The organism is Sphingobacterium paramultivorum, assembly GCF_014109745.1.
GTDB classification, from domain to species: domain Bacteria; phylum Bacteroidota; class Bacteroidia; order Sphingobacteriales; family Sphingobacteriaceae; genus Sphingobacterium; species Sphingobacterium paramultivorum.
On record NZ_CP058555.1, the window covers coordinates 807,400 to 865,070 of the forward strand.

Consider the following 57,671-nt stretch of genomic DNA (forward strand, 5'->3'; position numbering starts at 1 on the left):
TTTCATAGGTAGATGTAGGGTCGGGTGTTTCTCACTACGACCCTTTTTTTATAGCTTTGTTTTTATTATTTTAAAAGAGATGTCTAAGAGAAAAATTGTTATTGCCATTACTGGAGCTAGCGGCTCAATCTATGCTAAAGTTTTACTTAAAAAACTATTGGTATTAAAAACACAGATCGCAGAAGTTGGAATTGTAATGTCTAATAATGCGAAGGATGTATGGCGTGCAGAGTTAGGCGATGAGAGTTATCAGGATATACCGTTCAAATTTTATGATAAGGGTGATTTCTTTGCTCCTTTTGCATCAGGATCGGCTCGCTATGATACGATGATTGTCTGTCCGTGTTCAATGGGGACATTATCAAGGATCGCCCACGGAATTTCTTCTGATCTGACAACTCGCGCGGCAGATGTAATGCTAAAAGAACGACGAAGATTGATTTTGGTTACCCGTGAGACACCGCTAAGTATTATACATATTCAAAATATGAAATTGGTGACAGAGGCCGGAGGTATCATTTGTCCTGCATCACCTTCATTCTATAGTTTGCCAAAGACTTTGGAGGATGTTGCAGAAACGGTGGTTGATCGGATTTTGAGTCTTGCAGGGTTTGAATTTAAACATTATCAGTGGGGAGAAAATGCCTAGTTATTCCTCGTTGAAATCTATTTTTAATGTTCTTTAATAAATTTGTATTTTGTAACTTTGTTTCTCGAAATGAAGCAATCACAGGCATCACGCGAAAAAGTTATTTGCAGCTATATGATTTATAGTGATAAAGCCACCGTTTGTCTGTTAACACTGCGCACGCTATATGCTTCGATAAATAAGTTGTATCCTTTTAATTTCAATCACATTCATATATGAAAAGCTTATTGATTACTTCTGTTAAAGTAATTTTACCTGGTAATGAATTTCATCAGCAGCAAGTTGATGTATTTATCGAAAAGGGAAAGATTGCACAGATTGGAAAATCTGTCAAAGTAGCTGATAAAAACATAGAGACCATCGATGGCGCCGGAAAAATTTTAGCGCCAGGTTTTTTTGACTTACATGCCAATTTTGGAGAACCTGGATTAGAAACCAAGGAAGACATTGTAAGTGGAACCGCAGCAGCAGCAGCCGGAGGATTTACTGGAGTTGCTGTAATGCCAAATACCGAACCGGCGATTCAAAGCCGTTCTGAAGTTGCACTTATTGTCAATACAGCGAAAGGAAATGTTGTTGATGTACATCCAATTGGAGCTATCAGTAAAAAGCGAGAAGGAAAGGAACTAGCCGAGCTATTTGATATGAAGCAAACGGGTGCTGTCGCTTTCAGTGATGGAAATAGGAGTGTACAGCAGGCGGGATTAATGAGCAGAGCGTTGTTATATGCGAAGGGATTCGATGGATTGATTTTTTCACATGCTGAAGATGAATCTATGGCAGGTGGAAACAAAATGAATGAAGGTGCGATGAGTACTTATTTGGGGATGAAGGGTATTCCCAATCTTGCCGAATCGTTAATGGTTTCTCGTGATCTGTATTTGGCGGAATATACCGGAGCTCCAATTCATTTTGCATCCATTAGCACACCAGAAGCCGTTGACCTGATAAAAAAAGCAAAAGCAAAAGGTCTTCCAGTGACATGTGATGTTGCTGCACATCAATTAGTCTTTACTGACGAAGATATTGTCGGTTTTGATAGCAATTATAAGGTGAGCCCGCCGTTACGCACAAAGGCAGATCTTAAGGTATTACTTAAAGGAATTAAGGACGGTACTATTGACGCCGTCGTTTCGCAACATACACCACATGAAATAGAATTTAAGAATGTAGAATTTCATATTGCAAAAAATGGAATTATTGGACTACAGACCGTATTGCCACTCATGGTTCGTGCTGGATTAAACGAAGAACAAATTGTCAATAGTCTTTCAGTTAGACCCCGACAGATTCTAGGACTTGAAGTTCCTCTTATTGAAGAAGGGGCAGTAGCCAATCTTGTCGTATTTGACTCAGCGAAAACATGGAACTTCGATGAGAAAACCAATAAATCCAAATCAAAAAATTCTCCATTGTTCGGACAGACATTAAAAGGCGCTGTCGAATTGGTCATCAATAATAGTCAAATCATAAAAAACGATTAAAACCATGGAAGCAAATCTTAAAGCAGCCGTTGAGGCAGGTATATTAAATTATGGCAAGGTTGATGGAATCTCGACAGCCGCAGAGTTTCTCGAAAAGATTATTGGTGTATTCAATACGGAGGCCAGCTATCTAGAGAAATTAGAACTGTTGGATCAGTCTTTTGATGACTATCCGTTGTTTGACGAACTTCGTGAAGTATATGTCGATCTTTTATTGATGAACTTTTTCTCCAATGACGTATTAAAACTGGAAGATGATTATTTGGATTCTGAGGAATGGGAAGCGATCGAAGATGAAACAATAGATCGTGGAACAGAATTGTTGAATATTTTTCTTTATTTAGGGGAATGTAAGGATGATGAGATTGAACCTGAACTGGATGATTTCCTAAAAGAATTTTTACTGGTCGATGAAGATGAATTCCAAGATGAGCATGAAATTTATGAAGATATCATTGCTAATCAAATTGTCGTAGATAGCCCGTATGCCGAAATTGCAAAAGTAGGAAAAGGAATAAATCCGAGAAGCGAAGTTTATGAACTTTTCTATCCTATTATGAGTTTCTTTAGCGAGTTGAAACCATCTGAAAAGCAATTTGAGGAGTATGCTGAAGCTTCTTCCAATAAGGCTTTTGATATCGCCCTTTACCAAATAATTAGTACTTACTATAACAAATAATTTTATGGCAGAATCATTCAACCAAAGTAATGTAGGATTTGATGCGGTAATCGACAAAAAGAAAAGTATTATCTATGGTGTTATTTTAGGAATAATTTCTTTTATTCTAGGATTAGTTGTTTTGTTTGTTGTCAAAGACTTAAATTCCTTTTGGGGGGTAATGTCGATGTCATTTATTGTTAATACGGGGATTTTTGTTGTTATCTCTGCGCTGTTCGCCTTCTCTCTTAGGAAAGCAAATGGTGGATACTGGAATTTTTCTATAGCATTGAAATCGATCTTTATGATGCTTGCTATTTCTACGATTATTTCCACTATTGGTACGCAACTGTATGTTAATTTCATTAATCCAACTTTACAAGAAAAGGTGGTGACGCATACAATTAACGTTACCATTGAGTATATGGAGAAAAACAATGTGCCAGATGAAGTTATAGATTCAAAAATCGCAGAACTTGAAAAGCAAGTTGATGCTATAGGAAAGATAACCTTAGGGCAGGTGTTCAAAGGATTGGCAATCACATTGATGTTTCAATTTGTTTTTGCATTACTATTATCAGCCTTGACAAAACGAGAAAAATTGGTGATTAAGCAAGAGACCAATTAGTGTTTAATAAAATAAAATTGACCCTATAAGGTATTACTGAAAAAGTAATACCTTTGTTGGTATAATAATACTACATTTTTAGCATGATTAACATTCACATGGATATTTCTGTTGTTGTTCCTTTATTTAATGAAGAAGAATCCTTACCCGAATTGACAGCTTGGATCGACCGTGTTATGGCGGCCAATCATTTTTCCTATGAAATTATTTTAGTTGATGATGGGAGTAAAGATAATTCTTGGAAAGTTATTGAAGAGTTGAAGTTAAAGAACACGAATATTTCTGCGATAAAGTTCCGACGCAATTACGGAAAATCTGCGGCTTTAAATGTAGGCTTTGCTGCTGCACAGGGCGATGTTGTTATTACAATGGATGCTGATTTACAGGATAGTCCAGATGAGATTCCTGAACTGTATGATCGGATCGTCAACAAGGGAGCGGATTTAGTATCGGGTTGGAAGCAAAAGCGCTATGATCCATTGACCAAAACAATCCCAACAAAATTGTTTAATGGGGTAACAAGATCTATGTCTGGAATTCATAACCTGCATGATTTTAACTGTGGTCTTAAAGCTTATAAAAAAGATGTTGTTAAAAACATTGAGGTTTATGGCGAGATGCATCGTTATATACCCGTTATTGCGAAATGGGCTGGATTTACCAATATACAGGAACAGGTTGTACAGCATTACCCACGTAAATACGGTACAACCAAATTTGGTCCGGGCCGTTTTGTAAAAGGTTTCTTGGATTTATTATCTATATTTTTTGTCGGCAAATTTGCGAAAAGACCGATGCACTTTTTTGGTGTTATGGGGGTGATTAGTTTTCTTGCAGGTTTATTTATCTCCATTTATCTGATTTGCCACAAACTGATGAGTATAGCTAGCGGTACACCATTTAGAGATATAACAGATCAGCCATTATTTTTCTTTGCGCTGACAGCGATTATTTTGGGAACACAATTATTTCTGACAGGTTTTTTGGCAGAGTTAGTCTCTAGAAGCAGCTCAGATCGGAATGATTATCAAATTGAGAAAGTCATCTAAATAATTATGCGAATTGTGATTTTAGGATCCGCCTATCCATTGAGGGGAGGGGGGATAGCGTCTTTTAATGAACGATTGGCATCCCATTTTCAGGAGTTAGGTCATGAAGTGGATATCTATTCCTTTAGTCTGCAGTATCCCAATTTTCTTTTCCCAGGAAAGTCGCAATATTCAGATGAGCCTGCACCAACCGGTCTTCATATTAAAACGACAGTGAATTCTATTAATCCACTTAATTGGATAAAGGTTGGTAGGGAGCTTAGGAAGGCGAACTACGATTTGCTTATCGTGCGATTTTGGATGCCGTTTTTTGGGCCTTGTTTAGGAACAATCCAGCGACAGGTTCGAAAAAATAAACACACTAAAATTGTATGTATCGCTGATAATATAATCCCTCATGAACAACGCATAGGTGATAAGACGTTGATCCGCTACTTTTTGAAATCTGTTGATGCTTGTCTCACTATGAGTAAAAGTGTGCTGGCAGATCTGAAAATGTTAAGCCCGAAAATGCCAGCGGTATATACGCCGCATCCACTCTACGATAACTATGGTGCGCATCAAAGTAAAAAGGAAGCACGTCGATTACTTAAGATTGCCGAAGAGGATAAAGTCGTATTGTTTTTTGGTTTTATTCGTCAATACAAGGGCTTAGATATCTTGCTAGAAGCATTAGCTAATTCCAAGGTTCGCGATCTCGGTGTTAAATTATTGCTTGCCGGAGAGTTTTATGGTGACCCTGCTCCCTATCTGGAGCTTATAAAAAAGTATAAACTAGAAGAGTTTATTTTTATGCATACCGATTTTATTCCAAATCAGGAGGTCGGGCGTTATTTTTCAGCTGCGGATTGCGTTGTGTTGCCTTATCGTAGCGCTACACAGAGTGGGATTACCCAAGTTGCTTATCATTTTGATCTTCCCATGATTGTGAGTAATGTTGGGGGATTGCCGGAATTGGTTCAAGATGGCTACGTTGGTTATGTTGTGGAACCTGATGCCCGTCAAATAGCCGACGGTATTTTTTCATTTTACCATTACAACAAAGAAGAGCAATTTAGAACGAATATTATCGATGAAAAAAGGAAATACAGCTGGGATACTTTTGGCAATGAACTTCTTAAGTTGGCGCGTTGATGAGTAGCAGTGATTTTATTTGTATATAAAATCAAATTTATCTAAGTTTGGAAGACTGAGGTAGAAATTTAAAAGGAAGGAGAGATTTTGTTGCCGTTTACACAAAGCAGTTTAACTAAGTTAGAAGAGTTTTTTAAGGAGCAAGGGTATAAAGTTAGATACGAGAAAGGTTCATTCCGCACAGGCGCTTGTATGTTGCAGACGACAAAAGTTGTAGTAGTCAATAAGTTTTCGAATCTTGAAATAAAAATCCAGTCATTGTGGAACATATTATTGGATATTGAAATTGATTCGGAAGCCATTTCTGAAAAACTTCTTCCGATTTATGAAGAAATATTGAAATCAAAAATTGTAGCTTGAGAATAACATTTTTAGGAACCGGAACATCACAAGGGGTGCCTGTAATAGCATGCCAATGTCAGGTCTGTCAATCTGAAGACAGACGTGATAAGAGATTACGTTCTTCTATTCTTATTGAATACAATCAACATACATTGGTTGTGGATACTGGCCCAGACTTTAGGTATCAGATGTTGCGCGAAAAAGTTATGCATTTGGATGCGGTGTTAATGACACACTCACATAAAGACCATATTGCTGGTTTAGATGACGTAAGGGCATTTAATTATCAGCAGCATAGCTCAATTTCTATTTACGGTACAGCAGCTCTCCATGAAGCGCTAAGGCGAGAATTTTATTATGCGTTTACTGAAGTTAAATACCCCGGAGCTCCGAGGTTGGATTTGGAGGAGATAAAGGCCGGTGTACCCTTGTCTTTATTTGGGAAAGAAATTATGCCTATTGAGGTTCTCCATTATAAAATGCCAGTCTTGGGTTTTAGGATCGGAGATTTCGCCTACATTACTGATGCGAAATTTATCAGCGCAGAATCACGGAAATTATTGGAAGGAGTAAAGGTTCTCGTGGTAAATGCTTTGCAAAAGGAATCTCATATTTCACATTTAACATTGGATGAGGCGATTGAATTTGCCTATGACATTCATGCCGATAAAACCTATTTTACACATATAGGGCATCGAATGGGACTGCATGAAGCTGTTTCCAGAGAATTGCCCGAAAATATGTTTCTAGCTTACGATAGATTACAGTTTGAAATTAGCTAATCCATTTAAAATAAAACTATAGTTCTTTTTTCATTGTTATACCTATAAAAAATAGATTTAGGTATTAAATTATAAAGAAATGGGAAATTTACTGTATATCATCGCCGTTATCTTAGTTATCATTTGGGCGATAAGTTTTTTTGGAGGTTATGCGGCTGGCAATAACATTATCCACATCCTTTTGGTCATTGCTATTATTGTGGTTTTATTGCGCGTTATTCGTGGCAATGCTTAATCCATTAAGTCAAATTCAGGTAGAACTGGGCAATTTGTAAGTCTTGAGGATAGGTGATTTTTATATTTCTGGAGTCACCTTCAATGATAGTGATACGCTTGCCCATTTTCTCTACCACCGACGCATCATCTGTAAAAAAGGGATCTTCGGCTTGCTGATAGGACTTTAGAAGCAATTCTCCATGAAAAACCTGTGGAGTTTGTACTAACCAGGTATAATTTCTATCAACAGCGGAGTTGGATGTGGTGTCTCCCATCCGAACAGATTCAATGCTCTTTTGTGCTAAGACAATTGCCTGATGATCATACGCCCCCTGGAAGGCTTTTTTAATAAGAGCTTGGGTGATGATAGGTCGAGCTCCGTCGTGTACCGCAATATAGTCTTTTGGACCGATATCAAAATTTTGCTGAATGTAATCTATTCCGTTCCTTACACTTTCGAAGCGGGTTTGTCCGCCAAAAGCGATATGTATAGGGCGATCAAACTGATGCTTCAAACACAGTTCGGTCCAAAAACTTTCCATTGGTTCGCTGATGACCAAAATAACTTCCGAAATAGTTTCTGATTGGCAAAAACGATTAATTGTATGCATAACAATCGGCAGTCCATTTAAGTCAAGAAACTGCTTTGGAAGATCGCTATTCATTCTATTTCCGGTTCCGGCAGCAACGATAATTACAAAGTTCATGTTGTTATTGAAAGGTTATTATTTAAAAAAACGTGGATAGTTTAAGGCTATCCACGTTTTTTTTATTTTATCTTTTAAGCCACATCGTTAAACGATTAACATAGCGTCGCCATAGCTGTAGAACCTATACTTTTCTTTTACAGCAACTTCATAGGCATTCATCACATTTTCGTAGCCTGCAAACGCAGCAATCATCACTAAAAGTGTGGATTCTGGTGTATGGAAGTTTGTAATCATCGAGTTTGCGATACTGAAATCGTAAGGAGGATAGATGAACTTACTCGTCCAGTCAGACGCCGCTTTTAAATGGTGATCTGCAGAAACAGAAGATTCTATTGCACGCATAGAAGTCGTTCCGACAGCACATACGCGACGTTTGTTGTCGATTGCTCTATTGACAACGCGTGCAGCTTCATCAGTGATGATGAACTGTTCCGAATCCATTTTATGTTTGGTTAAATCTTCGACTTCAACAGTACGGAAAGTTCCAAGACCAACGTGAAGAGTAACCTCTGCAAAATCAACACCTTTAAGTTCCAGACGTTTCATTAACTCTCTTGAGAAGTGAAGTCCAGCTGTAGGAGCAGCAACAGCACCTTCATTTTTTGCGTAGATCGTTTGGTAACGGAATTTATCTTCCGGTGTAGCTTTACGCTTGATATATTTAGGAAGCGGAGTTTCACCTAAGATTTCAATATTACGGCGGAACTCTTCATCGGTACCATCAAATAAAAATCTAATTGTACGGCCACGAGAAGTTGTATTGTCAACTACTTCGGCAACCAATAAGTCATCATCACCGAAATATAATTTGTTGCCTACACGGATTTTACGCGCAGGATCTACCAACACATCCCAAAGACGAAGTTCATTGTTCAATTCACGCAACAAGAAAACTTCAATCGTAGCTCCAGTTTTCTCTTTATTACCGTAAAGGCGGGCTGGAAAAACTTTAGTATTGTTTAAGATCATGACATCTTTGTCATCGAAATAATCCAATACATCTTTGAAAATTTTGTGTTCAATTTTACCAGTATCTCTATGTAGGACCATCAAGCGTGATTCGTCACGATTTTCAGAAGGTTCAGAAGCAAGTAATGATTCTGGTAAGTTGAATTTAAATTGAGATAACTTCATCTTTAATGATATATATTTTAATGTCTGCCTTTCAGTGCATTACAGTGCACCAAATACTAGGTTGCAAAAAGCATACAAAGTTATAACTTTTTCGGGTATAGAAAGGGCTTATTTCTAATTTATGTATATATTTTTAACGATTTTGACATTAAATCAAAACTATATTGTATTTTAGAATACAATTATGCTATTTTTTAGATTGATATTGGAGAGTTGTCAGTTTGCTTTTTCGGCATTAAAAGACAATCGTACTCGCACCTTACTATCGCTGTTGGGTGTGACCATCGGTATTTTTACGATTATTGGTGTATTTTCTGCGGTAGATACCCTACGGAATAATATAGAGGAATCAGTAAAGAAGATCGGTAGCAAAACACTTTATATTGAGAAATGGCCCTGGGATGGAGGTCCAAATTTCCCTTGGTGGAAATACTTGAATAGACCCGAACCTACATACAATAATTACCTGGATTTGAAAAGTCGGATGACGACAGCCGAGTATATGGCGTATATGATCAATATTGGTAATACGACTATAAAATATAAAAATAATTCGGCCCAAGGCTCATCGGTCAATGCAGCGACCTATGAGAACCTGTACATTCAAAATTTGAATATTGTGGATGGTCGTTACTTTGCTGAAAGCGAGTCGAGGGGTGGAGCTCTTGTAACTGTATTGGGAGCAAATATTGCGGAAGGGCTTTTTCCTAATGAGGAGCCTGTTGGCAAATATATTAATATGTTAGGCCGAAAAATTCAGGTTATCGGTGTATTAAAGAAAGAAGGAAATGGTGTATTGATCAACACCTCCCCCGATGATACCGCCTTTATTCCGTTTGAGCTGGCGAGAAATTTGGTCAACTATGATAATTTCTCACCGAGCATAGCGATGGTTATTAAATCGAACTATAAGCTTGGTGAGGCGGAGAGCGAAGCGAAGACACTCATGCGTTCGATTCGTCGTATATCGCCGCAACGGGAGGAAAACTTTTCCATTAATCAGACAACAATGATTACCGGTGCGTTGGATCAGCTTTTTGGGATAATTAATCTTGCGGGTTTTTCAATCGGTATTTTTTCGATTTTAGTCGGTGGCTTCGGTATTGCCAATATCATGTTTGTCAGTGTCAAAGAGCGTACGCATATTATCGGAATTCAGAAAGCGCTGGGAGCTAAAAATTTCTTTATTCTTTCACAATTTTTAGTCGAGTCTATCGTACTATGTTTGTTGGGGGGAGGGATAGGCCTCGTTGTTGTCTATTTTTTGGCGTTTCTAGTGCAAGCTGCGACTGGCGTTGCTATTGTCGTAAGTTTGAAAATGGTTATGCTTACAGTTTCGCTTTCGACGTTTATTGGTCTCATATCAGGTATTGTTCCGGCTCTAATGGCTTCTCGATTGGATCCGGTAGAAGCGATCAGGAGTAAATAGAAAGCGATATGTTTAAAAAAGCTCAATTTTCGATATTACATGGATTTTGGCTTTTAATTTTTGCCTATAGCTGTCTGCTGATGGCAGAAATCACATTTCGCTACCGTGGGTTCTCACTCGATGCTAATTTCCTGATGATTAAACAAACGGAAATTGAAGAACTTTGGTGGTATCGCTACGTGTTTTATGTCCATGTCTGCACAGCTATCTTTGCTTTGCCTGCCGGCTTTACGCAGTTTAATACTTATCTATTGAATAAATATCCGCGAGTCCATCGAAGTATCGGGTATTTGTATGTATTCGCCATTTTGGTTTTTGCCGCTCCTTCAGGGTTGCTTATTGGATCCGCGGCAAATGGCGGATTAACCTCTATTATTGCATTTGAATTATTGGGGCTTGGATGGTTTTATTTCACCTGGCGGGCAGTTCGTTTGGCGAGTCAGCGAAAATTTGATAAACACCGCGATTTTATGATCCGTAGTTTTGCCTTAACCTGTTCAGCGCTTACCCTACGTTTTTGGAAGCTTGCTTTAGTGTACCTGTTTCAGCCCAATCCGATGGATCTCTATCAAATTATTGCCTGGTTGGGATGGATCCCTAATTTGTTGTTGGCAGAATTTATTATTTATCAAAAAAATCATAAATTATGAGGAAGAACCTTTGTTTAATGTTAATGCTTGGAGTAATCCTTGGTTGTAAGGACGGGAAAAGCAAAAAGAATGAAGCCACCGAAACAAAAGATACTGTTGTGGCCGAAGCTGAAGCGCATCAGGAACTTTATGGCAACTGGGTGGGCGAATTTGTTGTGGATGAAAGTACTCTTGAAGAAGGAGAAGGGCTGCCCACGACAGATTATTCTCCGAAGATAAATTTGACCATAAAAAAAATTACGGATAGGGGTAATATCTTCGGACAGAATGTTGTCAAAGGAAATCTGCGTTCTTTTGTGGGGAAATTGGAGGAAAATGGTGCCGATATCCGGTTATTATTGGATGAGCCCGGCGACAAAAAGTCTGACGGACGATTTGAAATTAAGCTTAATCACGATACGTTAATCGGCAATTGGACCGCATATGACCAAGGAGTAAAGATTAAAAAGCGAAGCTTTAAATTGTTGAAAAAGCAGTTCGCCTATAATCCAAATCTGATGCTAAAAAATCAGGATGGAGAAGACGGAACTTTGGTCGACTGGATTAACGAAAAAAGAAAGGAGGAAACTGATGTGGATGGAGATTCAACTTATACTTACATTATTCAATACTATCGATCGGCATCCCCTGCGGTCTTTACTGTAAATGCATCTAAACAAAAGTTGACGGAGAAAGACCTTAAAAACCTCAAGAAATTAGATCTGGAGATTATTCGGAATACGATTTTTGCCCGACATGGCTATGCGTTTACCAAACCTAGCATTCGTCAGTTTTTTGAGCCTGTAGATTGGTATGTGCCTATTTCAAAAGATGTGACTGCAGACTTAAGTCCATTGGAAAAAGATAATATTGCTTTGCTGACTAGATTTGAAAAATATGCAACAGATAATTATGACACCTTCGGAAGGTAATGCAGTCAATATTAGTCATGAATATTCGAAAGATCAGTATCACAAAAAAGGCTTTACATCGTAAAGCCTTTTTTGTGATATCAAGAGCTTCTGTTTTATCATTTTTTCCGAATAGAAATCGCATTTTTATGCGCTTGCAGGCCTTCGAGTTCAGCGAGTATTTCAACTACCGACCCGATTTGTTGAAGTCCAGTTTCGCTTATATGTTGAAAAGTAACTTTTTTCACAAAAGAATCTACCGATACGCCGGAGTAGGAGCGTGCATATCCTGATGTAGGAAGCGTGTGATTTGTACCTGAGGCATAATCTCCTGCGCTTTCAGGGGTTAAGTGCCCTAAGAAAACCGAACCAGCGTTACTGATATAACGTGTTAGGGACTCCCATTGGTCCGTCTCCAAAATAAGGTGTTCTGGCGCATAGTCATTTGAGAACTGTATGGCCTCCTGAAGATTCTCGACAGTTATTGCATAGGAATTTTCAATTGCTTTTGCAGCAAGTTCCTTGCGAGGCAAAACCGCTAATTGGGCTACCAATGCTGTGTTGACGGCATCAACTATAGCGGTGGAAGTTGCAACCAGGACAGCTTGACTATCGGCTCCGTGTTCGGCTTGTGCCAAAAGATCTGCGGCTACAAAAGCTGCATTGGCCGACTCGTCAGCGATGACCAGTACTTCGGATGGTCCCGCAGGCATGTCAATGCTAACATTTGCAAGGCCCTGTATGATGGATTTTGCTTTTGTAACAAACTGATTTCCTGGGCCAAAGATCTTGTCGACTTTTGGTATAGTCTCTGTTCCAAACCCCATAGCAGCAACAGCTTGAGCGCCTCCAACGAGGTATATTCTGTTTATCTTAAGTAATTTCAAACAAAAAGCAACAAAGCCATTGATTTTTCCATTGGATTGTGGAGGAGAACAAACGACAATCTCTTTACATCCAGCTATTCTTGCAGGAATACCAAGCATTAAAAGTGTGCTAGGTAACACTGCTGATCCCCCTGGGATATAAAGGCCAACTTTTTCAATAGGGCGAACCTCGCGCCAGCATTTTACGCCGGGCATTGTTTCAACAGTGCGCTCCCTTTTTAATTGTGTACTATGGAATTTATGTATATTTTGAAATGCGATTTCCAAAGCTCTTTGTTGATCGCGGTCAATGGTAGATGCCAGTGCGTCGATATCTTCCTCGTCTAAATATAATCTGTCAAGTTCAACTTTATCAAATTTGGCCGCATATTCGCGTAATACGATATCACCTTGTTGGCGTACTTGTTGAATAATTTCCTGGACAACCTCTTGTATTGCATTGTTTGGATCCGTATTCCTAGCAACCAGTTGCTGGATTTCGGTTTTTCCTAACGTTTTGTAATCATATTTTTTTAACATGGTTGTATAAGTGCATCAAGTTTAAAGAATGATTTTTTCAATGGGCATCACAACGATACCTTGGGCACCTTCAGCTTTTAACTTATTGATCTTATCCCAAAAGTCATCTTCAGTGATAACGGTGTGTACGGCTACCCAACCTTCTTCTGCCAGTGGAACAACCGTAGGGCTCTTAACACCGTGCAATAAAGAAGTGATGGCTGGCAAATTTTTCTTTTCGACATTCAATACCACATATTTAGTTTCTTTTGCTAAAAGAACAGATTCGATACGCTGTACTAACTCAGCCAACACTTCATTGCCTTCTAATTCCTTTCTTCCCACCAATATGGCTTCTGAATTTTTGACATCAGCAAAAGGTTTCAAACCGTTGCTTTTTAATGTTCCACCGGTAGATACGATATCGCAGATCGCATCACTAAGACCCAAGCCAGGTGAAATCTCAACTGAGCCGGATATCAAACGGATGTCTGCATTAATCTTATACTCGTCTAGAAAATTCTTTAGGATATTTGGATAAGAGGTTGCGATTGCTTTGCCGTTAAGGTCTTTAATGTCTTGGATGGTGCTATCTTTGGGAATAGCCAGTTTCAATGTACATTTTCCAAAACCAAGCCGTTTGATGTATTCTACTTTGGATTCGGTCTCATCGATGATGTTTTCACCGACGATGCCCAGGTCGGCTATGCCTTGTTCCACATATCCCGGAATATCATCGTCTCTCAGAAATAATATTTCCAGTGGGAAATTCCCAACAGTTGTGATTAAAGAGCTTTTGTAGTTCTCGAAGTCTAAACCACAATTTTTCAGTAATTGAACAGATTTTTCGTTTAACCTACCCGATTTTTGGATAGCAATTTTAAGATTTTTCAACGCTTTATAAATGTTAGCAGTAAATTATTAATAATAAGAAATCAAACAAGAGGGAAGGTATTCTACGTAAGAACACATTAAATTAACATATCGCCACAATGGCGATGATGCAAATGAAAATGATGTACGTAAGTATAAACCATGTTTGTATTAATAACTGCAAGCAAATGTATAGTAAATTAATGGGAAATGCAAGACTATCATTTTAAAATTCTTATCCTAATGGACTTGTTGTTGAAATGAATTCAATTTTCTTGAAAAAAATGTGAAAACAATACTGTTGATTGGGGGAATATACCATAATTTAGACAAAAGGTAATGCTGATTTCCTATCCTATAGTAAGCTGTTTGAATCACGCCAATAGCAAGTTGTGAAATCTTGTCCAATCGAAACGCTTTTTATAGGCTGACAACTCACATAAATTTTCTTATTTTTAGGAATTGGGGGTGACATACTAAATTAGCCGCGAATAAGAGTTACAGTAGTAGGAAGTATAAGTTGTTGTTTAATAAATAGGAGGAATGTGTTTAGTGGTACATGTTTCAAAGAGATTGTAAATTAGATAGATTATTTGTTTGATGAAAAGATTAGCTTTTATTTTTATTTGTTGGATTAACTGTCTATATGGTCCTGTTCTTGGACAGGAAAAGCCAGCGTCTACGTTAGATATCCGTATATTGGAGTCCATAGCCGAGACTCGGACAGCGCCACAAACACAAACATTTAAAGTGCTTTCTGATATCAATAACTATGTTCAGATAGCCGTTCCGGTTGGTTTACTGGTTGCAGGTGCGGTCAACGATGATAAGGCAATGCGTCAGAATGCCTTGTATGTTGCTAGTAGTACGGCTGTAACAGCGCTCGTGAATGTTGGGTTAAAACATATTTTTAAGCGAAGCAGGCCATTTAAAAAATATCCTAATTTCATATCGGTTCGTACGGCCGGTGGGTATTCCTTTCCGTCTGGTCATACGTCATCTGCTTTTGCTACTGCTTCTGCTTTGTCTCGGGCTTACTCAAAGTGGTACGTCGTCGCGCCATCGCTTTTATGGGCGAGTAGTGTGGGGTATTCAAGAATGTATCTGGGCGTACATTTTCCCTCCGATGTGTTAGCAGGTGCTGTATTGGGAACAGGAGCTGCCTTTGCTTTAGATGGATTAAAGAAATAATATAGAAATAGAAAAAATGATGCAACAGGTTATTAAAATATTGGTTGTTGGATGTGGAAATATGGGCGCATCTCATGCGAAGGCATATCACGATTTAGATGGCTTTCAAATTGTGGGTCTAGTAGCTCGTGGGGAAAGCAAAAGTAAACTGAATGAACAATTGGGAGGCAACTATAAATTGTTTGAATCTTATGAGGATGCACTTCAGGAAACGAAACCGGATGCCGTTTGTATAGCGACCTATCCGGATACACACAAAGCGTATGCTATAAAAGCCTTTCAGGCTGGTGCTCATGTTTTTATTGAAAAGCCTTTAGCTGAAGATGTGATTTCCGCGCAGGAGGTCGTCGATGCAGCAGTGAAATATGATAAAAAATTGGTTGTTGGATATATTTTGAGGTATCATCCCTCATGGGTCAAATTTATTGAAATAGCTAAAACGATGGGAAAGCCACTTGTTATGCGTATGAATCTGAATCAACAGAGCCATGGGTATATGTGGGATGTGCATAAAAATCTAATGGCTAGTTTAAGTCCCATTGTTGACTGTGGAGTTCATTATATTGATGTCATGTGTCAAATGGTGGGTGCGAAACCATTGTATGTATCTGCAATCGGAGCGCGGTTAACCGATGAGATTCCTGCTTGGAACTACAACTACGGACAATTGCAGCTGCATTTTGAAGATGGGTCCGTAGGATGGTATGAAGCTGGATGGGGACCAATGGTTAGTCAGAACGCTTTTTTTGTAAAGGATGTTTTTGGACCTAAAGGTGCAGTTTCCATTGTCGCAAATAAAGCAAGCGATGAAGGTAAATCGGATTCGGTAGCATCCCATACACAAACAGAAAGCCTTCGCGTACATTACGCCGATTTAGATTCGGCAAATGAATTTACGAAGGTTGATGAGTGGGTCAACTTATCTGATGAGCCCGATCATCAGGAATTATGTAACCGGGAGCAGTTATTCTTTCAGCAGGCGATTGTAGATAATTTGGACCTTTCTGATTCGATGGAAGATGCTGTTAATAGTCTACGAATTGCTTTGGCATGTGACGAAGCGGTGAAAACTAGGCGGATGATTAAATTATAGTTTATTTTGCTTAGTGGTCTTTTTTTTGCTTTTTATGGAAATATGAAGTGAAAAAAGTAAATAAATAAAAAAATAGCGTAAAAGATAGGCTTTTTGGTCTGTCTTTTGTTATTTAGCTACATATTTATCATTCTTATGAATAATTTACTCAACGTTGCACTATTATTTGGATTATCAATTTCGACAACCTATGCACAAGATAAGCAATGGCAGATGGAGTTGGTGTTTAAAGGTGAAGTTTCCCCTGAAAAATTTGAAAATGAAGTTCCGGAATTTGCAAAAGAGTTTTATGAGCCATTTTTGAAAGGAAAAATGACTTATCGGAATGTGGAGATTTTGGCTGATGCCGATTATTCTTCTACTGTAGTGAATCAAAAAGCACATGCTATTTTAAATCGAAAATTAGCAAAAACATATTCGTATTCGATCGGCGATGATATTGTTACTGCCGAAGCATACAGTCCATCCTATAAGATTGTCAGTACGAAGTTAGGGGAGTCGGAAGGACCTTATGTGCAGCTGCAAGATATGGGCGAGATCGAATCGATCGCGGGAATTACCTGTAAGAAAGCAAAGTTATTTATAAAAAACCATGCGGATTCCGCGGTAGCAACGGTATGGTATTCGGAAGCAGTGCCCACTTATTATCTGACGGCATTTTCATTTATCAATGATTTGCCTGGAGGTGTACTCAAATTGTCTTTGGGTGAAAACAATGACCTTGGTTTTGAAACAACAAAAGTGATCAATGTATCGTCTGTGGCAGATTTTGCACTTCCTAAAAATGCAAAGGTGATTGATATCTCTGGGGGAGGGAATACGAGTGAAGGGGAAGATGTGAGTTTGTTTGAAGATACTTTCCCATTGGATAAATCACTTAAATGGACCATGGTCAAGGATAAAGATACCAATGACGAATATTATGGTATAAAAAACATGGCGGGAGAAGATGTATTGCCTTGTTCTCTTTTCTCTTTAGCGTATTTTAATGAGCAGACTGCTATTGTTTCAGATAAAGATAATTATTTCTGGTTGTTGGATAAGAAGGGGGGAAAGGTAAATAAGGAAGGGTTTGACTGGCTTACACCAGCAAATCAAAAACTGGCTATTTTTCAGAAGGATGGTAATTTTGGATTGGTTACACAGGAAGGGAAAGTTCTGCTTGACAAAAAGGAAAATATCAGTAAATTTTTAGACAATTATTTGATGTTCTCTGAAAATGGAAAAGTTGGATTGTTGGATGAAAATGGGAAGATTTTATTAAAGGCGAACTTATTATTTTTAGATGCTGATAATGCTGGAAATGTTCTGGTCCGGGAGAAGGAAGGTGAAGAGACGAAAACGTTAGACCTGGAAGCTTTTTTAAAAACCTATGTGAAGTGATTTAAATTACATGCATTAATATAGATTTATTGTTTATAAAAAAGGCCTTCGATACTATCGAAGGCCTTTTTTGTGTCTATTTAATCGTGCATTTGCATGATTAAGGAATGTTCAAGAACTTATGTGTTTGTAGTGAAATATCCCATTTAGGGTTTTCTTTTACGTAGTCAATAATAGAAGGTGTCATCTCTTTAGATTTCGACCATTCAGGTTGAAGGTATAATCTACAGTTTTGTCCTACAAGTTGTGCGTATTCTTCTCCCCATGCGAAATCGCTTTTATTGAAAACGATAACTTTAAGTTCACCAGCAGCTTCTAACACATCTTTGCGTGGAGCTTTGAATTTTTTTGGAGATAAACAAATCCAGTCCCATTCGCCACTCAAAGGATATGCACCTGAGGTTTCAATAAACGTTTTAATGCCCGCCTCATGAAGTCCTTTTGTTAGGTAATCCAAATTATAAATAAGTGGTTCGCCACCCGTAATGACAACTGTTTTTGCCGGATATTTCTTTGCATTTTCGATAATCGAATCTGCGGTTGTAAGGGGGTGGATAGATGCATCCCAACTTTCCTTTACATCGCACCAGTGGCAGCCCACATCGCAACCACCCAATCGTATGAAATAAGCAGCAGTCCCGGTGTGGTAGCCTTCTCCCTGAATAGTGTAAAATTCTTCCATTAAGGGCAATAGTGTTCCGTCTTCAGGTACTTGATTTGACATAGTTAAAATTTCAGTCTGCAAAGGTAGCAAATATTAATGAGATGCTCAATTTGTCCTGTGGCTTTTAAGTAGCTGTCCTGTCATTTTTTTTATATATAGTTGCTGGTAATAATCTGTTTTATCCCATTGTTTTTAGGTTGATGTTTAAGCAAAGCACATTGTTTACCGCTACTATGGTGCCAGGTTTATACGATGTTTGCTATTAACAGCGAAACAATACTCTTTTTACAGGGGGTTAACAAGGGTATAATAGGGATTTACCCCTGTTAACCCCCTGTTATACCCCTGTTAACCCCCTGTAATTACCCTGTTAATATATAAGCTGATTTTCATTAATTGTTGGGATGTACATGGGGCAATAGAGAGGAGCTATTGATCAATAAGATCAGATTATTAATTCGCTTTAAACAGCAATGATGAGGATGTAAAGTGTGTAAAGCTGATGAATTTAGCGCATTTAAACTATGGACAAGAGGGGTGTAGGTTCGGCTTTCTATTTTTGTCGTCATAAATTATAAAAGCTGAAAACAACTTTGTTAAATTGTGACGATAGAATGCGTTGAATAGCGCAAAAAACCTGTTATTTTATCAGAATTTTTACTAAATTTGTGTCACAATTTATTTATTGAAAACATAAGTGTAATAACATAATTGTACATGTTGTTTTATGTTTTCTATTTTTTAACAATTTAAAGATCATAGTTGTAAATGATTAAAATTACACTACCGGATGGTTCCGTAAGAGAGTATCAACAAGGGATCACTGCTGCAGAGATTGCGTTATCAATCTCAGAGGGGCTTGCAAGAAACGTCCTTGCTGCCGAAGTAAATGGTGAAGTGTGGGATTCTGCCCGTGCTATTGAAGATGACGCTACTGTCAAGTTATTGACCTGGAATGATACCAAAGGTAAATCTACTTTTTGGCATTCTTCGGCACACTTGTTAGCGGAAGCTTTAGAAACATTGTACCCCGGAATTAAGTTTGGTATTGGTCCCGCGATTGAAACAGGATTTTACTATGATGTGGATTTTGGCGATCGTGAATTCTCGTCTGATGACTTTAAAGCGATCGAAGACAAGATGCTGGAGCTGGCTAAACGAAAAGAAACATTTGAGCGTAAAGCTGTTTCGAAATCTGATGCGTTGGCTTATTTCACAGCGAAAGGCGATGAGTATAAACTTGATTTAATCAAGGACTTGGAAGATGGAAAGATCACTTTCTATACACAGGGGGAATTTACAGATTTATGTCGTGGCCCTCATATTCCAAATACTGGATTTATCAAAGCGATTAAATTGACTAATGTTGCCGGTGCTTACTGGAGAGGCGATGAGTCTCGTAAACAGTTAACGCGTATTTATGGTGTTACGTTCCCTAAGGCATCGGAGCTTACAGAATATTTGAAATTTATAGAAGAGGCGAAAAAACGCGATCACCGTAAACTTGGGAAAGAGTTGGAACTTTTTGCTTTTTCTGAAAAGGTTGGTGCAGGTTTGCCTCTTTGGTTGCCTAAAGGAGCTGCATTACGTCAAAAGCTGATAGACTTTTTACAGAAAGCACAGTTAAACTCAGGGTATGAGCCTGTTGTTACTCCGCATATCGGACATAAGCAATTATATGTGACTTCTGGACACTATGAGAAATATGGAGCAGATTCATTTCAACCAATAAAAACTCCTATCGAAGGAGAAGAGTTTTTGTTAAAACCAATGAATTGTCCGCACCACTGTGAAATTTATAAGGTAAAACCGCGTTCGTATAAGGATTTGCCAGTTCGTTTTTCCGAATTTGGTACTGTTTATCGTTACGAACAGTCTGGTGAGCTTCACGGTTTGACAAGGGTTCGTGGGTTTACTCAAGATGATGCACATTTGTTTTGTCGTCCAGATCAGGTTAAAGATGAATTCAAAAAGGTAATAGACTTGGTTCTTTATGTATTTGGTGCGTTAGGCTTTAACGATTATACAGCACAGGTATCATTACGTGATCCTGAAAACCGTACAAAATATATTGGTACTGACGAAAATTGGGCTTTGGCTGAGTCGGCGATTATTGAGGCCGCTGAAGAGAAAGGCTTACCGACAGTCGTGGAATATGGCGAGGCAGCTTTCTATGGCCCTAAGTTAGACTTTATGGTGAAGGATGCTTTAGGACGGAAGTGGCAATTGGGTACAATACAGGTGGATTATAATTTACCTGAACGTTTTGAATTGGAATATACTGGAAGTGATAATATGAAACATCGCCCAGTAATGATTCACCGCGCACCTTTTGGATCTTTGGAGCGTTTTGTAGCTGTACTGATCGAACATTGTGCGGGTCAATTCCCGTTATGGCTTGCGCCTGAGCAATTTATCGTCTTGCCAGTGTCAGAAAAATACGAAGAATATGCGCAAAATGTTTTGAATTCGCTAAATAATTCCGATATTCGCGGACTGATAGACTTACGTGACGAGAAAGTGGGCAGAAAAATCAGAGACGCCGAAGTGAAAAAGCTTCCTTATATGTTGATTGTAGGGGAAAAAGAGGTGGAAAATGGCACAGTTTCTGTACGTAAACATGGCTCAGTGGAATTAGGAACTATGACTGCTGACGCATTTAGAGATATATTAATTAAGGAAATAACCGTTTAATTTTTAAACATTTGGCATTAAAAAGACCCGGTGGTCCAAGACCACCAATGAGAAAGAAAGAACCAGATCACCGCATTAATGAGTTAATCAAGGTACCTGAGGTGCGCTTGGTAGGAGATAATGTGGAACAAGGAGTTTTCCCTACGCGCAAAGCGTTAGAGTTGGCTGATGAGTTGGAACTTGATTTAGTGGAGATTTCGCCAAATGCTGTACCGCCGGTTTGTAAGATTATCGACTACAGTAAGTTTGTTTACGAACAGAAGAAGAAACAAAAGGAAATCAAAGCTAATGCAAAACAGACTGTTATTAAAGAAATTCGTTTCGGACCTAACTCTGGTGAGCATGATTTTGAGTTCAAATTGAAACATGCTATTAAGTTTCTAGAAAGTGGAGAAAAAGTTCGTGCTTATGTACACTTCAAAGGCCGCGCTATCGTACACAAAGATCAAGGTGAGATCTTGTTGTTGCGCTTCGCTCAGGCTTTGGAAGACTACGGTAAAGTAGAGCTTTTACCCAAATTAGAAGGTAAACGCATGTTTTTGACAGTAGCTCCAAAGGCTCCTAAAAAATAATAAGAATTCTAACAGATTGATATAAAATTTATAAGTATTATGCCAAAAGTTAAAACCAATTCCAGCGCAAAGAAACGTTTCAAATTGACTGGAACAGGTAAAATTGCAAGAAAAAACGCTTTCAAAAGCCACATCTTGACAAAAAAGAGCACAAAACGTAAACGTAACTTAACACAAACAAGTTATGTATCTGATGGCGATATGGGCAACGTAAAACGTATGCTTGCTATCGGTAAATAAGTTTTATTCGATTTTATTAATAATAATTTTTTAACCGGGTATAAGGTTGTAAGTTCATTGAAATACATGACACCTTCTACCAAACTAATTTTAAAAATATGCCACGTTCGGTTAACGCAGTAGCTTCTAGAAGAAGACGCAAAAAAATCCTAGGCCTTGCAAAAGGTTACTTTGGATCACGTAGCAAAGTTTATACTATTGCTAAAAATACAGTAGAAAAAGGTTTACAATACGCTTACCGCGATCGTAAAACCAAAAAACGCGAATTTAGAGCTTTATGGATTCAACGTATCAACGCTGGAGCTCGTCAACACGGAATTTCTTATTCCCAATTGATCGGTAAATTAAACGCTAAAAACATTGGTTTGAACCGTAAGGTTTTAGCTGACTTAGCTTTAAATAACCCAGAAGCTTTCAAAGCAGTTGTAGACGCAGTAAAATAGAGTTTTTAATCCGCTGTCAATTTGTTAGAGATATTAAAGGAGCCTTTTAGGCTCCTTTTTTTTGTTATGACCGTTACTGTATCTTTTTTTGGACGTTATGTGGCAAGTAAACCCAATTCAATGCTATATTTCATTTTATTCTTATTCCCCAACTATACTTTTGAGGCAATTGACGTAGTATATTATAGTTCATATCCCTTTTAGATTTGAAATTAGGTTTGATTTTTGTTGATCTGTAGAAAACATAGCATTATGAAACTAAGAACAATTACATTTGGATTTTCACTTCTTTTGATCGGAAGCTTGGTGATAGCGGCCAAAGAGCCAGTTTCCAAGGCTCTAACTAACGATGTGGTTAATCAACAGGGAAAAGTTATCTCGATTGAAGGGGTGAACAATAACCGTACGATAGAGGCCAAAGGGGGAGAGGTCGTACAAATAGAAGGAGCTGACAATAAAGTTGTGATCCGTGGCAATGTGAGTAAATTGATTATAGAGGGAAAGGGGAATACTGTAACAGGTAGTGACATCGCAACGGTGACGATAGAGGGGGCAGACAATATGGTTAATATTGGTTCAGTAGAGACTGTTCAAATTGAGGGAGTCAAAAACCACGTCCATTATAAGTCTACGAAGAACAAATCCGGTCAGGTAAAAGTGTCTACTGAAGGCGCGGATAATATGGTGATGAAAATGAAATAATAAAAAGGGGGACTACACATTCCCCCTTTTTATTATTTCATTTATTTTTCAGCATTTTGGTTGCTACTCTGATCCAGACACATGCTGTCGTTTTGTACTTTATCTTCGTTGACACGTGTTTCTATAAGTGGTTCTGACATCGGATAGGGCTTTAAAAAGTCTTCGTCAAAGGGATGAGGTTTTTCAGCTTTGTGGACCGTATTGGCAGGCTGATATGTTCGAAGACAGGTACCTTTTACGCGTTCAGACTTATAAGCATAGCTACCCCAAATACAGAAAAAGATAATGGTTCTTATCGTATCTTCATATTTGGTAAATATGTCATCAGTTTTATTAAAGTATTGTTTGAACATAAAATAGCCCGCAATTGCGTCTAGTGTACAAAATATGGCCATAAATAGCGTAATTAAAAAGAATGTCTGAGCGAAAATATCCCTTCTCTTAATTAGAAGGATACAGCTATAAATCAATCCAATGATGATCAACGTGTTCGCAACTGTCTCGGCTAGGATTAAAACTTTGTAAACAAATGAAGAAACTCCATCGACATGATCCATTGCTTGCCACGTATTTAAATTAAAGAGAGATAAATTAAAGAAAAATAGGCTAGATAGGGCCAATATATTTGCAATTAGTACAACTAATAATAGGATCATCCATCCGCCAATTTGTTCGTGATAGACTTGGTCGTAGGGCTTGATAATAATAGGTTTGCTCTTATTATACTTTTTTATAATATACCAGAGTACGGATGCTACCGATATTAAAAATATGATTGATGAGAACCAATTAACCTCATGGGATGAGGTCGGTGTACCTAGGCTAGGAATACCATCTGTTGCATATCCATTAGTGTCTAGATAAAACCCATTATAAAAGATGTTATCGCGATCAGCGAAATCTGTATAATATTGTTTTAGGTCTGCTTGTTCAACAAATGATTCGTGCATTCCCAAGGTATAATGGATCTTAATACTATCTGCTTTAATTTCTAGTGTTTTACCAAATGTATAGGCTTTGCGGTCAAAAAAGCTATTCTCCTTGTAGACACCGAATGTTTTTTGTGCTTTATTAACGAGGTAGATCTCATATTCTATATCAGTAGGGAAAGGGAGGTCTAGTGGAGCATTGCGATCTTCCATAATTTCTGGAAGTTTCTCGTTTATATTTGATCCTATTAATGAAATATATTTTTTGGTAGATCCGTTTTCAGACTTACCAATATTTTTTATTTTGTATTTTTCGACAATTTCCACAATGTTGTTTTTGCTGTCATCCTTGTAATCCATGGAGCCAACCTTATTGATTTTTGAATAAGTTTTTGTGTAATAATCGAGATATTGCTTCTGTATATCATTTTTTGCATTGCTCTGAAAATAGTTGCGTATGTTGTCCGCTTCGTTTCCGCGATAGGTGGTTGTGACATCCAGGGTAGCGTCGAATTTGCCTTCAAGTGCTAAGACCTCTTTGACTTTGATATCTCCAACAACTTTTTGCGGTACATCTGCAAGTTGACCCCTATTCAAGGTCGATAAAACTTTTCCATAGGTAGGAAAATATCTATTCTTGATATCTCCGCCCTGATTAGTTATGGTTGGGTCAATATATTGGTGACGACCTTCGATACTAAGCTCTATGACCATATGGTTGAATGCATAAGGTGAAGGTAGATCATTTTGAAGGCCTCGGCTTTTATAGGTATTAGCTAATACTAAGCCAACATCAATATTCTTGTTTTTGAGCATAGTTGCCAATAGCATTGATTTGTCTTTACAATCGCCATAACGTTGTGAGAATACTTTTTCGGGAAGATTGGCTCGATGCGAATATTCCCCCATCTCAATACCCATATAACGTATTTCATTTTGCACGAAGTCACAGGCCTTCCGAATAAATTCATACTGCTGTCCATTTGACTCTTTCCAAAGCTGATTGACGAAAGTTTGAAGCGTGCTTGACGGAGAAATCTGTGGTATGGGATTGATTCGATTCTTCCATTGATCAATATCCTTCCAAGTGTTGAATTCTGAGCACTGGATGTACTGTAATGGGCTATACCAATCAGGCGTGTAGTTTTCGTATTGGACGGGCTTATGTTCGGTCAACTCCCAAAAGAAATTTGTTGAATTTCCAACGGATTGCTGTTGAACTTCCGGAGCTCCATTAAAGCTCTTGAAATGGAGTTTACGATGATTAGGTACAATATAATTGAGATGAATTAAACCTGTAGGCTCATAACCTTGTAGATAGTAGCTGTCAAAAAACATCTGTTCAAATACTGGATTTGCACCTACTATCGAATAGGCAAATACAATTTTGTCGTCTTTCCGTAGATCTTCCAATACGTAGTGGGCCATTTGACTTCCATTGTAAATAGATCTCGAAAGCTCTGTTTCAGAGGCTAAAAGATTAAATTTGGCTTTGGGTAGTATGTCAATATCTTTCCCATTACGAATGATTTTCAATTCATGCAATTGAAGTTTTTGGAAATGAGGATCGAAGGTTACTTGTACTTGCCCCAAATTTTCAACTCCACTTTGATCGAACAATACTTTTATATCCTTGTAGTATTTTGTTTGTGTTGCTAAATTTATTTGATGTTCAATTAATTCAAAGTAATATCCATCACTAATATCGTCCAAATTGGGTTTTACTGCTTTTTTTGTCAGCGGGCGGAGCCAGCTCGGTGTGGCTACTTTTTGAACGGATGTTTGGCTAAATGACCATGAGAATGTGGCTAATAATAGTATAAAAGCTAATAGAAGATGGCTAAATCTTTTCATCAATTAATAATTTAAACCTAAGATAAGTAAAATTTTAGGCATCGTCGTAACTGAGTCTAGTTGTCCTGTAAAATTAGCTCTGATAGTAATCAAAGGATTTTGAAAATAAGAAGGCTATCCAATAATGGATAGCCTTCTTATTTCTTAGGGGAGGATATTATAATTTACTTTCTCTTTTTTTCTTTTTCTTGACAACTTTAGGCATTTGAGCCTGTTTTGCTTCATATTGTCGCTCAATATATTGTATAATTTCTGAGGCAATATCTTTTTTTGTCGCTTTCTCGATGCCTTCCAAACCTGGAGATGAGTTTACTTCCAGTACCAAAGGGCCTCTGTCAGAAGGAATCATATCTACACCACAAACCGTAAGTCCTAGCTGTGCAGCCGCCGCAATTGCTGTTTCTCTTTCGGCTTTACTTAACCGGATAATCTGAGCGGTGCCACCCCGATGGATATTTGATCTAAACTCACCCTCTTTCGCTGTGCGTTTCATCGCTCCAACAACTTTGCCGTCAACCACGAATGCGCGAATATCAGAGCCTTTAGACTCTTTGATGAACTCTTGGATCAGGATGTTATTGCCCAGTCCGTAGAACGCTTCTATAACAGAAGAGGCCGCTTTTTTGGTTTCGGCAAGTACAACACCGATACCTTGCGTTCCCTCGAGTAGTTTAATGACTAAAGGAGCTCCACCTACCATACTGATGAGATCGTCTACGTCAGAGGCCGTACGTGCAAATCCCGTAATCGGGAGTCCGATACCTGCACCGGATAAGATTTGTAGACACCTTAATTTGTCCCGAGATCGCGTAATGGCTTGACTGGGATTCGCGGAAATGACATCCATCACCTCAAATTGTCTAACGATAGCAGATCCATAGAATGTTACCGATGCTCCTATCCGGGGAATAATAGCATCAATATCACTCAGATCCTGTCCTTTGTAATGGATACTGGGTTTACCTTGCTGAATACCGACATAACACTTGCTGTGATCAATGACAACACATTCGTGTCCTCTTTGTTGTGCGGCTTCTACGAGACGACGAGTCGAGTATAAACTCTTTACTGTCGATAATACGGCAATTTTCACGGTTTGTATATTGAATATATTTTGTGCTAAGATAACAAAATTGCTTGGCTATTTGTTTTATTTTACCAGGGGCTTCGTCGAGAGATTTTCTTTGGAAACATCGACCAAAAATCTTTTGTATAAAAAATTTTTACCCAAAAGCATGGGGTAGGTCATCTGAGATCGGTTTCTAAAAGAGATCTTAATGCTAAATACCTGGTTATATAATGTTGCTGTAGTGCGGATATAGTAACGCTTTTCTTCTTGACCAAAAGAACTTTTTACCAGTTTTGTTCGATAGAGTTTTAACTTTAATGTTTTTGTTTCTTTTGTCTCAAAATTTGTGATAAGTTCGCAGATAATCCAGTCCTGACCATCTTCCTTAACTACCTTGTACGAGTTGCAGTGTAGTACCGATGAAGCAGCGCCGGTATCGACTTTTGCTTCTATACCATATATTCCCAATTCAGGTAAATCAAGGGTCTCTTTCCAGCCTACAAGAAGTTTTTCTTTCATTTATACCAAATTGAAAAAATAGCCCTGTCCAACGTTTAAGCAGCGGACAGGGATAAAATCTTTTATTCGTAGATAAATTCTCCGTAAGGAGAGGTTATAGTTACTTTTTTAGACGTAGATTCTTCTACGCGACCTATGATTTGAGCCGGAATGCCGAATGATTCTGAAATAGCAATGATATCCGATGCAATCGATTCAGGTACATATAATTCCATACGATGTCCCATATTGAATACTTTGTACATTTCTTTCCAGTCTGTATTGGATTCTTTCTGTATTAATTCAAAAAGAGGTGGGATCGGGAAAAGATTATCTTTGATGACATGCACATTATCCACGAAGTGTAAGACCTTTGTTTGCGCTCCACCAGAGCAATGCACCATCCCGTCAATTTGAGAACGATACTTATCTAGTATTTGTTTGATAACAGGCGCATAAGTACGCGTCGCTGAAAGAACAAGCTTACCCGCAGTTATTTTTTCTCCGGTTTCAACTTCGATTTCATTTGTAAGATCTTGGCTTCCCGCGAAAACTAGTTCGTAAGGAACAGCTGGATCATACGCTTCAGGATATTTTTCAGCTACTTTTTTGTTAAATACATCGTGACGTGCAGAAGTTAGTCCATTGGAACCCATTCCGCCATTGTACGACTGTTCATACGTTGCTTTTCCATTCGATGCTAAGCCAACAATGACGTTACCGCCTTTGATACGATGATTTGAAATAACATCTTCACGTTTCATCCGACAGGTTACTGTACTATCAACAATGATGGTACGAACAAGGTCGCCAACGTCGGCAGTTTCGCCACCAGTAGAATAGATGCCAATTCCCAACTCCCGAAGTTCCGCCAGAATCTCTTCTGTGCCATTGATGATTTCAGCAATCACCTCCCCAGGAATGAGATTTTTATTTCTGCCAATCGTGGACGATAAAAGAATGTTATCGATGGCGCCTACACAAAGCAAGTCATCAATATTCATGATAATTGCGTCTTGTGCGATACCTTTCCAAACTGAAATATCACCAGTTTCTTTCCAATAGACATACGCCAATGAAGATTTGGTGCCAGCACCATCCGCATGCATAATATTACACCAGTCTGGGTCTCCACCCAAAATATCTGGAATTATTTTGCAAAATGCTTTGGGAAACAGACCCTTATCTATATTTTTTATCGCATTGTGCACATCCTCTTTCCCTGCGGATACGCCTCGTTGATTGTATTTTAAATCTGACATCTTAGGGCAAAAATAAGCAATAGGACTGAATTAACGAATCTAATTCGTGTAATTTAATCACTTATTATTATGCGCCAATGTTGAATTAGATTTTCGAGATTACTTTTCGCATTGGCTGGACTAGTGCTGGGTAAGCATCTGTACATAATGTCTTCTCTTTTGTTGAAATGCTTTAAATATAAACTGTACGCTTTTTGTCCGTTGAAAATAATTTGTGTGATTGTGGGGTGGGTTTCCAGAAGCTCAACAATCTGATTCGGGCGCTCATTTTGTATGGCTAGGTCCATGCTGCCGGGGCGAGAGGCTTCTGCGCACACATCCCAAAGGCCAATGTTGTTTTTGAGTAATAGATCTATCTTCTCCGTGTAATTTGTTTGTTCCGGCCCATTGAACAAATGGGTTATTACTTTCCAAAAGCGATTTTGTGGATGTGCATAATATTTATTTTCTGCCAGAGATTTATCTCCAGGCAACGAGCCAAGGATGAGTATTTCTGTCGTAGAATTGACTAAGGGTAGAAAGGATTTTTTGCGCATAGTCAAAAATAGTAATTTTAAATTTTCATTTGAAATATGAAAATTATTATAGTATATTTATGATATTAAAATGATATCAAATATATATTAACAAATTATGGAAAAACTAATTAAACCAATGTCTGGCTATTTAGCCTTATTAATAGCTGTTGTCTCCTTTGTGGCAGCTATATTCTCCTTCGCGAATGTCGAAGCAAGTTCCCTGTATGTTGTACTGGGTGTGATATTGATGATTGCTACTTTTTTTATTTTAAAGGGATTGATGATTATTAATCCAAATCATTCGCGTGTGCTGAATTTCTTCGGAAAATATGTAGGTACGGTTAAGGAAAACGGTTTGTTTTTTGTCAATCCCTTGTATTCGACGATTAAAGTAAGTCTTCGTTCGGATAACTTACAGGGACAGACACTGAAAGTAAATGACAAGATGGGAAATCCAATCGAGATTGGAGCGGTTATCGTATGGCAAGTAGGTGATACGTACAAAGCTGCTTATGATGTGAGTAACTATACATCTTATGTACGCACGCAAAGTGAAGCGGCGGTAAGACATTTGGCCGGGAGCTTTCCTTATGATAACTTGGAGGATGAAGGAGCGGAGATCACTTTGCGTGAGGGTGGAGATACCGTAAATCATATTCTTGAACAAGAATTGGCGGATCGTTTAGCGCCTGCCGGAGTTATTATTAAGGAGGCAAGAATAAGTCATTTGGCCTATGCATCCGAAATCGCCGGGGCGATGCTTCAAAGGCAGCAAGCCGCTGCAATTGTTGCCGCGCGTTCAAAGATTGTAGATGGAGCTGTAGGTATGGTTGAAATGGCACTAAAAAAGCTGTCTGAAAAAGATATTGTAGAGCTGGATAACGAAAAAAAAGCAGCAATGGTCAGCAATTTAATGGTGGTACTCTGTGGAGAGAAAGCAGCGACACCAATTGTAAATACAGGTACGTTGTACCAATAAACGAAATGAAATGGCGGATAAGAAAAACTTTATGCTACGCTTAGACGACCAAATGTACAAAGCATTGGAAAAATGGGCTGCAGACGAGTTTAGGAGTGTTAATGGGCAGATAGAATATCTTTTACATAAGGCACTGCAAGAAAACAAAAGATTGGGTGCAGAAAAAAAGACTGCTGATAAGAAATAGCCTATAGTAAGGAATGCCTATAGTAAGGAATGAAAACTGTACCTTTGGCCTTGCAATTGACAAAGCCAAAGGTACTTTTTATTTAATGTTTTAACGATAGAAGATGAAGATTAATCCAGCGTACAAGTTATTGGTCGTAAGTACAAGCACGATCCATGGTAGTGAGTTTTTAGCTTATATTAAGCACGATTTTGTCGAATTTATTCAGTCAGATGAATTATTATTTATCCCTTTTGCGAGACCTTCAGGAATTTCTTTTGATGCTTATACCGGTAAGGTACAAGATGCCCTGAAAGATGAGGGCGTGACGGTTAGGGGGCTGCATGAGTTTCATAATAAGAAGAAAGCTATTCAGGATGCCAGGGCTATTTTTATTGGTGGGGGAAATACATTTCTACTGTTAAAAACGCTATATGAGCTGGATTTGGTACAGCAATTGCGTGTGCAAGTAGCAAAGGGTATTCCATATGTTGGTACATCTGCAGGTTCCAATTTGACAGGACTGACGATTGGAACGACAAATGATATGCCTATTGTTTATCCGCCTAGCTTTGATGCACTTGGTTTCTTACCTTTTAATATCAATCCACATTATTTGGATCCAGATCCAAATTCTACACATAAAGGAGAGACAAGGGAAACGCGAATCCAGGAATTTCATCAACTTAATCCTCAGCCAGTAATAGGCTTACGTGAAGGGAGCTGGTTGCATGTAAATGAAGGAAACATAGAACTGAAAGGTAATTTAACAGCCCGGCTATTTAAAGCTGGTTTCGAGCCCGAGGAGCTAGCGCCTGGATTAATTAATTTTTAAGATATTGTAAAGTTCATGGGTATATCAAGTCAAATGTACTCTTCAATGTAGTAGTGACGATTTTATGAAAGACTAGCAGCAATTCCCATTGGAAAAAATAGTTTTTCAGATTGTTGAAAATAATACAAAATAAGCTACTTTTGCGCTAAATCCATTAAAATTTTCTTCCAATGGAACAAAATTCAGCATTACACCCGGCCGATATCGCGGAAGAAATATCGCGTTTAAGTAAAGGGGAGCAACATCAAGAGTTTATGGACTATCCTTTGGAGGATAGATTGGAGATCTTTTCTTTTTTTGAAATGGATGTCCAATATACGTTGATCAAATCAATGACGGAACATGAGCTGTCCGAATTGCTGAATAATTTGAAGCCGGATACGCGTAATGAATTGTTGTCGGAATTGCCGGATGATCTGATCAAATATCTGATCAATCTTTTGAATGAGCGCGAGAAGCAAATGGCTTTGGAGTTGATTGGTTATAAAGAGAACAGTATAGCCCGACTTATGACACCAATGTATGTGCAAGTTCGCCCTTATTATACTGTTGATGATGTCTTTCGGCATATTAAAGTTTTTGGAAGGAAAGCTGAAACGCTCAATTTTATTTATGTAGTTGATGAGAAAAACGTATTGATCGATGACTTGAAAATTGGTCAGTTACTTCTATCGGATTCTTCGACAAAAATTTCTGATTTGATCGACTATAATTTTGCAGCGATTAAAGCTTCAACACCTATGGAAGAAGCGTTCGAGATTTTTCAAAAATATGACCGAAGCGCCTTGCCAATCATTACAGAAGCGGGTGTATTGGTCGGCATTGTGACATTTGATGACGTGTTGGATCGAATTGAAGATCGCGATACCGAAGATATACAGCGATTTGGGGGGATGGAAGAATTAGATCTGGCCTATACGAAAACTCCTTTATTGCAATTGATCCAAAAAAGAGCCGGCTGGCTGATTATCTTGTTTTTTAGCGAAATGCTTACAGCCTCAGCAATGGGATTTTTTGAAGGGGAATTGGAAAAGGCAGTTGTTCTTGCTTTATTTGTTCCTTTAATTATATCTAGTGGGGGTAATTCTGGGTCTCAAGCAGCATCCTTAATTATTCGTGCCATGGCTCTCGGTGAGTTAAAGCTGAAAGATTGGTGGTACGTGATGAAGCGTGAAGTTTCTTCTGGTTTAATCTTAGGTGGAATATTGGGGTCGATCGGATTCCTACGGATATTGGCTTGGCATTTTCTTGGTCTGTATGACTATGGTCCTTATTGGATTTCAATTGGTTTTACGGTTGCTGTTTCCTTATTGTTTATTGTATTATGGGGAACGTTATCAGGGTCGTTTATTCCATTTATTCTACGTCGGTTTGGATTAGATCCAGCGACGGCATCAGCGCCATTTGTAGCTACCTTGGTGGATGTTTCAGGATTGATTATTTATTTTACTGTTGCGGCATTCTTTCTGCATGGAAAACTACTGTAGTTCAGATTATAAGATTTTAAAAAAAGCCTAAAGCATACTTATGATTTAGGCTTTTTTTTATCAAAAAATTTTTTCTAGTGTCTTTATTAAAGTCATCTATCCATTCATTGTGGTCAGCACTCTTCTTCTTAGCATGTTTTTTTGCCCTATCTTGTTTTTATTTGAAGTAGTTCATAATGGAATACAAGGAGATAGACAGAGAAGCTGAAAGCGCTTTGTCTTGTCTATAAATTGAGCCTACGATAGAATTTTTCCTTCAAACCTCCTTTTTGTGCAATATAAATTCCTTTTTTTCCGGAAAATAAAAAAGCGACTATACACGCTATTGCTATAAATAAAATAGGTTGAATCCCAAATAATTCATAGCCCATTACAATACAGGCGAGTGGAGTGTTTGTAGCGCCTGAAAATACGGCTACAAAGCCCATGGCAGCCAGCAGGCTGATGGGGAGTGGAATAACGGTGCTTAATGCACTTCCTAAGGTTGTCCCGATAAAAAACAGCGGGGTGACTTCTCCGCCTTTAAATCCGGCAGAAAGGGTGAAAGTCGTTAAAAGTAATTTGATGATAAAGTCATAATAATTCGACTGATCGACGAATGCGTTCTGAATCATTGGTATGCCAAGTCCAATATAGCTGCTGCTGTGAAATAATGTAATGATGAGTACCAAAATAATACCGCCAATCACTGGTCTAAGCAGAGGATATTTAATTCGTTTGAATTGAAGGCTAAAGAAACCGCTGGTAAATGTAAAAAGCCATGCTGTAATACCGAATAGAATACCTGCGGCGAGGCTAAATCCAATATTGGTCAAGGACAGCATTGGAATAACATCATGAATTGGATAATGGGTGTGTGGAATATTCCATAATTGACAGCTGAAGTTCGCAAAATAGGCGGTAAATAAACAGGGCAGGATACCGAAATATCTTTTTTTGCCAATCAGTAGTACTTCCAGGCCGAATATTGTTCCGGCGAGCGGGGTGCCAAACACAGCGGCAAAGCCTGCAGTGATGCCGATTGAAATTAAGATACGGCGTTCAGTTTTATCGAAGTCAAACCAGCGATTGAGCTGATCGGAAACTGCTCCACCTATCTGTACGGCAGTTCCTTCACGGCCTGCCGAACCTCCAAATAGATGTGTAAGTAAAGTTCCGAATAGGACAAGAGGCGCCATGATAAGCGGAATGCGGCGTTGGGGATGAAGGTATTCTTCAATCAGCAGGTTATTTCCTTTACTTGATGGATTGCCCCAATACTTATAGGACAATGCAATGGCAAATCCCGCTAGGGGGAGTCCATAAATTATCCAAGGATGAGCTTCTCGGTACTGCGTTACCCAATTGAGGGAAAAGAGAAAAAACGCACAAATAGATCCTACGATGAAACCTATCGCACTACAGGAGATAAGCCATTTAAGAAAAAAATGAAGATTGCTTTGATTTGAATGTGTTATAGCCATAAGTCTACACTTTATATAAAATTGTTGTTTTATACTAAAATAGTAGACGTCATCAGCTTATTAAGGCGGTTCAGGGCAGACATCATTGCCATATTTATCTCAAATCTACAAAAAGCGAATGATAATAGCAACCCAGCCTGCGATCATAAGTAATCCGCCGAGCGGGGTGATTGGCCCAAGAAACTTTAGATTCTTTTTCCAGTATTCCGCAAACGATAGAAAATATATACTTACCGAGAATAAAATAGTTCCTAGTGTGATCAGATAAAATGCGACTCGTTCAGACTGAAACTCAAAGGAGAAATTAAATCCTAGAATCAATAGGGTGAGAGCAGTATACATTTGATATCGAACGCCAACCTCAAAGGATTCCAGCTTTTCAGCTGATAGGATTTTTTTGAATGCATGGGCTCCAAATGCACCTAGGATAATAGCGAGGCCGCCAAATAGGGCGGCAGTGATGATGACAACGTTTTGCATGCCTAAATTTACTAAATTGGGTATTTAATCATATCGATATGAAGGATTCCGTAATCGGGGTAGGGCTCAGAGATTTGTTTAAACCCTAATTTTTCATAAAAGGATTTTAAATGAAATTGCGCACCTATCTGTATCTCGCCTTCACCAAATTCTTTATAGAGAGATTCGATGGAATGAATCATTAATTGTTGGCTCAGACCGGTTCCGCGCGCTTCCTCGGCGACGATAACCCGACCAATGGAAGCTTGTGGGTAGGAAAGGCCCGGAGGAACTAATCTCGTGTATGCTATAATACGATCATCTTGTTCTGTCCAAAGATGCAGACAAGCAAAATCTTTATCGTCCAATTCAGGATATAAACATTCCTGCTCCAAAACAAACACTTCCATTCGAAGCTTTAAAATACGATATAATTCTTTCGTGTTGAGTTCGTCAAAACTCTTTAGATTCCACTGAAAAGCCATAATTGAAATAAAAATAGAGTCAAATTATACAATCGATATGGCTGTAAAGACATATCCAATTTAATTTGACTCTATTGATTTGAGAGTTTTATGCGAGTAGACTTTTAACAACTTCAGAGATGGTTTTTCCATCTGCTTGTCCAGCAAGCTTTTGATTTGTGGCACCCATTACTTTACCCATATCTTTAATGGAAGAAGCTCCTGTTTCGGCGATAATTGCTTTGACAATCGTTTCAACTTCTTCTTTGCTTAGTTGTTTTGGCAGATAAGCTTCAATAACTTTTTCTTCCTCAACTTCAATTTCATAAAGATCTTCACGGTTTTGAGTCTTATAAATTTCAGCAGATTCGCGACGTTGTTTTACAAGTTTTTGTAAAACTTTAATCTCTGCCTCTTGGTTAAGGTCTTCGGCATGACCTTTTTCAGTTTTTGCTAGGAGAATAGCTGCTTTAATCGCACGTAAGCCACGTAATTTTGCCGTGTCTTTTGCGATCATTGCGGCCTTAATGTCTTGATTTATTTGTATTTCTAATGACATAATATTTAAATTATTTTCGATTGACAATTGTGCCTGTCGCTTGTGCTGTAGGCATTATTAATAGATCGTTTATATTGACATGTGCAGGTCTGGTAATGACAAAAAGGATCGTTTCGGCAATATCTTTTCCTGTCAGGGCCTGCACACCATTATAGACATTTTTAGCTCTTTCCCGATCTCCATGGAAACGAACTTCAGAAAATTCCGTCTCCACCATTCCGGGGTCGATAGATGTTACTTTAATGCCCTGAGTTAGCAAATCAATGCGCATAGCTTTAGTTAAAGCATCAACAGCATGTTTGGTAGCACAGTACACATTCCCATTTGGATAAACCTCTTTCCCTGCAATAGATCCTAAATTAACAATATGGGCGCCGTTTTCAGTGTCCATAAGTGGTATCACAGATTTACTCACATACAGTAAACCTTTAATATTGGTATCAATCATTCTGTCCCAATCTCCGATATCACCATTTTGAATAGGATCCAATCCTTGGCTCAAACCAGCATTGTTGATGAGAACATTTATTTTCTTCCATGCCGGAGGCAGACCCTCAATTTGATTCGCAACTTGTTCTGCATCGCGAACATCAAGCTCAAAAATATGGATCTGAATCGTAGGGTAGGTCGCGAGTAGTGTATCTTTTAATTCTTCTAAACGATTTAACCTACGGGCGCAAAGCAAAAGATTGTATCCTTCTTTGGCTAAAACTTCAGCGCAGGCCTGACCGATTCCTGAGCTTGCTCCTGTAATAAAAACTGTTTTAGTCATATGTTGTAACTCGTTGATATTAAAAATTAATCCGATTTGACTCAAAACCAGATCTTAGGTCGCCCTATTTTGTAGCAATATAGATGGTGCAGATGCCAAATGTCTGTGGTCTAACGATCGTTTCGTTAAAACCTGCTTTTTTGTTTATGGCAACGAACTTTTGTCCATCTGGAAATTGAGCAACAGATTCTGGTAGGTATTCATATGCACTGGAATCTTTTGAAAAGAATTTTCCAATGGTTGGTGTAATAAACTTGAAATAAAAATTATAAAGCTGTTTAATGGGGAATTTCTTTGGATTCGAAAATTCTAAAATAACAGCTTTCCCACCAGGCTTTAATACGCGGTATATGTCTGATAGGCCTTTCTCTAAGTTTTCAAAATTACGGACACCAAATGCTACGGTAACGGCGTCGAAAGTATTATCTTCAAATTGAAGCCTCTCTGAGTCTCCTAACGCTACCTCAAATTGATTCGCTAAGCCCTTACTTGCAATTTTTTTCTTAGCGACGTCAAGCATTCCTTGGGAGATATCGACACCAATAATCTTTTTTGGATTCAAGATTTTAATTGATTCCAATGCAAAATCACCAGTTCCTGTCGCTACATCCAACATCAGTTGCGGTTTTATGGACTTTAAGGCATTGATGGCTTTTTTGCGCCAGATAATGTCAATACCCAAAGACATGAAATGGTTCAAAAAATCATAGGAATGAGAGATGTTGTCAAACATATCTGCTACCTGTTTCTTCTTCCCATCGTTGGTGTCTTTATAGGGTTTTAATGTTGAGGAGTCGTGCGTCATAGTTACAAAGATACAATATATGAATATTTTTTAGTGCTAAAAAAGGGATTTGTTTTCATCTTAAAGTCAGTTTGTTTTGATGATAGTGGAGGGTATTGATTTGCTTTTTACCATTTTGCTTATTCACAATGGCTTAAGTTATTAACATTTTTTAATGTATTGATTTTAAGTAGTGATTTTTTATTTTCAACATCTTTTCAACAGTAAGTGTTGAAAACTCACTATGTAAATCTGTGTCCTTCAAAGCTTTTTGAGGTTTCGGGTGTGATCGTTGAATTTCTCTGTGTGTAACTCCGCATGGTGGTGAATTTTATTTTTTATACATTTGTTATCCTATCTAAAATTTATAAGGATAGCAAAGCTATATTTCTGATATAATATCATGATGAACGACAGTAATTTTGAAGCGAATAACACGGATAATAACAAACGGGGTAATTATGGCGAACGTCGTACCAAATTAAATAATTTGGTGAGTGGTTTGGGTAAACTTCCGCCGCAGGCAGTAGATCTTGAGGAGGCTGTTTTGGGAGCTTTGATGCTTGAAAAGAATGCGCTGAGTGAAATTATTGATATTTTAAAACCGGAATCGTTCTATAAGGAATCACATCAAAAGATCTTTGAAGCAATTTTTGGCCTTTTTCAAAAAACTTCCCCAATTGATATATTAACCGTTACCTCGGAACTTAGACGGATGGGGGCTCTTGAAATGGTCGGCGGTGCCTATTATATTACGCAATTGACAGATCGCGTGGTTTCGGCAGCTAATATTGAGTATCATGCACGTATTATTTCGCAGAAATACATCCAACGTGAGCTTATCAAAGTTTCTACTGAAATTATTAATAGCTCATACGATGAAACGTCAGATATCTTCGATCTGTTGGATCATGCCGAGAAAAGCTTGTTTGATATTGCGCAGAATAACTTGCGAAGAGATTCAAGAAAGATGGACGATATTATGCGTGAGGCGATTTCTAATCTTGAGATGCTGCGTGACCGTACAGACGGTCTGACAGGTGTGCCTTCTGGCTTAACGGCATTGGATCGTATGACATCAGGTTGGCAGCCTTCAGATCTTGTTATTATTGCAGCACGTCCAGCGATGGGAAAGACGGCATTCGTACTTTCTGTTGCACGTAATGCTGCAGTGGAACACGGTAAAGCAGTTGCCGTATTCTCGCTGGAGATGTCATCTGTTCAGCTTGTCAATCGTCTAATCGCTGGTGAAACAGAAATTGAGCAAGAGAAATTGAAAAAAGGAAATCTTGCTGATCATGAATGGCAACAATTACATTCGAGGATTGGTCGTTTAACTGATGCACCTATTATTATTGATGATACGCCGGCGTTGAATGTGTTCGAATTTAGAGCTAAATGCAGGCGCTTAAAGGCACAATACGATATCCAAATGGTGATCGTCGATTACTTGCAGTTAATGCATGGAAAAGCAGACGGTAAAGGTGGGGGGAACCGTGAACAAGAGATCGGTAGTATTTCCCGTGCTTTGAAATCTGTTGCCAAAGAGTTAAATATTCCAGTGCTTGCATTGTCGCAGTTGAGTCGTGCAGTAGAGTCAAGGCCAGGAAATAGTAAGCGTCCTATGTTGTCTGATTTACGGGAGTCTGGTTCTATTGAGCAGGATGCGGATATGGTTCTTTTCTTATATAGACCCGAATATTATGGATTAACAGAAGATGAAGAGGGGCGTCCTACTGCCGGTGTCGGTGAGGTTATTATTGCAAAACACCGTAATGGTGAGACCGGAATTGTTCCACTTCGCTTTGTGGGTAAATTTGTGAAGTTTGTGGATTTAGAAGATGAGTTTTCGGGTATGGGTGGTGGAGATGGATTCGGTGATGCGCCGGCTACATTTTCTGCTTCGGCATTGAATCCGTCGCCAAACTTTGCTGATGATTTTAGTGCTGGGGGCTTCAGTGGTGGTATTACTATGCCGTCTCGAATGAACGATATGCCCGATGATGCCCCATTTTAGAGATTAATTTTACATAAGTATTCCTAAATAATAGAAAAAACCGAATGATTTAAATTCGGTTTTTTCGTTTACGGCGCCTTCGTAATTTATGTTTCTTATGCGAGCTTGTTTATGCTATTTTTTTACCTTTAAAATTTGTATGTCACGCCTGCACCGACAATTTGCCTAATTTGTAGGGCAGAATTTCTCTTTCCAACTTCAACATTATCTTTAATAATCGGAATAGCCGTATTGTCATCGTAGATCATCTGTACACCTGCGTTTACTGTAATAAACTTGTTTACCTTCATAAAAAGATTGGCCGTATAGTCAATATCTACATTTTGAGGTTTATCTAAATAGTTTGAATAGAGTTTTAGTATATTTTCAAATGAAATGTTCTCCATTAGATTTACTTTATAATAAGCGTCAAATGATGCGCCGAATTCAGTGCGGGACTTGCTGTTCGGATTTAGTCCATATCGTGTGGAAAGGAGCGTATCACTTACGAATACAAACCGCACAGCCGCAGGTGAAAGATTAAATCTGAGGTTGTCCGATCGTTTATACGCAAAACCCGGACCGAAGCTCAGGTATGCCGGAGCTAAAAACCGGGATATCCTTTTTTTGGGTGAAGCTGTGTAGTCATAACCATCGGCAAATTGTGTGTTAAAGTTTAGAAAAAAGGTATAAAGCCAATATTGAGATGCCTGATGTCCCAACAAGCTATTTAAAACTAATCGGTCATCATTTTTGCGCCAGTCCGACTCTTTTTGAAAGGTTAGCCCATAAGCCGCAAGGACCTTGTTGTCCCATGACCATTTGCCTTTCTTGTAATTGAAGTCGTAATTAAGAGTTAGGTTGCCGGAGAATGAATTCACCCCACCAGCAGCCCAATTAGAAAATGAACTTTGGTTGATCAGAAAGGTGTTTTCTCCTTTGATAATCCAGGTTTTCGTACTGTCTACCGCGGTTGTCTGAGCGTAGGTTTCATGTGCTAATAAGCCAAGAGCAATAAGAATGATTGATTTTATTATTTTCATGTGTATACTTAATTTGTTTGCATTTCCATATTATTGTGATCCAAATGAGCACGTACAGCTTTCTATCTTATTAGACAACTAACGCAGTGGTTTTATAGCTGCGTATTGGATTTGTTGAAATATATTTCGTTCCTATCGTTATATACAACAAATTTGATCTGATCGATGCGCTTAAAACGAGGATATTATCCATTTTCAACGTGATGTTTTGAGCGTGTACGAGAAAATAAATATTTTATAACTAAACGAATAAATGGGATTAATGTTTTTTTGTCTTTTTGATTGTGTTTATTTTAAATAAAATCAGAACTTTGTTCACTTTGGAAGTATTCCCGATTTATTAGCGTATCAGCTTTTGGTAAAAGTTCGTGGAAAGCTTTTCACACCAACTGGAAGCTAGCGGATATTTATTGTTTTGGATCGTGAAAGGCGGCTTCTATTGAGCTATTCATAGCAAAAACTAACAAAATGTTTCGATGAAAATAACGCTACTTTGTATAGGTAAGACAGATGACAAGTACCTGATTGAGGGTATTGACAAGTATATTAAACGGTTAAAGTTTTATGTAAATTTTAGTATTGTGGTCATTCCAGACATCAAAAATGTGAAGAATCTTTCTGCTGAGCAGCAGAAAGATAAGGAGGCTCTGCTGATTTTGAAACAATTACAGCCTCAAGATTTAGTCGTTTTGCTGGATGAACATGGAAAAGAGTTTCGTTCCTTGGAGTTTTCTGCTTATCTGGAAAAAATGATGGTACAAAGTGTTCAGCATATGGTCTTTATTATTGGTGGCCCCTATGGGTTTGACCAAAAAATTTATGATCGGGCGAAGTCAAAAATTTCGTTGTCCAAGATGACATTTTCGCATCAAATGATTCGTTTGTTTTTTACAGAGCAGCTCTATCGTGCTTTTTCTATCATGAAAGGGGAGCCTTATCATCACGAATAATATGGAAAAAAGTCCGTAACTTCATCATGAATAAAAACAAGCTTATGAATTTGCCCAACAAACGAGATTATCACTATAAAAGTGACGAAGGAGAGAAAAATAGCCAATTGAATAAATACATTATGATTGCTTGTATTATAATCGTAATCGCATTGGCATTTTTTTTCGCATAGCTTAATGCCCTTCCATACGGATCTAGTAAAAGAAATAAATCTCTTACTTAATATCCGTATGGAGGATATCAGCAGATGGTTTTAATAAATTTTAATTGAATTGTTTAAGCAAGAACGCCTAATTTTTGGGAGAAGGTTGGCAGGTTTTGCGCGTTCTTTTTGGGGCGGTGTTGTTTACGAATCCCCAGTTGGTCATGTAGAATGACAAGGGATTAATTTCTAATAGTTTTTTCATTTTTTCTTTTTTTACCATATAATAATTTATTGATTCGCTAATAAGTGATCAATAATCGAGCCAAACTATAGGGCTTGTCATGTTCGAAAAGAAATATAGCAAATAAGGTCAATAAAAAATAGTTGCAAGTGTGTTTTTTAGGGCTAGGTCAACATAAAACGCAGCCCATTTGAGAGGGGCTGCGTCGAATCGAAGTATTTATTTTTTATCAATTTTATATAATTTACCGATATCTGTGATTGCGTAAAGCGCACCATCTTTTCCTTGTGTGATATCTCTAAATCGCTGCCCTTCACTACCTAGTAGACGTTCTTCTCCAACCACTTTATTGTCCTTCAGTATAATTCTGGCAATGTGCATACTGCTTAGACCGCAAATAAAAAGATTATTCTTCCATTCTGGAATATTTTGCCCGGTATAGAATGTAATTCCACTAGGCGAGAGAACAGGATCCCAATAATAGACAGGTTGTTCAAGACCGTCTTTTTGTTGGATGCCCGCACCAACTTTATCTCCTTTATATTCTATACCATACGTAATCGTTGGCCATCCATAATTCCTGCCTGCTTCAATTCTGTTCAACTCGTCGCCGCCCCGTGGACCAAATTCGGTTTCCCAAAGATCGCCAGTTTCAGGATGTAAGGCAAGTCCCTGTGGATTACGATGTCCATAACTGTAAATTTCTGGACGTGCATTTGCCTTGCCTATAAATGGATTCCCAGGGGCAGGCTGTCCATCAGTGGTGATACGTAGGATCTTGCCCAATGCTGCATTCAGATCTTGTGCCAATGGTCGTGTGACCAAATCAGATCTTTCACCCGTACTCAAAATAATGTTGCCTTCTTTATCAAAGATAATTCGTCCACCATAATGCAGATTCCCTTTATGAGCAGGAGTAGCCTGATAGATAACTTTAGCGCCTTCTATTGATTTCTCATCGGCTGAGAGCTTTCCTTTTGCAACGGCCGTCAAAGTTCCAGCAGCGGTATTATCAGAGAAAACCCAATATATCATACGGTTTGACTCGAATTTTGGATCAAGACGTAATCCCAAAAGTCCACCTTGTCCACTGCTATTGACTTGAGGTAAACCTTTAATTGGTTCACTTAATTTGCCGTCTGCCGTTGCAATGCGAAAATCACCTTCTTTTTCTGAGATTAATAATCGGCCATCGGGTAAAGCAGTTATACCCCAAGGAGATTTTAATCCCTCGGCAATTACTTTACCTTCGAACGGCGTGCTCGTCTTTGCACCTTTAATTCTGGTTTGTCCAGCAAATGCTGGCTTATAACTTGTATTTGCCTTTTGTGTTTCTACCGGAGGATAACTTGTTGTGTCAGTTGCAGAATTTGCACTGCTATCCGAACTTGAATTTGAATTCGCATGGTTGGAATTACATGCTGTTAATCCTAAAGATACTGTTAAGAGGCTTATTGTCAGTTTGGTTTTCATTATCTGTGACTTGTTTTTGGTCTGATTATCTGCTTGAAGATATTAAAAATTAATGAAATATTATTTTTCAGAATGTAATAATATAAATATATAACTCATACTAATAAGAAAGGGGGATGCTAGCCAGCTAATTTGTTTTTAAGTATTAAAGGAGTTATTTTTCCGCCAGGCAGTTTTTTACGATTCGGTGGAGTTCAGTATCCTTGTTTACATAATAATCACTTATATCTAGAATCGTGTTTGTGTTTAAATTGTAGATACACACGGGTACATAATCGGGCTGAGCAGAGGTCTCGAAAGTCTTAAAATAATCTGCACTTTCCTGAATGCTTGAAAACTCTTTGGATTCGCAGTGCTGTGTATCCTGATTATAAGCAATGGTTATAAAGTTCTTTTTCATTTTACTCGCCTTTTATCAGAATAACGAAAATTGGGAAGTAAAAGTTTTAAAAATTATTGCCTTTTATTTTTTAAACACTGATATGGCTTGCGGCTATCGGCTGTCCAAAAAATATTTTTGCTTTACTTTCAAAGTCTCTCGGATCATCTGTTGTATAAAAGGCCAGTTGGCCATTTTGAGAACAAAGTGTTTCAATTTCCTGGTGTCTACCTAGATATTCTTTTAAGCTATTGGCAACAATAGGTCCCTGGGAGATGATCTTTATATTACTTGGTGTATATTTTTTGATTACGGGCAGCAATAGCGGATAGTGGGTACAGGCAAGCACGATGGTGTCGATCTGATCGGATTGCTGTAAAAGTTCCCGTAAATCTTTTTCTACAAAGTAATGAGCGCCCTCGGTATTGATTTCGTTGTTTTCTACCAAAGGTACCCAAAAAGGGCAGTCGTGCTGAAAAACCTCAATTTCTGGATTGAATTTGTGTATTTCTATCTTATAGGATTCAGATTTTACCGTTCCTGTAGTGGCTAAAATACCGATCTTGTTAGTTTTCGTAAAATTGTGTACGATTTCTGTAGTGGGTCTGATGACGCCAAGGACTTTCTTTCCAGGGGGAAGATCATGTTGTTGAATAGTCCTTAATGCTTTTGCAGAAGCTGTATTACATGCGAGAATAACGAGATTACAGCCCAGGTCAAATAATTTAAAAACACATTGTTTGGTGTAATTATAAACGGTCTCAAAGGATCTTGTACCGTATGGAACACGGGCATTATCGCCTAAATAGATATAATCGTATTGAGGTAAAAGTTGTTGAATTTCCTTGAATACGGAGAGTCCTCCATAACCGGAATCAAAAATACCAATGGGACCGGGTGTTGTTAAATTATCCATAACACAATGTTATAAGTTCTTTCACTTATAACATTGTGTTACAAGTTTCAGATTTATTGAAGCAAAGATGGTTTCTCTTTGTATATTTTCCAAATTAATTCGCCAAATAATGTATTTGTCCAAGCAAACCAATGTCTTGTGAACTTTTTAGGATCGTTTTTATGAAAAGATTCATGCATAAATCCGGTTCCACCATGTGTATTGACCAGGGTTTTAATACAATTACGAATCTCATCATCATTTGTTGAGGTCTGCGCCCGCATAATAATGGACATCGGCCAGATCATATCTCTTCCTATGTGAGGTCCACCAATGCCTTCTGCTGCTGTTCCTTTAAAAAAGAATGGATTTTTATCAGACAAAACAAAGTTACGCGTACGTTGATAAACTTCGTTATTTAGATCTACAGCTCCTAAATAAGGTAGAGCCAACAAACTAGGAATATTCGCATCATCCATCATAAGATGGCTCGAAAAACCGTCTACTTCAAATGCGTAAATCCGGCCCAGCGTCGGGTGGTCGATGATACCATATTTATTGACTGCTGTTTCGACCTCATTCGCAAGTGCTTCCATTTTTGCAGCGAGTTCATGTTCATTTTTAACCTTTTTCAAAATTTCGGCAGACTGCCTCAGACTAACAATCGCAAATAAATTGGATGGAATAAGAAATGAGAAAATTGTAGAATCGTCCGAAGGTCGAAAACTAGAGCAGATCAAACCAACTGGATTTACAGGATATCCATAGCCATCTACCTGTAATGTATCGGAGCCCCTGGAGGTTGTTCGCTCAAATTTATATGGGCCTAGACTATCTTTACGTTGTTGCTCAACGAAAGTCTGATATACTTTATGTTGAGCTTCCAGCCATTCCTCATTAAATGGACTGCTGTCATTTGTTTCTTTCCAATAATGATAAGCTAATCGAATTGGATAACACAATGAATCGATTTCCCACTTTCGTTCATGAATTCCAGGTTTCATGTTTGTGTGATCACTGAACCATTCGCCTTTCTTTGTTGGGTCATTGTAAAATGCATTGGCATAAGGATCAATATTGATGCATTTGCTCTGTTTTTGAATTAAGCCAACAATAAGATCCTGCAGTTTTTTGTCTTTTTTCATAAACGGCAGGTATGGCCATACCTGCGCACTACTGTCGCGTAACCACATCGCATCGATATCTCCTGTAATCACATACGTGTAATTCCTTCCGTTTTGGACATAGGGAAATACGGTAGTATCTAAGGTATTAGGAAAGCAGTTGTTAAATAACCAAGCGAGTTCCTTATTTTTAACATTTTTCTGAAATTCTACAATTGCATCTTCGATTACCTTGCTCGAGAAAAGTCTTTTCTCTTTAGCTGTCCGAACAGTGGGAAAAGAATGTTCCTGAGCAAATGAAAATTTGCTTGTAAGTGCACCTGCGGTTAACAGGGTTGCGTTTTGGATAAATGTTCTGCGTTTCATGCTTATTAGGGCTATTTTTTATGATTTAAGGTTATTTACTGAAATGCAAGATATAAATATTTTTGAATAAAAGGAACAGCAAATACGATTTAGCATGATAAAATTGACTGAACATATGAATAAAGTCAATTTTATTCGGTTAATTTGCGTTTAGGAATGCATTTTGCTAGAAAAAATAATCTTTGAAATAATTTTATGAGGCTTAATATAACAAAAAATAATAATTTACTCCGAATTGTGCTGGCAGGCATGGGAGTAGGTATTTCCTTCGGAGGTTTTGCCCAGATTAAGAGTCAGCCTTATTCGTATCATTTTTATCAAAAAATGAACGATGCGGTTTATTCTACTGAAACGAGGATGCATACTTCTGCTAAACCATTCGTCATTAAAGACTCTTTATTGTTAGCCAAGTTTGATTCAATACAATCCAATAAACCCGTTTCCTCGTCCAATTGGTTTATGCGCAAAATTTTTAATGAACATCTTGTGCAGGTTGAGAAAGACGATTACACATTTTATGCTGATTTTCTACCGGATCTTTATATTGGAAAGGACATGCAGGGCGACAAGCGCCGTACATGGATGAACGGTAGAGGATTTCAGGTGGGATTGAATGTCGGAAACAAATTTACATTTAATACTTCCGCATTTGAAAGTCAAGCTGTCTTTCCTAAATATTTAGATGATTATATTGTTGCGCATAAAGTTATTCCGGGTCAAGGAAACACCAAATTTCAGTCCAAGAATAAAATGGACTGGATGTATGCGACAGCTAGTATGACTTATGATGCCCATAAGTATATCCAGGCAACTTTGGCTTACGACAAAAACTTTATCGGGGATGGCTATCGATCGATGCTTTTATCGGACTTTTCCTCAAATTATGCGCATCTGAAATTGACCGGGACCATAGGGAATGTTCAATATACTTCGATATGGGCCTATATGAATGATCCAACGCATCCTAGACAGGATTTGACGGGTACAACTCCGATGGAAGGGCAGAATAATACACGTTTAGGAGACGGAAAAAAATGGGGGGCATTCCAATATTTGGATTGGAATGTGACGAATAAATTATCGATAGGCTTTTTTCAATCTGTCGTTTGGGCTGCTCAAGATGAAGCTGGTAAAAGAGGTTTTGATTTTAGTTATATTAGTCCAATTATCTTTATCCGGCCTGTTGAAAGTAATAATCGTACTTCACCCGATAAAATGTTTTTAGGATTGACCTCCAAATATAAATTACCTTATAGATTGACTGCGTATGGACAGTTTTTGTTGGGTGAATTTACAGCAAAAGAATTCTTCGCAGGTAACGGCTATGCGCATAACAAATGGGGCGCACAACTTGGTGTAAGGGGATATGATGTATTTGGTGTTAAGAACTTGAACTTTCTTGCCGAGTATAATACGGCAAGACCATATACTTACGCACACTTTAAATCGTATTCAAACTATAGCAACAATGCCGAACCATTGGCTCATCCGAAAGGGGCAAACTTTAGAGAGCTCGTTGGGATTGTGAACTATGCTTGGGATAGATGGGACTTTTCGTTACAGGGTATGTTCACCCAAAATGGGCTGGATCTCCCTGATGGTAGTAATATGGGGGGGGACATCTTTCAGTCCTACAATACAATACCGAATATGTACGGAAATCATATAGCGCAAGGAATAAAGAACAATATCTATTATGCGGATGCGAAGGCAGCTTATGTGCTCAACCCGAAGTATAACCTTCGCTTAGAACTCGGTTATACCCAACGTTACGCAAAAGCACAATACGAAACACCTGTCGTCAATAAGTCTGGTGTTGTGTCATTTGGACTTCGCTCAAGTTTCCGAGCAATTTATAACGATTTATAGAAATTTTTATAAACTGATCTATACTAGAAATAAGACAAACTATATTGATTTGGCCATAAACGCTGTAAAAACCAATATAGTTTGTTTTTAAAACGAGGTCTCACGACAAATTGACAAGATAGGGAAGACAACTTTGATACAGCCAGAATAAAATATCCGATGGTTGGCGATCCCTACTTATGATTTGTCATGACTTTAAAAAGGTCGATTTAAACTGAATAATTGCATGAGTTAGGTCATTTATCCAATGGGCATGCACAAAAATAATTATATTCCGATGAAAAAAATCCTCATACTGAATGGCCCAAATTTGAATTTGTTGGGTGTAAGAGAGAAATCAATTTATGGTAGCCAGGATTTCCTTAGCTATTTTGAAGAGCTTAAACAACAGTTTGAAACGGTGCAATTACACTATTTTCAAAGCAATTCAGAAGGAGGGTTAATCGATAAGATTCACGAAGTTGGTTTTGAATTTGATGGAATTGTGTTGAATGCTGGAGCGTATACGCATACATCTGTTGCTATTGGAGATGCAATTGCGGCAGTTACAACACCCGTTATTGAAGTTCACATAAGCAATGTCCATCAAAGAGAGGAATTTCGCCATCATTCGTTCCTGGCAAAGAATTGTAAAGGGGTGATCTGTGGTTTTGGACTGGATAGCTACAGATTGGGTATCCAGGCGTTTATTAAATAATATCTTCTTTTGCAAGGAAGAGAAAAAATAGCTATAAAATAAAAAAGCGGGAATTCCCGCTTTTTTATTTTATAGCTAACAGACTTGTTCTAACCAATAAGACTTCTGATTTCGACTTCGTCTGCTTTGATCTGAGCTTTCATTTCTTCAAGCGAGTCAAACCGTTCATCATGTCGGATAAAATGAAGGAACTTGACACGTAGTGTCTTGCCATAAATATCCTGATCGAAATCGAATAGGCTGATTTCAATCGCACGATTCATTCCATCAACAGTGGGTCTGGTCCCTATATAGCCCATACCTTTCGCAATTGAAACCGGATTTTCCTCTTTATACTCGCCCGTAGTGATGTTTTGGATATGATTATAGATGTATACCTCAACAGCATAAATACCATAGGCTGGTATTAGTTTATGGGGTTCGTGAACCTGCAGGTTTGCTGTCGGAAATCCGATTGTACGCCCAATTTGGTCGCCTCTAATAACAGTTCCCGTTAATTCGAAAGGATAACCTAAATAGAGATTAGCCGTTCTTATATCGCCCTTTATAAGCGCTTCACGTACTCGTGTGGAGGATACTGCAATATCATTGATATCCTGCTCTGGAATTTCGTCAACACTGTAGTCAAATATAGATGCAAACTGCTCTAAATCGCCCATAGTACCCTTTCGATCTTTTCCAAAATGGTGATCATAGCCTATCACAATCTTTTTTGTACCCAATTTGCCTACAAGAACATTACTAATATATTCTTCCGGAGTCTGATTTGAAAAATCACGGGAAAAAGGAATGATAATTAAGTGGTCAATTCCCACTTTGCTTAATTGACTGACCTTTTCTTCGATATCGTTGATTAGGCGTAAACTATCATCATCTGGATTGATAATCAATCGTGGATGTGGAAAAAAAGTAAGCAAAATTGTCTCACCATTAATTTTATGAGCTGCTTCCTTTAAGTGAGCCAATATTTTTTGATGGCCAATATGAACACCATCGAAAGTACCGATGGTTACAACTGCATTTTCAACTGGTGAGAAATCATCTAAACTTCTGTAGATTTTCATTTATAGGAGTTTTTGCAAAAATAAGATAAAGAATCAATAAAATGGGATGGTAAAGTTATTTAATGATTTCTTTATGACGTTTTATTTCAGCGATAAGTTGTTCAAGATTCCAAGCATTTTCTACCCTATAATCGCCACTTTTGGTGCGTCTCAAAGAACTCAGATGTGATCCACTCTGTAAGAATTTTCCAAAATCGTAGGCCAATGATCTGATGTAGGTTCCTTTTGAACAGGATATACGGAAATACACGTTGGGGAGCTCGATCTTTTCAATAAGAAAGCTATTGATGCGCACCTGGCGGGATTTTATTTCCACCTCTTCGCCACGACGGGCCTTTTCATAGACGCGTTCACCATTAATTTTTATGGCTGAATGGGCTGGAGGAAATTGCTGAATTTCACCCTCAAAGGATTTTGCTGCTTCGAAGATCATTTCCTCTGTGATATGATCGATTGAAAAGGTTTGGTCAATTTCTGTTTCCAGATCATAAGATGGCGTTGTCGCTCCTAAGGTGATCGAACCTGTATATTCTTTGTCTTCGGCTTGGTAGCTGTCTATTTTCTTTGTGAGTTTGCCGGTGCACACAATGAGTAGACCGGTCGCAAGTGGATCTAAAGTTCCTGCATGACCGACTTTTAATTTTAACGGTTTGATTGAGTTTCTAACTTTGCCAACAACGTCAAAACTTGTCCATGTTAAAGGTTTATCGATCAACAACATTTCTCCTTCAGCAAAATTGAACTTTGCTGAGTTTTCACTAACCTCTATATTTTCCATCCAAAGATTTTAGATAATTTGTAAACTATGACCCGAAAGTAGGAGGGTAAGAATGATAACACCCACGATGATTCGGTACCAACCAAAAGCTTTAAAACCATATTTGGTTAAAAAGCCAATAAAAGACTTAATAGCAACGATCGCAACAACGAAACCAATTAGATTTCCTATAATAAGTAAATTGAGTTCTTCTCCCGTGAAGGTGTTTCCCTCTTTAAAAAATTTCAAAAGTTTTACCGCAGAAGCGCCAAACATCATTGGTAACGCAAGGAAAAAGGAAAATTCGGCTGCTGCTTTACGTGTTAGCTTTTCGGCCATACCTCCAATGATCGTACTTGCGGATCTTGATGTACCCGGGATCAATGCAAGACATTGATATACACCGATCATAAAAGCTTGTTTGTAAGAAACATTGTCCGAATCTTCTACTGTTGGTTTGTTAAACCATTTGTCGACGAAAAGTAAAACTACGCCACCGACCACCAACATAACTGCGACCATTAAGGGACTCTCTAATAATGCATCAATATAATCGTTGAATAGCAAGCCCAATATAGAGGCTGGAATAGCTGCAATGACCAATTTGTAGTAAAATGATAGCGTTTTGAAAAAACGTTTGTAGTATAGTACCAGAACGGATAATATCGTTCCTAACTGGATGACAATCGTAAATAATTTAACAAATGCCGATGGTTGAATACCCATTAAGGCAGTAGCAATAATCATATGGCCTGTCGAAGACACAGGCAAAAACTCCGTTAATCCTTCGATGATAGCAAGGATGATAGCTTCAATAATAGACATCTGTTTGAAATAAGATTATACTTTAGTTGGATTTGTTTTTGGGGCGGTATAGAATTGCAGCGAACCCTAGCGCAAACCCGAGAACAACAACAATAGGGGCCAACGTAATCTTGGTAAAACTATAGATATCAGTTTCACCAGACATCAATGTAAAGCCAATGATTACAACAATTAAGCTAGCTATAAACAGTTGGTAGTTTACTTTGGAGAATACAAATGAACCTTTGTTGACTGATTCAGTAGATTTCTTTATTTGAGCCATTTTTTTATCTGTATAAATCGTTAGATTGTGCCTTTAAATATTTTGTCACCGCGAAATAGGTGCTAAGTCCCGAAATGAGAATTCCAATCAAGATTACGCCTAAAAAGATCACCGCAAATTCGAACCAGTTGCGTAAAAAGACCAGCTCTGGTATTTGCTGCTGTGCAAATTTTAGCGTTAAAATGAGGAGTAAAATCGCGATCAAAGATCCCAGTAAACCATGAATGATACCATACGTTATAAATGGTTTACGAATAAAGTTTTTAGTAGCCCCAATCAATTGCATACTTTTGATTAAGAAACGTTGTGAATAGATCGCAAGACGTATCGTATTGTTGATTAAAGCTACGGCGATAATCAATAGGATAACCGCAAAAGCCAGAACAATCATTCCAATGATGCGTACGTTTTTGTTGATCATGTCAATTAATGATTCTTGGTATACAACTTCTTTAATTTTATTGTTTTTGGAGATCTTTTCAATAAAAGTTTTAATGCTATCTGTATTGGCATAATTCTCTTTCATGTAAACATCCAAAGAAGGCAATAGTGGGTTATGCCCCAGATATTGTACGAAATCTTCACCAAGATCTTCTTTCAAGTTTTTTGCAGCCAATTCCTTACTAATATATTCGGTGCGAAGCACGTAGGGATCTTTTTCAAGGTCTTTTTGTAGAGAAAGGACATCACCTTCGCTTGTACCATCATTTACGATGACATTTAAGACGATATTTTCCTTAACGTATTTCGAAAGATTTTTAGCGTGCACCAAGAGTAATCCCAACATACCTGTTACCAGCAACACGAGAGCGATACTGATAACCGTAGATACGTATACAGATTTTGTTTTTCTTTTTTGTGTGCTTAATTCGTATTCTGACATAATAAGCAAAAATTTATTTGCGAAAGTAACTATTTGAGTGGAAGATTTCGAATTAATCTTATAATTACTTTGATAAAAATCAATTCGAACGCTGTTTTCTTCCTATGTTTAATTAACTTTTCAATACTATAATTTATTGTTCAAACTACAAAACTTTTATCACATTTCAGTATTAAAATCGTAATTTCGCAAGTCATAAAAATTCCTTACGAATAAAAATGGAGTATAATCACAAATCATTAGAGAAAAAGTGGCAGAAGTTTTGGGCGGATCATCAAACGTATAAAACGTCCGATACGCATCAAAAGCCAAAATACTATGTATTGGATATGTTTCCTTATCCTTCCGGAGCGGGTCTGCACGTTGGTCACCCGCTGGGATATATTGCTTCGGACATCTTTTCAAGATATAAACGTTTGAAAGGTTTCAATGTATTGCATCCGATGGGATATGATTCTTTTGGACTTCCTGCAGAGCAATATGCCATTCAAACTGGTCAGCATCCTGCAGTGACGACTGAGGTAAATATCAATCGGTATCGTGAGCAAATGGATAACATTGGGTTCTCTTATGATTGGAGTAGAGAAGTACGTACTTCTGATCCGTCGTATTACAAATGGACACAGTGGATTTTTATGAGATTGTTTGATTCTTGGTATAATAAGGAATCAGATAAAGCTGAACCGATCGAAACATTAATCGCGATGTTTGTTGCAAGCGGTTCAACTGGCATTTCAGCAGTTTCAGATGAAGATGTCATGGAATTCAGCGCTGACGAGTGGAAATCTTTTGATGAAGAAAAACAACAACGGGAATTGTTGAAATATCGGATTGCTTATTTGCGTGAAAGTACAGTAAACTGGTGTGCTGCTTTAGGTACAGTATTAGCTAATGACGAGGTAATCAACGGTGTCTCTGAACGCGGTGGTTATCCTGTAGAGCAAAAGAAGATGATGCAGTGGTCTATGCGTATTACTGCTTATGCGGATCGTTTATTGAAAGGTTTGGATACAATTGATTGGCCAGAACCTTTGGTTGAAATGCAGCGTAACTGGATCGGAAAATCGGTGGGTGCTTCCGTGAAATTTCCAGTACCACAATTCGATACAGCAATTGAAGTGTTTACGACACGTGTAGATACTATATATGGTGTTTCATTTGTCGTTTTGGCGCCAGAACATGAATTGGTTATAGCATTGACCACCCCTGAGCAGCAAGCTGAAGTAGATGCCTATATCGAGAAAACTTCGAAAAAGTCTGAGTTAGATCGTATGGCCGATACAAAAACAGTCTCAGGTGCTTTTACAGGTTCTTACGCTAAACATCCAATTTCTGGACAAGATGTACAGATTTGGATCGCAGATTATGTACTTGCTGGTTATGGAACAGGGGCTGTTATGGCGGTTCCTAGTGGCGATCAACGTGACTATTTATTCGCTAAACATTTCACTCTTCCTATTATTCCTATTTCGGATACCCAAAATATTGAAGAAGAAGCTGATCCAAATAAAGAAGGAAAATACATCAATTCCGATTTTATCAACGGTATGACTTACCAAGAAGCGGTTCCTGCTTTGATTACTAAATTGGAAGAATTGAAATTAGGTAAAGCGAAAATAAACTTCCGTATGCGTGATGCTATTTTTGGGCGTCAGCGTTATTGGGGTGAGCCAGTTCCTGTCTACTTTAAAAATGGGTTACCTTATTTAATTAAAGAAGAAGAATTACCTCTCTTATTGCCCGAAGTTGATAAATATTTACCAACGGAATCAGGTGAACCTCCTTTAGGAAGGGCCAAAGATTGGAAATATGAAGATCAATATGAGTATGAACTGAGCACGATGCCGGGATGGGCAGGCTCTTCATGGTATTGGTTTAGATATATGGATCCAAAAAATGAAGGCAATTTTGCATCTAAAGAGGCTGTAGATTATTGGAAAGCAGTAGATTTATATATCGGTGGTTCTGAGCATGCTACAGGGCACTTATTATATTCGCGTTTTTGGAACAAATTCTTAAAAGATTTGGGTTACCAAAATGAAGAAGAACCATTCCGCAAATTGATTAATCAAGGCATGATTCAAGGGCGCTCTAATTTTGTGTATCGTGTACTTGATGACGAAGGGAGAGGTACAAATCAATTTGTGTCTTATGGATTAAAAAATGAATACAAAACTATTCCTTTACATGTAGACGTGAATATTGTTCATAATGATCTATTGGATTTGGAAAAATTCAAAAACTTCAGACCGGATTTTGCAAATGCTGAATTTGTATTGGAAAATGGTAAGTATATCTGCGGTAGTGAGGTGGAGAAAATGTCTAAATCCAAATTCAATGTGGTCAATCCTGACGATATTATCGAATCTTATGGAGCAGATACATTGCGTCTATACGAAATGTTTTTGGGACCTTTGGAGCAGGCTAAGCCTTGGAATACAAATGGTATTGAAGGGGTTTATAAGTTCTTACGTAAATTATGGCGACTGTTCCACGATGCTGAGGGTAATTTCAGTGTTTCCGATGAAGATCCATCCAAAGCAGAGTTTAAAGCCTTACATAAAATTATCAAAAAGGTAGAAGATGATATTGAGCGTTTTTCATTCAATACTTCAGTTTCAGCCTTCATGATCTGCGTCAATGAGTTGACGGACTTGAAATGCAATAAACGACAAATATTGGAGCAATTAGTTGTCACTCTTCAACCGTATGCGCCACATATTACGGAAGAGTTGTGGGCGCTATTGGGTAAAGAAGCTGGTACACTTTCTTACGCTTCATATCCTGTGTTTAAACCAGAATATTTAGTTGAATCTGAATTTGCTTATCCGGTATCTTTCAATGGTAAGATGAAATTCAATCTATCATTAGCGCTTGATTTAGATCAAAAAGCTGTAGAAGATACGATTAGAGCACATGCTGATGTACAACGGCATTTAGATGGGAAGGCGATCAAAAAGATTATTTTTGTCAAAGGAAAAATAATCAATATTGTGATTTAACCCACTCCATACAGTATAAAAAGCCGTTTTATCGACAGGATAAAACGGCTTTTTTATGCCAATACATCTTGAAAAGCTATTGTTTTATCGAAGATAGCTTTCGCATAGGGACAGTTTGGGATAATTTTGGCGTCATTTTTTCGGGCATAGTCAACAGCCTCCAGTACCAATTTTTTTCCCACACTCATTCCCTGATACTCGTCGTAGACTTCTGTATGATCAATGGAAAACTCATGATCGCTTTGCCAGGTATACTCTAAAATTCCGGCTTCATTATTTTCAACTTCTGCAATAAAATTGCCTCTTTCGTCCCTTTCGATGTTTCTTATTTCCATAGTTTTTTATAAAAATAACGTCCAAATGATCTTTTTGTTTTATGGAATTTTTCAATTTTGTGATCGGAATACATCTTGTTTAAAAGGTTGAAAGATCGGTAAGCTTCAGGTGACTGACTGTTATCAGCCCCATTGCACGCGACTAGGTTTAGACAATAACTTATGAACTGGACATGGGTGTTTAAAATCAAAGAAACGAATCGGTTCCAGGTTAAAATCACTTGGTGCAGGATCGTTCAACATCCCTTTTTTTAAAGAATTTTTTGTACCTTTGCAATTATCTCCTTAGAACACATCGCATTTTTATCTTTTCAACGAAGCTCTAAAGGTCCGTAACCTCCTCGGGAACATTTATTTTAATCCATATTGAATGAGCAAAAGCCAAATTACATTTAACAAAAAAGAACGAGAAAAAAAGAAACTACTCAAAAAACAACAAAAAATTGAGAAAAAAGAATTCAACAAAACAAACAACGACAAGGGGAAATCTTTGGAAGAACTGTTTGCTTATGTTGATGAACATGGGAATATTTCAGACAGACCTGCGATAAAATTGAAAGAAGGGGAGAGTCCAAGCATGGCCTCAAATCATCATGACGAGTATTCCTTCGGAAAAGTTGTCCATTACAATAACGACTCCAACTATGGGTTTATTAGAGACAACGAAACTCAGCAATCTATTTATTTCAATGACCGTCTTGCTGGACAGAAATTGAACCTGAATCAGAAAGTGAAGTTTAAATTTAAAAGTGCTAAACAAGGTGCTCAAGTCACTGAAGTCTTGATCGAGTATTAGCTAAAAAAGTACTCTTAATCGAGTATTGATGATTATAAGGCCTTTTGTTTGATGTCAGGGTATTTGGAGTCAAACAAAGGTTTTTTACATTTATCTGAATGCCTGCTTTCCCGCTAATGGCATTCTTTAAAAGAGAGGCTTCCTGCAGTTTTAGCTTTTAAATCGCTTTCATTAATCGCTCTCTTGATAGCGAAAAGAGTTTTTCCCTACCGGCATAATTTCACGATTACCTTTACAGAAAAAGTTCGATTTTTAGAATTCCCCTTTGTTTTGAATATGTCGCTGATCTAATTTTGATGTGATCTGTATGCTTTTTACGTGATTTGTATACTTTTTATATGGTCCTACTGGGGGTACCTTTGTAGTCCTGTGATATTTTGCCTTAAATACTGTTGATTCTAAGTTGTCTTCTAAGAATTTATAGGGTAAATTTCCGGTTATTGTTCCTGTCCTGTATAAGTTGATGATTTTTTTTGATATAGAAGGATTGATGGAAACAGAAATAAAATAACCCTCCAGCAAAGTAAGCTGCGACGTCAGCAATATCTCCGGTATTATAAGTGGTATATTGAGGCATAATCCATTCAAAAAGTAAGGAGGTAAAGAATGAAATTATCCAGATTTGGTAAAGCGGATAACCATGGGCTCTGCCATTATTGAATACATAACTACCCACGATAGATGAAAAATGGATAATGATCGGTACAAAAACGAAATCAGTCAGCCATCCGTTCAGAAAGGGGATAGGGGAATGATTAGTCCGAGTAAATCGAATAAAGAACCAACAAAACCAGTAGAAGATAAATAAGCCGTCAAACAGCTCCCTACTTAATGAGCGAAGGAGACGGCGATTAACATTGCTATAGCACCACATGCCATTAAAGTTAAAAACATAAAGAAAGCAGTCTGTTTACCGAATTTCTTCCAAGAACTGTCGTTTGGATGAGCTGGGATTAAAGTTTGTTTTAATTCGATGTATTGCCTTTTTAGCCAATTTCCCGTTGATTTTTCCATGTATATGGTCTTATTTCGTATTCATGGTGTAAAATTAGAACAATTGTTCTAATTTTACACCATGAATACGAAAGAAAAAATTATTGTGGGTGCGCTGAAGCTTTACAATCGTGATGGTATACGTACGGTAACAACGCGTCAAATTGCTCAGGAACTGAATATAAGTGCCGGTAATCTTCATTATCATTTTAAACATACCGAGGATATTATTTTTCAACTTTTCCAATTATTGCAAAACGAGTATGAAAAGATGATTTTGAAGCCTGAAGATGAAGCAAGCACATTTCGCCAGGTGCTGGATAGTTTTATTGATGGCTCTTATGCGCTGATATCGAAATACAGGTTTATTTTTGAGAATTTTGTTGAAATTTGCAACTGGATCCCCAGTATTGCAGAAGCTTACAGAAGTTTGGTGGCACAGCGTGAAGAGCAACTTGTCTCTCTATTTTTGTATTACGCTG

The 57,671-nt window shown here is 38.0% G+C and carries 58 protein-coding genes and 1 riboswitch (1 of these 59 running past the window's edge); of the genes, 30 read left to right on the top strand and 28 right to left on the bottom strand.

Going from position 1 to position 57,671, the window contains the following annotated elements; all coding sequences use genetic code 11:
• Nucleotides 1-79 precede the first annotated feature (79 nt).
• The 8 genes from HS960_RS03175 (at nt 80) to HS960_RS03210 (ending at nt 6,961) form a co-directional block, all read left to right on the top strand.
• Nucleotides 80-649, top strand: coding sequence for a UbiX family flavin prenyltransferase (locus tag HS960_RS03175; protein ID WP_159731035.1), 570 nt, complete (start codon nt 80-82; stop codon nt 647-649).
• Nucleotides 650-864: 215 nt separating this feature from the next.
• On the top strand, nt 865-2,133 hold the full coding sequence (locus HS960_RS03180; protein WP_159731033.1) for a dihydroorotase: 1,269 nt from the start codon (nt 865-867) through the stop codon (nt 2,131-2,133).
• Nucleotides 2,134-2,137: 4 nt separating this feature from the next.
• Entirely contained in the window at nt 2,138-2,812 is a 675-nt protein-coding gene (locus HS960_RS03185; RefSeq protein ID WP_159731031.1) for a hypothetical protein, read from the top strand.
• A gap of 4 nt (nt 2,813-2,816) precedes the next feature.
• Nucleotides 2,817-3,419: a DUF4199 domain-containing protein gene (locus HS960_RS03190; protein WP_075993354.1), complete on the top strand. Its 603-nt coding sequence runs from the start codon at nt 2,817-2,819 to the stop codon at nt 3,417-3,419.
• Between the two features lie 98 nt (nt 3,420-3,517).
• On the top strand, nt 3,518-4,468 hold the full coding sequence (locus HS960_RS03195; RefSeq protein WP_075993353.1) for a glycosyltransferase family 2 protein: 951 nt from the start codon (nt 3,518-3,520) through the stop codon (nt 4,466-4,468).
• A gap of 6 nt (nt 4,469-4,474) precedes the next feature.
• Nucleotides 4,475-5,602 (top strand): glycosyltransferase, encoded by a 1,128-nt coding sequence (locus HS960_RS03200; protein ID WP_153848272.1) that lies wholly within the window; start codon nt 4,475-4,477, stop codon nt 5,600-5,602.
• A gap of 356 nt (nt 5,603-5,958) precedes the next feature.
• The gene (locus HS960_RS03205; protein WP_153848273.1) at nt 5,959-6,726 is read left to right on the top strand and encodes an MBL fold metallo-hydrolase; all 768 of its coding nucleotides are present in this window, start codon (nt 5,959-5,961) and stop codon (nt 6,724-6,726) included.
• 79 nt (nt 6,727-6,805) lie between these two features.
• Entirely contained in the window at nt 6,806-6,961 is a 156-nt protein-coding gene (locus tag HS960_RS03210) for a lmo0937 family membrane protein (RefSeq protein ID WP_104382583.1), read from the top strand.
• 4 nt (nt 6,962-6,965) lie between these two features.
• On the opposite strand, the gene HS960_RS03215 is transcribed toward HS960_RS03210, so the two are convergent.
• On the bottom strand, nt 6,966-7,649 hold the full coding sequence (locus tag HS960_RS03215; protein WP_153848274.1) for a 2-C-methyl-D-erythritol 4-phosphate cytidylyltransferase: 684 nt from the start codon (nt 7,647-7,649) through the stop codon (nt 6,966-6,968).
• An 87-nt stretch (nt 7,650-7,736) separates the two neighbouring features.
• Complete coding sequence (gene queA / locus HS960_RS03220) at nt 7,737-8,786, bottom strand: tRNA preQ1(34) S-adenosylmethionine ribosyltransferase-isomerase QueA (RefSeq protein WP_075993349.1); 1,050 nt, start codon at nt 8,784-8,786, stop codon at nt 7,737-7,739.
• Between the two features lie 184 nt (nt 8,787-8,970).
• Between queA and HS960_RS03225 the strand changes: the two genes are divergently transcribed.
• The 3 genes from HS960_RS03225 to HS960_RS03235 all read left to right on the top strand — a co-directional run bounded on the left by HS960_RS03225 (nt 8,971) and on the right by HS960_RS03235 (nt 11,776).
• Nucleotides 8,971-10,215 carry an ABC transporter permease gene (locus tag HS960_RS03225; protein WP_182331239.1) on the top strand — a complete coding sequence of 415 codons (1,245 nt, stop codon included), beginning with the start codon at nt 8,971-8,973 and terminating at the stop codon, nt 10,213-10,215.
• Nucleotides 10,216-10,295: 80 nt separating this feature from the next.
• Complete coding sequence (locus tag HS960_RS03230) at nt 10,296-10,865, top strand: DUF2306 domain-containing protein (RefSeq protein WP_227550342.1); 570 nt, start codon at nt 10,296-10,298, stop codon at nt 10,863-10,865.
• A complete protein-coding gene (locus HS960_RS03235; RefSeq protein WP_153848277.1) occupies nt 10,862-11,776 on the top strand; it encodes a YARHG domain-containing protein in 915 nt (304 codons plus the stop codon). Before HS960_RS03230 ends, HS960_RS03235 begins: the two co-directional genes overlap by 4 nt.
• Before the next feature lie 98 nt (nt 11,777-11,874).
• Here the strand turns inward: HS960_RS03235 and hisD are convergent, their stop codons facing one another.
• Nucleotides 11,875-13,161 (bottom strand): histidinol dehydrogenase, encoded by a 1,287-nt coding sequence (hisD, locus tag HS960_RS03240; RefSeq protein WP_153848278.1) that lies wholly within the window; start codon nt 13,159-13,161, stop codon nt 11,875-11,877.
• A 21-nt stretch (nt 13,162-13,182) separates the two neighbouring features.
• On the bottom strand, nt 13,183-14,034 hold the full coding sequence (hisG, locus tag HS960_RS03245; RefSeq protein WP_182331241.1) for an ATP phosphoribosyltransferase: 852 nt from the start codon (nt 14,032-14,034) through the stop codon (nt 13,183-13,185).
• Between the two features lie 579 nt (nt 14,035-14,613).
• Here hisG and HS960_RS03250 point away from each other — a divergent pair.
• The 3 genes from HS960_RS03250 (at nt 14,614) to HS960_RS03260 (ending at nt 17,680) form a co-directional block, all read left to right on the top strand.
• Nucleotides 14,614-15,204 (top strand): phosphatase PAP2 family protein, encoded by a 591-nt coding sequence (locus HS960_RS03250; protein WP_075993343.1) that lies wholly within the window; start codon nt 14,614-14,616, stop codon nt 15,202-15,204.
• 16 nt (nt 15,205-15,220) lie between these two features.
• A complete protein-coding gene (locus tag HS960_RS03255; RefSeq protein ID WP_227550343.1) occupies nt 15,221-16,297 on the top strand; it encodes a Gfo/Idh/MocA family oxidoreductase in 1,077 nt (358 codons plus the stop codon).
• A 135-nt stretch (nt 16,298-16,432) separates the two neighbouring features.
• Nucleotides 16,433-17,680 carry a hypothetical protein gene (locus tag HS960_RS03260; protein ID WP_182331242.1) on the top strand — a complete coding sequence of 416 codons (1,248 nt, stop codon included), beginning with the start codon at nt 16,433-16,435 and terminating at the stop codon, nt 17,678-17,680.
• A 100-nt stretch (nt 17,681-17,780) separates the two neighbouring features.
• On the opposite strand, the gene HS960_RS03265 is transcribed toward HS960_RS03260, so the two are convergent.
• On the bottom strand, nt 17,781-18,404 hold the full coding sequence (locus tag HS960_RS03265) for a 7-carboxy-7-deazaguanine synthase QueE (RefSeq protein ID WP_075993340.1): 624 nt from the start codon (nt 18,402-18,404) through the stop codon (nt 17,781-17,783).
• Between the two features lie 708 nt (nt 18,405-19,112).
• Between HS960_RS03265 and thrS the strand changes: the two genes are divergently transcribed.
• The 5 genes from thrS to HS960_RS03290 all read left to right on the top strand — a co-directional run bounded on the left by thrS (nt 19,113) and on the right by HS960_RS03290 (nt 22,995).
• Nucleotides 19,113-21,038 (top strand): threonine--tRNA ligase, encoded by a 1,926-nt coding sequence (gene thrS / locus HS960_RS03270; RefSeq protein WP_182331244.1) that lies wholly within the window; start codon nt 19,113-19,115, stop codon nt 21,036-21,038.
• A gap of 11 nt (nt 21,039-21,049) precedes the next feature.
• A complete protein-coding gene (gene infC / locus HS960_RS03275) occupies nt 21,050-21,610 on the top strand; it encodes a translation initiation factor IF-3 (RefSeq protein WP_075993338.1) in 561 nt (186 codons plus the stop codon).
• A gap of 39 nt (nt 21,611-21,649) precedes the next feature.
• The gene (rpmI, locus tag HS960_RS03280; RefSeq protein ID WP_002993964.1) at nt 21,650-21,850 is read left to right on the top strand and encodes a 50S ribosomal protein L35; all 201 of its coding nucleotides are present in this window, start codon (nt 21,650-21,652) and stop codon (nt 21,848-21,850) included.
• A 98-nt stretch (nt 21,851-21,948) separates the two neighbouring features.
• Nucleotides 21,949-22,293, top strand: a complete 345-nt coding sequence (gene rplT, locus HS960_RS03285; RefSeq protein ID WP_046674462.1) for a 50S ribosomal protein L20 — start codon at nt 21,949-21,951, stop codon at nt 22,291-22,293.
• A 252-nt stretch (nt 22,294-22,545) separates the two neighbouring features.
• Nucleotides 22,546-22,995 carry a DUF3060 domain-containing protein gene (locus tag HS960_RS03290; protein ID WP_159731020.1) on the top strand — a complete coding sequence of 150 codons (450 nt, stop codon included), beginning with the start codon at nt 22,546-22,548 and terminating at the stop codon, nt 22,993-22,995.
• Between the two features lie 41 nt (nt 22,996-23,036).
• Here HS960_RS03290 and HS960_RS03295 read toward each other — a convergent pair whose 3' ends face one another.
• The 5 genes from HS960_RS03295 to HS960_RS03315 all read right to left on the bottom strand — a co-directional run bounded on the left by HS960_RS03295 (nt 23,037) and on the right by HS960_RS03315 (nt 29,143).
• Nucleotides 23,037-25,778 carry a DUF3857 domain-containing protein gene (locus HS960_RS03295; RefSeq protein ID WP_182331246.1) on the bottom strand — a complete coding sequence of 914 codons (2,742 nt, stop codon included), beginning with the start codon at nt 25,776-25,778 and terminating at the stop codon, nt 23,037-23,039.
• Between the two features lie 157 nt (nt 25,779-25,935).
• Complete coding sequence (gene rimK, locus HS960_RS03300; protein ID WP_070565651.1) at nt 25,936-26,871, bottom strand: 30S ribosomal protein S6--L-glutamate ligase; 936 nt, start codon at nt 26,869-26,871, stop codon at nt 25,936-25,938.
• 57 nt (nt 26,872-26,928) lie between these two features.
• Nucleotides 26,929-27,366 (bottom strand): ATP-dependent zinc protease family protein, encoded by a 438-nt coding sequence (locus tag HS960_RS03305; protein WP_159731016.1) that lies wholly within the window; start codon nt 27,364-27,366, stop codon nt 26,929-26,931.
• Nucleotides 27,367-27,428: 62 nt separating this feature from the next.
• Complete coding sequence (locus tag HS960_RS03310; protein ID WP_153848286.1) at nt 27,429-28,607, bottom strand: AIR synthase related protein; 1,179 nt, start codon at nt 28,605-28,607, stop codon at nt 27,429-27,431.
• 53 nt (nt 28,608-28,660) lie between these two features.
• Complete coding sequence (locus HS960_RS03315) at nt 28,661-29,143, bottom strand: DNA-deoxyinosine glycosylase (protein ID WP_153848287.1); 483 nt, start codon at nt 29,141-29,143, stop codon at nt 28,661-28,663.
• Between the two features lie 97 nt (nt 29,144-29,240).
• Between HS960_RS03315 and HS960_RS03320 the strand changes: the two genes are divergently transcribed.
• The 4 genes from HS960_RS03320 (at nt 29,241) to mgtE (ending at nt 32,592) form a co-directional block, all read left to right on the top strand.
• Nucleotides 29,241-30,104: an SPFH domain-containing protein gene (locus HS960_RS03320; protein ID WP_159731014.1), complete on the top strand. Its 864-nt coding sequence runs from the start codon at nt 29,241-29,243 to the stop codon at nt 30,102-30,104.
• A 10-nt stretch (nt 30,105-30,114) separates the two neighbouring features.
• Nucleotides 30,115-30,291 (top strand): ribbon-helix-helix domain-containing protein, encoded by a 177-nt coding sequence (locus HS960_RS03325; protein ID WP_153848792.1) that lies wholly within the window; start codon nt 30,115-30,117, stop codon nt 30,289-30,291.
• A gap of 103 nt (nt 30,292-30,394) precedes the next feature.
• Nucleotides 30,395-31,105, top strand: coding sequence for a dipeptidase PepE (gene pepE, locus HS960_RS03330; RefSeq protein ID WP_182331248.1), 711 nt, complete (start codon nt 30,395-30,397; stop codon nt 31,103-31,105).
• Nucleotides 31,106-31,275: 170 nt separating this feature from the next.
• The gene (gene mgtE, locus HS960_RS03335; protein ID WP_153848790.1) at nt 31,276-32,592 is read left to right on the top strand and encodes a magnesium transporter; all 1,317 of its coding nucleotides are present in this window, start codon (nt 31,276-31,278) and stop codon (nt 32,590-32,592) included.
• A gap of 224 nt (nt 32,593-32,816) precedes the next feature.
• On the opposite strand, the gene HS960_RS03340 is transcribed toward mgtE, so the two are convergent.
• The 6 genes from HS960_RS03340 to ubiE form a co-directional block, all read right to left on the bottom strand.
• Nucleotides 32,817-34,055, bottom strand: coding sequence for a voltage-gated chloride channel family protein (locus tag HS960_RS03340; RefSeq protein ID WP_182331250.1), 1,239 nt, complete (start codon nt 34,053-34,055; stop codon nt 32,817-32,819).
• Between the two features lie 36 nt (nt 34,056-34,091).
• A riboswitch (Fluoride riboswitch) is annotated at nt 34,092-34,154 on the bottom strand.
• Between the two features lie 6 nt (nt 34,155-34,160).
• Nucleotides 34,161-34,535 (bottom strand): DUF423 domain-containing protein, encoded by a 375-nt coding sequence (locus HS960_RS03345; protein ID WP_153848788.1) that lies wholly within the window; start codon nt 34,533-34,535, stop codon nt 34,161-34,163.
• Between the two features lie 11 nt (nt 34,536-34,546).
• A complete protein-coding gene (locus HS960_RS03350; protein WP_153848787.1) occupies nt 34,547-34,999 on the bottom strand; it encodes a GNAT family N-acetyltransferase in 453 nt (150 codons plus the stop codon).
• 88 nt (nt 35,000-35,087) lie between these two features.
• The gene (locus HS960_RS03355; RefSeq protein WP_120332659.1) at nt 35,088-35,537 is read right to left on the bottom strand and encodes a GatB/YqeY domain-containing protein; all 450 of its coding nucleotides are present in this window, start codon (nt 35,535-35,537) and stop codon (nt 35,088-35,090) included.
• Between the two features lie 10 nt (nt 35,538-35,547).
• On the bottom strand, nt 35,548-36,309 hold the full coding sequence (locus HS960_RS03360) for an SDR family NAD(P)-dependent oxidoreductase (protein WP_153848786.1): 762 nt from the start codon (nt 36,307-36,309) through the stop codon (nt 35,548-35,550).
• Between the two features lie 64 nt (nt 36,310-36,373).
• Nucleotides 36,374-37,114, bottom strand: coding sequence for a bifunctional demethylmenaquinone methyltransferase/2-methoxy-6-polyprenyl-1,4-benzoquinol methylase UbiE (gene ubiE / locus HS960_RS03365; protein WP_153848785.1), 741 nt, complete (start codon nt 37,112-37,114; stop codon nt 36,374-36,376).
• A 385-nt stretch (nt 37,115-37,499) separates the two neighbouring features.
• Here ubiE and dnaB point away from each other — a divergent pair, with 385 nt between their 5' ends.
• Complete coding sequence (gene dnaB / locus HS960_RS03370; RefSeq protein ID WP_370445164.1) at nt 37,500-39,110, top strand: replicative DNA helicase; 1,611 nt, start codon at nt 37,500-37,502, stop codon at nt 39,108-39,110.
• A gap of 128 nt (nt 39,111-39,238) precedes the next feature.
• Here the strand turns inward: dnaB and HS960_RS03375 are convergent, their stop codons facing one another.
• Nucleotides 39,239-40,132: a DUF3078 domain-containing protein gene (locus tag HS960_RS03375; protein ID WP_153848784.1), complete on the bottom strand. Its 894-nt coding sequence runs from the start codon at nt 40,130-40,132 to the stop codon at nt 39,239-39,241.
• 476 nt (nt 40,133-40,608) lie between these two features.
• Here HS960_RS03375 and rlmH point away from each other — a divergent pair, with 476 nt between their 5' ends.
• On the top strand, nt 40,609-41,082 hold the full coding sequence (rlmH, locus tag HS960_RS03380; protein WP_159731006.1) for a 23S rRNA (pseudouridine(1915)-N(3))-methyltransferase RlmH: 474 nt from the start codon (nt 40,609-40,611) through the stop codon (nt 41,080-41,082).
• Between the two features lie 606 nt (nt 41,083-41,688).
• On the opposite strand, the gene HS960_RS03385 is transcribed toward rlmH, so the two are convergent.
• The 4 genes from HS960_RS03385 to HS960_RS03400 form a co-directional block, all read right to left on the bottom strand.
• On the bottom strand, nt 41,689-42,942 hold the full coding sequence (locus HS960_RS03385; RefSeq protein ID WP_182331252.1) for a PQQ-dependent sugar dehydrogenase: 1,254 nt from the start codon (nt 42,940-42,942) through the stop codon (nt 41,689-41,691).
• Nucleotides 42,943-43,096: 154 nt separating this feature from the next.
• Nucleotides 43,097-43,342: a hypothetical protein gene (locus tag HS960_RS03390; RefSeq protein WP_182331254.1), complete on the bottom strand. Its 246-nt coding sequence runs from the start codon at nt 43,340-43,342 to the stop codon at nt 43,097-43,099.
• 70 nt (nt 43,343-43,412) lie between these two features.
• Entirely contained in the window at nt 43,413-44,237 is an 825-nt protein-coding gene (gene murI / locus HS960_RS03395) for a glutamate racemase (protein ID WP_153846395.1), read from the bottom strand.
• 53 nt (nt 44,238-44,290) lie between these two features.
• Nucleotides 44,291-45,706: a glycoside hydrolase family 125 protein gene (locus HS960_RS03400; protein WP_182331255.1), complete on the bottom strand. Its 1,416-nt coding sequence runs from the start codon at nt 45,704-45,706 to the stop codon at nt 44,291-44,293.
• Between the two features lie 195 nt (nt 45,707-45,901).
• Here HS960_RS03400 and HS960_RS03405 point away from each other — a divergent pair, with 195 nt between their 5' ends.
• A complete protein-coding gene (locus tag HS960_RS03405; RefSeq protein WP_227550205.1) occupies nt 45,902-47,575 on the top strand; it encodes a gliding motility protein RemB in 1,674 nt (557 codons plus the stop codon).
• A gap of 277 nt (nt 47,576-47,852) precedes the next feature.
• Nucleotides 47,853-48,272 (top strand): type II 3-dehydroquinate dehydratase, encoded by a 420-nt coding sequence (aroQ, locus tag HS960_RS03410; RefSeq protein ID WP_153846393.1) that lies wholly within the window; start codon nt 47,853-47,855, stop codon nt 48,270-48,272.
• An 89-nt stretch (nt 48,273-48,361) separates the two neighbouring features.
• On the opposite strand, the gene HS960_RS03415 is transcribed toward aroQ, so the two are convergent.
• The 5 genes from HS960_RS03415 to HS960_RS03435 are packed head-to-tail and all read right to left on the bottom strand — an operon-like array spanning nt 48,362 to nt 52,063.
• Nucleotides 48,362-49,336, bottom strand: a complete 975-nt coding sequence (locus HS960_RS03415; protein ID WP_075993316.1) for a bifunctional riboflavin kinase/FAD synthetase — start codon at nt 49,334-49,336, stop codon at nt 48,362-48,364.
• A gap of 55 nt (nt 49,337-49,391) precedes the next feature.
• Nucleotides 49,392-50,114, bottom strand: a complete 723-nt coding sequence (gene truB, locus HS960_RS03420; protein ID WP_153846392.1) for a tRNA pseudouridine(55) synthase TruB — start codon at nt 50,112-50,114, stop codon at nt 49,392-49,394.
• A 9-nt stretch (nt 50,115-50,123) separates the two neighbouring features.
• Nucleotides 50,124-50,918, bottom strand: coding sequence for an undecaprenyl-diphosphate phosphatase (locus tag HS960_RS03425; RefSeq protein WP_153846391.1), 795 nt, complete (start codon nt 50,916-50,918; stop codon nt 50,124-50,126).
• Between the two features lie 22 nt (nt 50,919-50,940).
• Nucleotides 50,941-51,180 carry a DUF3098 domain-containing protein gene (locus HS960_RS03430; RefSeq protein WP_153846390.1) on the bottom strand — a complete coding sequence of 80 codons (240 nt, stop codon included), beginning with the start codon at nt 51,178-51,180 and terminating at the stop codon, nt 50,941-50,943.
• A 4-nt stretch (nt 51,181-51,184) separates the two neighbouring features.
• Nucleotides 51,185-52,063 (bottom strand): cell division protein FtsX, encoded by an 879-nt coding sequence (locus tag HS960_RS03435; protein ID WP_159731000.1) that lies wholly within the window; start codon nt 52,061-52,063, stop codon nt 51,185-51,187.
• Nucleotides 52,064-52,281: 218 nt separating this feature from the next.
• On the opposite strand from HS960_RS03435, the gene leuS reads away from it, so the two are divergent.
• Nucleotides 52,282-55,065, top strand: coding sequence for a leucine--tRNA ligase (gene leuS, locus HS960_RS03440; RefSeq protein ID WP_182331257.1), 2,784 nt, complete (start codon nt 52,282-52,284; stop codon nt 55,063-55,065).
• 53 nt (nt 55,066-55,118) lie between these two features.
• On the opposite strand, the gene HS960_RS03445 is transcribed toward leuS, so the two are convergent.
• A complete protein-coding gene (locus tag HS960_RS03445) occupies nt 55,119-55,400 on the bottom strand; it encodes a GNAT family N-acetyltransferase (protein ID WP_153846387.1) in 282 nt (93 codons plus the stop codon).
• Nucleotides 55,401-55,770: 370 nt separating this feature from the next.
• Here HS960_RS03445 and HS960_RS03450 point away from each other — a divergent pair, with 370 nt between their 5' ends.
• A complete protein-coding gene (locus tag HS960_RS03450; RefSeq protein WP_075993311.1) occupies nt 55,771-56,196 on the top strand; it encodes a cold-shock protein in 426 nt (141 codons plus the stop codon).
• Between the two features lie 828 nt (nt 56,197-57,024).
• Here HS960_RS03450 and HS960_RS03455 read toward each other — a convergent pair.
• Nucleotides 57,025-57,210 carry a hypothetical protein gene (locus HS960_RS03455; RefSeq protein WP_075993309.1) on the bottom strand — a complete coding sequence of 62 codons (186 nt, stop codon included), beginning with the start codon at nt 57,208-57,210 and terminating at the stop codon, nt 57,025-57,027.
• Between the two features lie 61 nt (nt 57,211-57,271).
• On the opposite strand from HS960_RS03455, the gene HS960_RS03460 reads away from it, so the two are divergent.
• On the top strand, nt 57,272-57,671 hold the 5' portion of the coding sequence (locus tag HS960_RS03460; RefSeq protein WP_153846385.1) for a TetR/AcrR family transcriptional regulator. 182 nt of this gene lie beyond the right edge of the window; the window shows 400 of its 582 coding nt (coding positions 1-400); it begins with the start codon at nt 57,272-57,274; its stop codon lies off the right edge, out of view.

Excerpts from the sequence above, each read along its gene's own strand:
- HS960_RS03175 (WP_159731035.1), top strand. The coding sequence starts at position 80 with ATGTCTAAGAGAAAAATTGTTATTGCCATTACTGGAGCTAGCGGCTCA.
- HS960_RS03180 (WP_159731033.1), top strand. The coding sequence starts at position 865 with ATGAAAAGCTTATTGATTACTTCTGTTAAAGTAATTTTACCTGGTAAT.
- HS960_RS03185 (WP_159731031.1), top strand. The coding sequence starts at position 2,138 with ATGGAAGCAAATCTTAAAGCAGCCGTTGAGGCAGGTATATTAAATTAT.
- HS960_RS03190 (WP_075993354.1), top strand. The coding sequence starts at position 2,817 with ATGGCAGAATCATTCAACCAAAGTAATGTAGGATTTGATGCGGTAATC.
- HS960_RS03195 (WP_075993353.1), top strand. The coding sequence starts at position 3,518 with ATGGATATTTCTGTTGTTGTTCCTTTATTTAATGAAGAAGAATCCTTA.
- HS960_RS03200 (WP_153848272.1), top strand. The coding sequence starts at position 4,475 with ATGCGAATTGTGATTTTAGGATCCGCCTATCCATTGAGGGGAGGGGGG.
- HS960_RS03210 (WP_104382583.1), top strand. The coding sequence starts at position 6,806 with ATGGGAAATTTACTGTATATCATCGCCGTTATCTTAGTTATCATTTGG.
- HS960_RS03215 (WP_153848274.1), bottom strand. The coding sequence starts at position 7,649 with ATGAACTTTGTAATTATCGTTGCTGCCGGAACCGGAAATAGAATGAAT.
- queA (WP_075993349.1), bottom strand. The coding sequence starts at position 8,786 with ATGAAGTTATCTCAATTTAAATTCAACTTACCAGAATCATTACTTGCT.
- HS960_RS03225 (WP_182331239.1), top strand. The coding sequence starts at position 8,971 with ATGCTATTTTTTAGATTGATATTGGAGAGTTGTCAGTTTGCTTTTTCG.
- HS960_RS03230 (WP_227550342.1), top strand. The coding sequence starts at position 10,296 with ATGGCAGAAATCACATTTCGCTACCGTGGGTTCTCACTCGATGCTAAT.
- HS960_RS03235 (WP_153848277.1), top strand. The coding sequence starts at position 10,862 with ATGAGGAAGAACCTTTGTTTAATGTTAATGCTTGGAGTAATCCTTGGT.
- hisD (WP_153848278.1), bottom strand. The coding sequence starts at position 13,161 with ATGTTAAAAAAATATGATTACAAAACGTTAGGAAAAACCGAAATCCAG.
- HS960_RS03250 (WP_075993343.1), top strand. The coding sequence starts at position 14,614 with ATGAAAAGATTAGCTTTTATTTTTATTTGTTGGATTAACTGTCTATAT.
- HS960_RS03255 (WP_227550343.1), top strand. The coding sequence starts at position 15,221 with ATGATGCAACAGGTTATTAAAATATTGGTTGTTGGATGTGGAAATATG.
- HS960_RS03260 (WP_182331242.1), top strand. The coding sequence starts at position 16,433 with ATGAATAATTTACTCAACGTTGCACTATTATTTGGATTATCAATTTCG.
- HS960_RS03265 (WP_075993340.1), bottom strand. The coding sequence starts at position 18,404 with ATGTCAAATCAAGTACCTGAAGACGGAACACTATTGCCCTTAATGGAA.
- thrS (WP_182331244.1), top strand. The coding sequence starts at position 19,113 with ATGATTAAAATTACACTACCGGATGGTTCCGTAAGAGAGTATCAACAA.
- rpmI (WP_002993964.1), top strand. The coding sequence starts at position 21,650 with ATGCCAAAAGTTAAAACCAATTCCAGCGCAAAGAAACGTTTCAAATTG.
- rplT (WP_046674462.1), top strand. The coding sequence starts at position 21,949 with ATGCCACGTTCGGTTAACGCAGTAGCTTCTAGAAGAAGACGCAAAAAA.
- HS960_RS03290 (WP_159731020.1), top strand. The coding sequence starts at position 22,546 with ATGAAACTAAGAACAATTACATTTGGATTTTCACTTCTTTTGATCGGA.
- HS960_RS03295 (WP_182331246.1), bottom strand. The coding sequence starts at position 25,778 with ATGAAAAGATTTAGCCATCTTCTATTAGCTTTTATACTATTATTAGCC.
- HS960_RS03305 (WP_159731016.1), bottom strand. The coding sequence starts at position 27,366 with ATGAAAGAAAAACTTCTTGTAGGCTGGAAAGAGACCCTTGATTTACCT.
- HS960_RS03310 (WP_153848286.1), bottom strand. The coding sequence starts at position 28,607 with ATGTCAGATTTAAAATACAATCAACGAGGCGTATCCGCAGGGAAAGAG.
- HS960_RS03315 (WP_153848287.1), bottom strand. The coding sequence starts at position 29,143 with ATGCGCAAAAAATCCTTTCTACCCTTAGTCAATTCTACGACAGAAATA.
- HS960_RS03320 (WP_159731014.1), top strand. The coding sequence starts at position 29,241 with ATGGAAAAACTAATTAAACCAATGTCTGGCTATTTAGCCTTATTAATA.
- HS960_RS03325 (WP_153848792.1), top strand. The coding sequence starts at position 30,115 with ATGGCGGATAAGAAAAACTTTATGCTACGCTTAGACGACCAAATGTAC.
- pepE (WP_182331248.1), top strand. The coding sequence starts at position 30,395 with ATGAAGATTAATCCAGCGTACAAGTTATTGGTCGTAAGTACAAGCACG.
- mgtE (WP_153848790.1), top strand. The coding sequence starts at position 31,276 with ATGGAACAAAATTCAGCATTACACCCGGCCGATATCGCGGAAGAAATA.
- HS960_RS03340 (WP_182331250.1), bottom strand. The coding sequence starts at position 34,055 with ATGGCTATAACACATTCAAATCAAAGCAATCTTCATTTTTTTCTTAAA.
- HS960_RS03345 (WP_153848788.1), bottom strand. The coding sequence starts at position 34,535 with ATGCAAAACGTTGTCATCATCACTGCCGCCCTATTTGGCGGCCTCGCT.
- HS960_RS03350 (WP_153848787.1), bottom strand. The coding sequence starts at position 34,999 with ATGGCTTTTCAGTGGAATCTAAAGAGTTTTGACGAACTCAACACGAAA.
- HS960_RS03355 (WP_120332659.1), bottom strand. The coding sequence starts at position 35,537 with ATGTCATTAGAAATACAAATAAATCAAGACATTAAGGCCGCAATGATC.
- HS960_RS03360 (WP_153848786.1), bottom strand. The coding sequence starts at position 36,309 with ATGACTAAAACAGTTTTTATTACAGGAGCAAGCTCAGGAATCGGTCAG.
- ubiE (WP_153848785.1), bottom strand. The coding sequence starts at position 37,114 with ATGACGCACGACTCCTCAACATTAAAACCCTATAAAGACACCAACGAT.
- dnaB (WP_370445164.1), top strand. The coding sequence starts at position 37,500 with ATGAACGACAGTAATTTTGAAGCGAATAACACGGATAATAACAAACGG.
- HS960_RS03375 (WP_153848784.1), bottom strand. The coding sequence starts at position 40,132 with ATGAAAATAATAAAATCAATCATTCTTATTGCTCTTGGCTTATTAGCA.
- rlmH (WP_159731006.1), top strand. The coding sequence starts at position 40,609 with ATGAAAATAACGCTACTTTGTATAGGTAAGACAGATGACAAGTACCTG.
- HS960_RS03385 (WP_182331252.1), bottom strand. The coding sequence starts at position 42,942 with ATGAAAACCAAACTGACAATAAGCCTCTTAACAGTATCTTTAGGATTA.
- HS960_RS03390 (WP_182331254.1), bottom strand. The coding sequence starts at position 43,342 with ATGAAAAAGAACTTTATAACCATTGCTTATAATCAGGATACACAGCAC.
- murI (WP_153846395.1), bottom strand. The coding sequence starts at position 44,237 with ATGGATAATTTAACAACACCCGGTCCCATTGGTATTTTTGATTCCGGT.
- HS960_RS03400 (WP_182331255.1), bottom strand. The coding sequence starts at position 45,706 with ATGAAACGCAGAACATTTATCCAAAACGCAACCCTGTTAACCGCAGGT.
- HS960_RS03405 (WP_227550205.1), top strand. The coding sequence starts at position 45,902 with ATGAGGCTTAATATAACAAAAAATAATAATTTACTCCGAATTGTGCTG.
- aroQ (WP_153846393.1), top strand. The coding sequence starts at position 47,853 with ATGAAAAAAATCCTCATACTGAATGGCCCAAATTTGAATTTGTTGGGT.
- HS960_RS03415 (WP_075993316.1), bottom strand. The coding sequence starts at position 49,336 with ATGAAAATCTACAGAAGTTTAGATGATTTCTCACCAGTTGAAAATGCA.
- truB (WP_153846392.1), bottom strand. The coding sequence starts at position 50,114 with ATGGAAAATATAGAGGTTAGTGAAAACTCAGCAAAGTTCAATTTTGCT.
- HS960_RS03425 (WP_153846391.1), bottom strand. The coding sequence starts at position 50,918 with ATGTCTATTATTGAAGCTATCATCCTTGCTATCATCGAAGGATTAACG.
- HS960_RS03430 (WP_153846390.1), bottom strand. The coding sequence starts at position 51,180 with ATGGCTCAAATAAAGAAATCTACTGAATCAGTCAACAAAGGTTCATTT.
- HS960_RS03435 (WP_159731000.1), bottom strand. The coding sequence starts at position 52,063 with ATGTCAGAATACGAATTAAGCACACAAAAAAGAAAAACAAAATCTGTA.
- leuS (WP_182331257.1), top strand. The coding sequence starts at position 52,282 with ATGGAGTATAATCACAAATCATTAGAGAAAAAGTGGCAGAAGTTTTGG.
- HS960_RS03445 (WP_153846387.1), bottom strand. The coding sequence starts at position 55,400 with ATGGAAATAAGAAACATCGAAAGGGACGAAAGAGGCAATTTTATTGCA.
- HS960_RS03450 (WP_075993311.1), top strand. The coding sequence starts at position 55,771 with ATGAGCAAAAGCCAAATTACATTTAACAAAAAAGAACGAGAAAAAAAG.
- HS960_RS03455 (WP_075993309.1), bottom strand. The coding sequence starts at position 57,210 with ATGGAAAAATCAACGGGAAATTGGCTAAAAAGGCAATACATCGAATTA.